The sequence below is a fragment of the Enterococcus sp. 2G9_DIV0600 genome, assembly GCF_002140615.1.
In the GTDB taxonomy this organism is placed as follows: Bacteria; Bacillota; Bacilli; order Lactobacillales; family Enterococcaceae; genus Enterococcus_D; species Enterococcus_D innesii.
This window is the reverse complement of sequence record NZ_NGLL01000002.1, coordinates 581058-638728: the sequence shown is the minus strand read 5'-3', so window position 1 is coordinate 638728 and position 57671 is coordinate 581058. Positions and strand designations below refer to the sequence as shown.

The 57671-nt window shown below is 40.4% G+C and carries 52 protein-coding genes and 1 pseudogene; 14 read left to right on the top strand and 39 right to left on the bottom strand.

Annotation, left to right across the window (positions count from 1 at the left end):
- The first annotated feature begins 246 nt into the window (after positions 1-246).
- The 4 genes from A5870_RS16530 (at position 247) to A5870_RS17435 (ending at position 4740) form a co-directional block, all read left to right on the top strand.
- A complete protein-coding gene (locus tag A5870_RS16530; RefSeq protein WP_086294000.1) occupies positions 247-822 on the top strand; it encodes a recombinase family protein in 576 nt (191 codons plus the stop codon).
- A gap of 467 nt (positions 823-1289) precedes the next feature.
- On the top strand, positions 1290-2801 hold the full coding sequence (locus A5870_RS16525; RefSeq protein WP_086293999.1) for a helix-turn-helix domain-containing protein: 1512 nt from the start codon (positions 1290-1292) through the stop codon (positions 2799-2801).
- 419 nt (positions 2802-3220) lie between these two features.
- A complete protein-coding gene (locus tag A5870_RS16520) occupies positions 3221-4087 on the top strand; it encodes a LysR family transcriptional regulator (RefSeq protein WP_086293998.1) in 867 nt (288 codons plus the stop codon).
- 500 nt (positions 4088-4587) lie between these two features.
- Entirely contained in the window at positions 4588-4740 is a 153-nt protein-coding gene (locus A5870_RS17435) for a hypothetical protein (protein ID WP_170924068.1), read from the top strand.
- Positions 4741-4777: 37 nt separating this feature from the next.
- On the opposite strand, the gene A5870_RS16515 is transcribed toward A5870_RS17435, so the two are convergent.
- The 4 genes from A5870_RS16515 to A5870_RS16500 form a co-directional block, all read right to left on the bottom strand.
- Positions 4778-5311 (bottom strand): IbrB-like domain-containing protein, encoded by a 534-nt coding sequence (locus A5870_RS16515; protein WP_086293997.1) that lies wholly within the window; start codon positions 5309-5311, stop codon positions 4778-4780.
- On the bottom strand, positions 5238-5729 hold the full coding sequence (locus A5870_RS16510; RefSeq protein ID WP_086293996.1) for a hypothetical protein: 492 nt from the start codon (positions 5727-5729) through the stop codon (positions 5238-5240). The genes A5870_RS16515 and A5870_RS16510 overlap by 74 nt, the downstream gene beginning before the upstream one ends.
- A 36-nt stretch (positions 5730-5765) precedes the next feature.
- On the bottom strand, positions 5766-7073 hold the full coding sequence (locus A5870_RS16505) for a DUF3440 domain-containing protein (protein ID WP_086293995.1): 1308 nt from the start codon (positions 7071-7073) through the stop codon (positions 5766-5768).
- Between the two features lie 243 nt (positions 7074-7316).
- Complete coding sequence (locus A5870_RS16500) at positions 7317-7841, bottom strand: hypothetical protein (RefSeq protein ID WP_081119024.1); 525 nt, start codon at positions 7839-7841, stop codon at positions 7317-7319.
- Between the two features lie 926 nt (positions 7842-8767).
- Between A5870_RS16500 and A5870_RS16490 the strand changes: the two genes are divergently transcribed.
- Complete coding sequence (locus A5870_RS16490; RefSeq protein WP_081119023.1) at positions 8768-8956, top strand: hypothetical protein; 189 nt, start codon at positions 8768-8770, stop codon at positions 8954-8956.
- A gap of 414 nt (positions 8957-9370) precedes the next feature.
- Here A5870_RS16490 and A5870_RS16485 read toward each other — a convergent pair whose 3' ends face one another.
- The 4 genes from A5870_RS16485 to A5870_RS16470 all read right to left on the bottom strand — a co-directional run bounded on the left by A5870_RS16485 (position 9371) and on the right by A5870_RS16470 (position 14269).
- Complete coding sequence (locus tag A5870_RS16485) at positions 9371-10297, bottom strand: LacI family DNA-binding transcriptional regulator (RefSeq protein ID WP_170924067.1); 927 nt, start codon at positions 10295-10297, stop codon at positions 9371-9373.
- A 229-nt stretch (positions 10298-10526) separates the two neighbouring features.
- Positions 10527-12890: an HAD-IC family P-type ATPase gene (locus tag A5870_RS16480; protein WP_086293993.1), complete on the bottom strand. Its 2364-nt coding sequence runs from the start codon at positions 12888-12890 to the stop codon at positions 10527-10529.
- A 422-nt stretch (positions 12891-13312) separates the two neighbouring features.
- Entirely contained in the window at positions 13313-13825 is a 513-nt protein-coding gene (locus A5870_RS16475; protein ID WP_086293992.1) for a ClbS/DfsB family four-helix bundle protein, read from the bottom strand.
- A 15-nt stretch (positions 13826-13840) separates the two neighbouring features.
- Complete coding sequence (locus A5870_RS16470; protein ID WP_086293991.1) at positions 13841-14269, bottom strand: effector binding domain-containing protein; 429 nt, start codon at positions 14267-14269, stop codon at positions 13841-13843.
- A 93-nt stretch (positions 14270-14362) separates the two neighbouring features.
- Between A5870_RS16470 and A5870_RS16465 the strand changes: the two genes are divergently transcribed.
- From A5870_RS16465 to A5870_RS16455, 3 genes are all read left to right on the top strand, one after another.
- Entirely contained in the window at positions 14363-15271 is a 909-nt protein-coding gene (locus tag A5870_RS16465) for a helix-turn-helix transcriptional regulator (protein ID WP_086293990.1), read from the top strand.
- Between the two features lie 41 nt (positions 15272-15312).
- Complete coding sequence (locus A5870_RS16460; protein WP_228078793.1) at positions 15313-15831, top strand: helicase; 519 nt, start codon at positions 15313-15315, stop codon at positions 15829-15831.
- Between the two features lie 99 nt (positions 15832-15930).
- The gene (locus A5870_RS16455; protein ID WP_086293989.1) at positions 15931-16392 is read left to right on the top strand and encodes a GNAT family N-acetyltransferase; all 462 of its coding nucleotides are present in this window, start codon (positions 15931-15933) and stop codon (positions 16390-16392) included.
- Between the two features lie 122 nt (positions 16393-16514).
- Here A5870_RS16455 and A5870_RS16450 read toward each other — a convergent pair whose 3' ends face one another.
- The 3 genes from A5870_RS16450 to A5870_RS17730 form a co-directional block, all read right to left on the bottom strand.
- Positions 16515-17357: a class I SAM-dependent methyltransferase gene (locus A5870_RS16450; protein WP_086293988.1), complete on the bottom strand. Its 843-nt coding sequence runs from the start codon at positions 17355-17357 to the stop codon at positions 16515-16517.
- Positions 17358-17553: 196 nt separating this feature from the next.
- Entirely contained in the window at positions 17554-17820 is a 267-nt protein-coding gene (locus tag A5870_RS17735; RefSeq protein ID WP_228078795.1) for a hypothetical protein, read from the bottom strand.
- Positions 17821-17924: 104 nt separating this feature from the next.
- Positions 17925-18107 (bottom strand): hypothetical protein, encoded by a 183-nt coding sequence (locus A5870_RS17730; protein WP_228078797.1) that lies wholly within the window; start codon positions 18105-18107, stop codon positions 17925-17927.
- A gap of 177 nt (positions 18108-18284) precedes the next feature.
- Between A5870_RS17730 and A5870_RS16440 the strand changes: the two genes are divergently transcribed.
- Both A5870_RS16440 and A5870_RS16435 read left to right on the top strand, forming a co-directional pair.
- Positions 18285-18776: a PH domain-containing protein gene (locus A5870_RS16440; RefSeq protein WP_170924066.1), complete on the top strand. Its 492-nt coding sequence runs from the start codon at positions 18285-18287 to the stop codon at positions 18774-18776.
- The gene (locus A5870_RS16435) at positions 18766-20235 is read left to right on the top strand and encodes a PH domain-containing protein (protein WP_086293986.1); all 1470 of its coding nucleotides are present in this window, start codon (positions 18766-18768) and stop codon (positions 20233-20235) included. The genes A5870_RS16440 and A5870_RS16435 overlap by 11 nt, the downstream gene beginning before the upstream one ends.
- A gap of 394 nt (positions 20236-20629) precedes the next feature.
- Here the strand turns inward: A5870_RS16435 and A5870_RS16430 are convergent, their stop codons facing one another.
- The 4 genes from A5870_RS16430 to A5870_RS16410 form a co-directional block, all read right to left on the bottom strand.
- The gene (locus A5870_RS16430; protein ID WP_176277856.1) at positions 20630-22009 is read right to left on the bottom strand and encodes an SIR2 family protein; all 1380 of its coding nucleotides are present in this window, start codon (positions 22007-22009) and stop codon (positions 20630-20632) included.
- Between the two features lie 590 nt (positions 22010-22599).
- Positions 22600-23661, bottom strand: a complete 1062-nt coding sequence (locus A5870_RS16420) for a helix-turn-helix domain-containing protein (protein ID WP_242596002.1) — start codon at positions 23659-23661, stop codon at positions 22600-22602.
- 278 nt (positions 23662-23939) lie between these two features.
- Positions 23940-24725 (bottom strand): PhzF family phenazine biosynthesis protein, encoded by a 786-nt coding sequence (locus A5870_RS16415; protein ID WP_086293983.1) that lies wholly within the window; start codon positions 24723-24725, stop codon positions 23940-23942.
- Positions 24722-25690 carry an ornithine cyclodeaminase family protein gene (locus tag A5870_RS16410; protein ID WP_086293982.1) on the bottom strand — a complete coding sequence of 323 codons (969 nt, stop codon included), beginning with the start codon at positions 25688-25690 and terminating at the stop codon, positions 24722-24724. Before A5870_RS16410 ends, A5870_RS16415 begins: the two co-directional genes overlap by 4 nt.
- Before the next feature lie 90 nt (positions 25691-25780).
- On the opposite strand from A5870_RS16410, the gene A5870_RS16405 reads away from it, so the two are divergent.
- Entirely contained in the window at positions 25781-27172 is a 1392-nt protein-coding gene (locus A5870_RS16405) for an aminotransferase-like domain-containing protein (protein WP_086293981.1), read from the top strand.
- A gap of 122 nt (positions 27173-27294) precedes the next feature.
- Here A5870_RS16405 and A5870_RS17205 read toward each other — a convergent pair whose 3' ends face one another.
- Positions 27295-27432, bottom strand: a complete 138-nt coding sequence (locus tag A5870_RS17205; protein WP_242596003.1) for a putative holin-like toxin — start codon at positions 27430-27432, stop codon at positions 27295-27297.
- A 368-nt stretch (positions 27433-27800) separates the two neighbouring features.
- On the opposite strand from A5870_RS17205, the gene A5870_RS16400 reads away from it, so the two are divergent.
- Together A5870_RS16400 and A5870_RS16395 are read left to right on the top strand one after the other, a co-directional pair.
- A complete protein-coding gene (locus tag A5870_RS16400) occupies positions 27801-28634 on the top strand; it encodes a helix-turn-helix domain-containing protein (RefSeq protein ID WP_081119003.1) in 834 nt (277 codons plus the stop codon).
- Positions 28627-29046, top strand: coding sequence for a DUF2000 domain-containing protein (locus A5870_RS16395; RefSeq protein ID WP_086293980.1), 420 nt, complete (start codon positions 28627-28629; stop codon positions 29044-29046). The genes A5870_RS16400 and A5870_RS16395 overlap by 8 nt, the downstream gene beginning before the upstream one ends.
- Positions 29047-29329: 283 nt before the next feature.
- Here the strand turns inward: A5870_RS16395 and A5870_RS16390 are convergent, their stop codons facing one another.
- From A5870_RS16390 to A5870_RS16380, 3 genes are all read right to left on the bottom strand, one after another.
- Entirely contained in the window at positions 29330-29872 is a 543-nt protein-coding gene (locus tag A5870_RS16390; RefSeq protein ID WP_086293979.1) for a DUF3267 domain-containing protein, read from the bottom strand.
- A gap of 59 nt (positions 29873-29931) precedes the next feature.
- Entirely contained in the window at positions 29932-30249 is a 318-nt protein-coding gene (locus tag A5870_RS16385) for a hypothetical protein (protein WP_086293978.1), read from the bottom strand.
- Between the two features lie 361 nt (positions 30250-30610).
- Positions 30611-31717 carry a GGDEF domain-containing protein gene (locus tag A5870_RS16380; protein WP_086293977.1) on the bottom strand — a complete coding sequence of 369 codons (1107 nt, stop codon included), beginning with the start codon at positions 31715-31717 and terminating at the stop codon, positions 30611-30613.
- A 175-nt stretch (positions 31718-31892) separates the two neighbouring features.
- On the opposite strand from A5870_RS16380, the gene A5870_RS16375 reads away from it, so the two are divergent.
- Positions 31893-32633, top strand: coding sequence for an EAL domain-containing protein (locus tag A5870_RS16375; RefSeq protein WP_077453672.1), 741 nt, complete (start codon positions 31893-31895; stop codon positions 32631-32633).
- Positions 32634-33144: 511 nt separating this feature from the next.
- Here A5870_RS16375 and A5870_RS16370 read toward each other — a convergent pair.
- The 20 genes and pseudogenes from A5870_RS16370 to A5870_RS16275 form a co-directional block, all read right to left on the bottom strand.
- Positions 33145-33492, bottom strand: a complete 348-nt coding sequence (locus A5870_RS16370) for a DUF7006 family protein (protein ID WP_077453673.1) — start codon at positions 33490-33492, stop codon at positions 33145-33147.
- A 455-nt stretch (positions 33493-33947) separates the two neighbouring features.
- Positions 33948-34289, bottom strand: coding sequence for an LPXTG cell wall anchor domain-containing protein (locus tag A5870_RS16365; protein WP_086293976.1), 342 nt, complete (start codon positions 34287-34289; stop codon positions 33948-33950).
- Between the two features lie 31 nt (positions 34290-34320).
- Complete coding sequence (locus A5870_RS16360) at positions 34321-34878, bottom strand: hypothetical protein (RefSeq protein WP_086293975.1); 558 nt, start codon at positions 34876-34878, stop codon at positions 34321-34323.
- A gap of 23 nt (positions 34879-34901) precedes the next feature.
- Positions 34902-35420, bottom strand: a complete 519-nt coding sequence (locus A5870_RS16355; protein ID WP_086293974.1) for a hypothetical protein — start codon at positions 35418-35420, stop codon at positions 34902-34904.
- 38 nt (positions 35421-35458) lie between these two features.
- Positions 35459-39637: a hypothetical protein gene (locus A5870_RS16350; RefSeq protein WP_086293973.1), complete on the bottom strand. Its 4179-nt coding sequence runs from the start codon at positions 39635-39637 to the stop codon at positions 35459-35461.
- A gap of 378 nt (positions 39638-40015) precedes the next feature.
- Positions 40016-41491, bottom strand: a complete 1476-nt coding sequence (locus A5870_RS16345; protein ID WP_086293972.1) for a helix-turn-helix domain-containing protein — start codon at positions 41489-41491, stop codon at positions 40016-40018.
- A gap of 319 nt (positions 41492-41810) precedes the next feature.
- Positions 41811-44054 carry an ATP-binding cassette domain-containing protein gene (locus A5870_RS16340; protein ID WP_086293971.1) on the bottom strand — a complete coding sequence of 748 codons (2244 nt, stop codon included), beginning with the start codon at positions 44052-44054 and terminating at the stop codon, positions 41811-41813.
- 342 nt (positions 44055-44396) lie between these two features.
- Positions 44397-44978 carry a GNAT family N-acetyltransferase gene (locus A5870_RS16335; protein WP_086293970.1) on the bottom strand — a complete coding sequence of 194 codons (582 nt, stop codon included), beginning with the start codon at positions 44976-44978 and terminating at the stop codon, positions 44397-44399.
- A 290-nt stretch (positions 44979-45268) separates the two neighbouring features.
- Positions 45269-46168 carry a DUF7916 family protein gene (locus tag A5870_RS16330; protein ID WP_086293969.1) on the bottom strand — a complete coding sequence of 300 codons (900 nt, stop codon included), beginning with the start codon at positions 46166-46168 and terminating at the stop codon, positions 45269-45271.
- Positions 46169-47449 carry a PTS cellobiose transporter subunit IIC gene (gene celB / locus A5870_RS16325; RefSeq protein ID WP_086293968.1) on the bottom strand — a complete coding sequence of 427 codons (1281 nt, stop codon included), beginning with the start codon at positions 47447-47449 and terminating at the stop codon, positions 46169-46171.
- Between the two features lie 707 nt (positions 47450-48156).
- A complete protein-coding gene (locus tag A5870_RS16315) occupies positions 48157-48900 on the bottom strand; it encodes a hypothetical protein (RefSeq protein WP_086293967.1) in 744 nt (247 codons plus the stop codon).
- A 481-nt stretch (positions 48901-49381) separates the two neighbouring features.
- Positions 49382-49717, bottom strand: a complete 336-nt coding sequence (locus A5870_RS16310) for a nucleotide pyrophosphohydrolase (protein ID WP_086293966.1) — start codon at positions 49715-49717, stop codon at positions 49382-49384.
- Positions 49680-50716: pseudogene (locus tag A5870_RS17725) on the bottom strand (DNA/RNA helicase domain-containing protein). Before A5870_RS17725 ends, A5870_RS16310 begins: the two are co-directional and overlap by 38 nt.
- Positions 50717-50860: 144 nt before the next feature.
- The gene (locus tag A5870_RS17720; RefSeq protein ID WP_242596004.1) at positions 50861-51289 is read right to left on the bottom strand and encodes a GIY-YIG nuclease family protein; all 429 of its coding nucleotides are present in this window, start codon (positions 51287-51289) and stop codon (positions 50861-50863) included.
- A gap of 197 nt (positions 51290-51486) precedes the next feature.
- Positions 51487-52344 (bottom strand): GRP family sugar transporter, encoded by an 858-nt coding sequence (locus A5870_RS16300; RefSeq protein WP_086293965.1) that lies wholly within the window; start codon positions 52342-52344, stop codon positions 51487-51489.
- 61 nt (positions 52345-52405) lie between these two features.
- On the bottom strand, positions 52406-52864 hold the full coding sequence (locus tag A5870_RS16295; protein ID WP_086293964.1) for a PTS glucose transporter subunit IIA: 459 nt from the start codon (positions 52862-52864) through the stop codon (positions 52406-52408).
- A gap of 12 nt (positions 52865-52876) precedes the next feature.
- The gene (locus tag A5870_RS16290; protein WP_086293963.1) at positions 52877-54202 is read right to left on the bottom strand and encodes a family 4 glycosyl hydrolase; all 1326 of its coding nucleotides are present in this window, start codon (positions 54200-54202) and stop codon (positions 52877-52879) included.
- A gap of 16 nt (positions 54203-54218) precedes the next feature.
- A complete protein-coding gene (locus tag A5870_RS16285; RefSeq protein WP_086293962.1) occupies positions 54219-55634 on the bottom strand; it encodes a PTS transporter subunit EIIC in 1416 nt (471 codons plus the stop codon).
- 18 nt (positions 55635-55652) lie between these two features.
- Positions 55653-56417: a carbohydrate deacetylase gene (locus A5870_RS16280; protein ID WP_086293961.1), complete on the bottom strand. Its 765-nt coding sequence runs from the start codon at positions 56415-56417 to the stop codon at positions 55653-55655.
- Positions 56418-56528: 111 nt separating this feature from the next.
- The gene (locus A5870_RS16275) at positions 56529-57350 is read right to left on the bottom strand and encodes a PRD domain-containing protein (protein WP_061053730.1); all 822 of its coding nucleotides are present in this window, start codon (positions 57348-57350) and stop codon (positions 56529-56531) included.
- Positions 57351-57671: the final 321 nt, after the last annotated feature.

Below are 57671 nucleotides of genomic sequence, written 5' to 3'. Positions count from 1 at the left end.
TTTATCTACCTTATTCAGACGATTTCCTGAATCACTGTGTTTCCTAACATCTCAAGCGTTGTTTCGATAGCGACTGAGAACTGCCTCGTTCAACGCCGCAGGTTTCCTCTCTATAGTACATTATTTGCTTACAGAAAAAAACTACCCTATTTCTTTTATTCATAATACGTTGGTTTTAGGTTGTATACTTAAGTGAACAAACGAGGTATTCTCTAGGTAGACTTATTTTTAAATGGAGGAAATTGTATGTCAAATATGGTTTATGGATACGCTCGCGTATCTACAAGACAGCAGGATCTTTCTCGTCAACTAGACTTGCTTGAACGATATGAATGCCACAAAATTTATACTGAAAAAATTAGCGGCATTCGCACAAATCGACCGGAATTAAACAAACTAAAAAAGCGAGTGAAAGAAAAGGACAAAATTATTATTGAAAGCTTTTCACGGCTTGGTCGGAGCACCAAAGACTTGATTGATCTCGTCTATTTTTTCGAAAGAAAAGGAGTAAAAGTGATTAGTATCAAAGAAAATTTTGATACACAGACCCCTCAAGGAAAACTGATGATGACGGTTTTCCAAGCCTTCAGCCAATTTGAACGAGACATTATTGTGGAGCGAACCAAAGAAGGGCTAGATTCTGCTAGAGCCAGAGGAAATATTGGTGGGCGTCCACGAATCGACCCTAAACTGATTCAGTACGCCCTGAATCTTTATCAGAAGGAAGGTCGAACTGTCGTTGATATTTGTGCCCAAACTGGAATAAAACGATCAACTTTCTATCGCTATCTTCGTTTAGAAAACGACAACCTCCTTTCATGAATAGGTACTCTGGTTTTGCTAATGACCCTAGATTCCCCGTAACAAAAAGCACAAGACGGATCTTGCTGATTTGTTTGATCCTTCAAAGATAACATCTTAAGTTAGCTTTGAGGGACACTTACAGTTCTTCGTCCGGTGCTTTTTTTCGTCTAGCAGATTGTTTCCTTTATTCTTCTTCATTGCTTTTTCTTTTGCTCTCTTTTCTAGAGGAACTTCCGATGATTTGTCCTCTCCCGAACCTAAGCTAAGATGCACCGAAACAGGCCCCGTTCTTTTCGAAGGACACTTCTTCGTTAATTGAAGGGTGTTTTACGTATAAGTAGCGCTTGTTAAATCTGGTTCTATTAAGTTTCAAAGGATAAAGCTTCTTGATTGACGTAGAGTATTATATAATCTACTTAAAACCAACGTAATTTACATTCAGCACTGATTGCTTCCATAAGATTTTAAAAGAGGTGGTGATATCAATGTTAGAAAATTTATCAATCAATTTGCATCGAGACAAGTCATTTTCCCGTCAAGTAAAAATTTTACAGATGCTAAATGCAGCACCAACCGGTTATCATCCACAAGAATTGGCAACCTTGCTGGGTCTATCTATGCCGACAATCACGAAAGAACTCAATGTTTTAAGCGATAGCTTGCCAGAAGAACTGATTAAAATCAACTTTTCTGAAAGTAACATCGTTTCAATCAAGTATGCACCAAATGCCTCAATCAATTTAGCGATTCAGCTTTTAAGTATGGAAACACTCGAGTTTAAAATCATGTCGAGTATCATTGATAACAAAAAATACTCCATTCATCGAGCAACGATCGAATTTGGCTATTCTCGTAGTCACTTGTTGCGAACCATCAGCTACATGAACAAGTCTTTACAAACCTATTCTGTGACGATCGCTACGAATCAACTTGACTTTATTGGTACTGAAGCCGATATTCGTTTTTGTCTGTTTGTCTTTTTCTCCGCTTATGGTGACAGCACGATTTTAGATAAAGATAGCCCGGCGGATGCACGTCTTCTGGTCCAAAAAGCCAAGGAAGCCAACAAGAAAGAGTTACATTACAGTCATTATCGACTGGCCCTGTGGTTAAGTATCGCCAAACGCAGATGGCGCTATTCTTACTTTTTGAACTTGCCGCCTTCTTTAGAGCGGAACCTATTGGAAAAAGAACGCTTTAGCATTTTCTCGCACGTATTGATCGAGTATTATTTAAAAAAATACCGGATCATTCACTTACCAAAACAAGAACTACTTTGGCTCTTCCTCACTACACTCCACTGTCTGTCTTATAGTACATTGGATGTTACTGAAGAAGATGCAGCCAAATATATTTTTCACCATACAGAGAAACCGGAAATCATTGCGGAAATTGGTCTGTTTTTAAAAAAAGGCCAACAACCTATTTCCTCTGCAGTCTCTCAGAAAATCATCTCTTATTTAGTGAACCTCCGCTTGTTATCGATGATTTCTACCAATTATGAATTTGCTGATCCACAAATCAAAACCTTTGTTGAATCGACCTTTAAGACAGAGTACCTCGCTTGGAATAAGTGGTTGAAACAATTCAATGACCAAAGCTCCTTCTTCTCCTTTACTCACTTGGGGCATATCGCAGTTACATTGACCTTATTAAGCGAACTGGCACCTAGTACTCCGCAAAAAAAGCAACGTAAAGTGGCCTTTGCTTTTCAAGGTGGCGCTGGATTAGATGCTTTCTTATCCGCATCAGCGGAGCTATTCAAAAATGATCAGACTGAAGTCAGTTACTTTTTCGAAGTGACTCCTGATACCCATGAATTGATCCATCAGGAAATTGATTTGATTGTCAGCAATTTTGACTTACACTTGAAAAGTAATCCCCACTTTCAGCAATTGCGAATTTCGAATGTACCAAGTCTATCTGACTGGATGATCGTTCATAAAACGATTGAACAATTGGTTCAGCCAAAGATCATCCCCGATTATTTTCCGTAAGGAAACTGACGGCTCTTTACTAAAGCCAGCCGCCAGTTTCCTTCTTTCATTTGGAAGTTCAAGAAGCAAGTGCTGCTGCCCCCTCTTCGCTTGCGTTTTGCCTACAGGAAAAGCAAAAACCCGGTTCCTCACATTCCTTTTTATCAGTAACTTAACGATGTGTTGCTCCTGGTATCTCATCACTAGAAGCCATCTAAGTAGTCGCTGGTTCCATCGCCTGCCTTTTTTAATGGAAACAACCTCTCACTTATTTCTAGGATTCGTTATAGTAACGGTCACCAAAAATAAAAAGACTTACCCCTGAATACTACACATATTTGAAAGAACTTTTATATCTATTTTTTTGATTTACGATAAAAAAAAGAAATTATTTCACTTTCCTTTTTTTGTATAATTTGAGAAAAGAAAGGGGAACAAATGTGGATTTTATCAAAGAGCTGCAATCCTTTAAAACGATCGTCGAAGAAGGGACTTTTACGAAGGCTGCTGCCAAACTAAACTATGCCCAATCAACGGTTACCAATCATATCAAAAAGTTAGAAACAGAGTTAGAAGTGGCGTTATTTTTAGAAGGGAAAAGCAATGTACTAACATTGGAAGGCGAATTGTTGAAGCAGGAAGTCCCTGGACTGATCGCCCAATGGGAGCAGGTAAAAGAACAGTTGCACAACGCTTCAAGTATGATCGACTCATCTATACGGATGGGGATCGTTCAGCCCTATGACATTTCCATTTTGCCAGAACTGCTCCATATGTTTGCTCAGCAATACCCAAAAGTGAAATTCGAGATTCTTGTGGGAACCACAATGGAATTAGCCAAGGCAGTAAAAGAAAATCGTATTGATGTCGCACTATGCTCACTTCCTCACGAGGGAAATTTTGTTTACGAAGAATTGTTCCAAGAAGAGCTTTGCTGCATCACATCGATCCACAATCCGTTAACGATCAATAAACCAGCTGATTTCGAAGGCTGCCACTTCTATCGTTTTAACGATGACAGCCTAGCACATAAAAAAGTTGAAAGCTATCTTGCCAGTTGCGTGCCATCGATCCATTGGGAATATGTCAACAATATTAGTACGATTCCTTACTTGATCGAACAAACTGGTTATTGCAGTTTAGTGCCTCGCTCTATCGTTGATCAGACCCGCGCTGAAATAAAAATCTTAGCGAATCCTTTAGCAAATACTAGTATGTCGATCGGATTGCTTTCAAAAAAATCCCTAATGCATTCTCCCAGTATTACAAAAGAATTTGTCTTTGAATTAAAAAAACGTCTGCTCTAGTTATCCAAAGGAGATTATGTATCATTGACTTTTTATGCACGTTTGCTTTTTCTAGAAACAAGTGTAGTTATTTTGAAAGGATCATCACTGTAGAAAAGAAACAAGCTGTACAATGTCTAATGGAATCAAAGACGTTGTACAGCAAGGTTTTGGATATTTCTGACTCTCATAAAATGATGAAATCATAGCTTTTCCTCAATTTTAATCTTTGTTATCATTTTACTTTTTTTATACAAATTGATACGATTATTCATACCATTGATAAGAATCTGAAAAGAAAGGCTACTCTTAAATTTCAGAATTTTTCACCGATTGTAAAATACAGAAACTCTCTTTTGTCCTTTCCAAAGTATACTCTACTTCGGAAAGACACAATGAACAAAAACGCTGGACGTGTAAACCGCTCGACTGTATTTTTCAGTAGCAGGTAGCTATTGAAAAACGAGCCTATTTTTGCAATTGTCTGAAAAGATAGACGCTGAGAAAAGGAGGAGAAAACCATGTTTATCGTTGAAGCGATCTTCAGCTTTCTAAGAGACACATTAGGTGTGATCCTAGCCATTCTCTTAGGGACACTTTGTTTGTCGATGGTGGTCAATCTGATCGTGATCGTTGTAAAAGACACCTATACAAAATTCAAAAAAAATTATTGATCAATTGCTATCTTCCTTAGATAGCTTTTTTGCTCTTCTAGGTTTCTTTTTTTCCTTTGTAATATCTTTTTTCAAACTCAATCCAAGACTTGCTGAATTCATGGTTGGAAAAGGCGCTTTTTAATCCTGAGCGTTGTTTAAAGCGGAAAACTTCTTCGCGATCCATCCCTAATTCCTTGGCAATTCGTTCATCCGTCCAGTCATTAGCGACCAATTGCTGCACGATATTCCCCATCTTCTCGATGCCATGGGTACCGCGGGCCCGATTGTGACGAATCGTTGAAGCGATGCGATTCTCAAAAGGCTTATCGATCACCGTGACCGGAACGCTTGGCAACGCCAAGCGCTCTTTTGCTACGATATACCGATGAAACCCATCAATCAAAATATACTGGTCTTGCTCTTTATCGTGGTAACAAACCAATGGTTGCGTAAAGCCATCTTCTCGAATCGACAGTTCCAACAAATCCATTTCTGGAGCAGCCACGGTGTTGGGATTATACGTATTCGCGTGAATCTTGCTGACTGGGATCAGTTTCGCCGCTAACACTGGAAAATCGATATCGCTCATGAGGGACTACACTCCTTTTTAGAAATGAATAATTTTTTGTTTGTCGATAGACCGCAAACCCTTTTGACTCCAAAAGGGTAATTTCACTAGGCTGGTTAGTAGAAGCGAGAATCTCTGCTTCTGGGTAGTTGCGGGTGATATCCACCAACATTTTCCGTAAAAGAAACTTTTTAAATTGAGCAGCTGGATCTTTTTCATAAAATTCCCCTAGCTCCACTTTGTTGGTGCCTTTTTCATAATAAGAAAAAGCGGTCACTCGTTTTTCATCATCAAGAATCACGTACCAGTAACAGTTCTCATCATTGACTAAGTACGGAAATTGTTGCTGATACACTCGCTCTGCAAAGAAAGCTCCCATCAATTGATAGAATTGGCTTTTCTTATACGGTGGGAAAAATAAAACCAATCGTTCGTTCACAAAACCCTTCCTCTCTACGGACCCATTCGTCCATCGTTAGGTGATTTTTTTCGTTAGATACTCGTATTTGGCATTCAATTTTTTCAACTGATACTTGGGTAAATGCTCGATCCCCAGCGCCGCCCCAAAATCCACCGCCAACTCATACAATTCAGACTCATCTTTTTTCGTCAAACTGTATTGTCGCGTGCTTAAGGAAAAATCATTTTTTTCTAACGCACGAGCGATTCCTTTCCAGTCATGCCAGAGTACTTCGTTTTTCAGCCAGTCCTTACGTTTGCTCACATCGGGTATATCTTCCACTTCGATCCCGTGCTTTTCTCGATAATGATCAATCAAAATCGTGATTTTGCGGTAATAATGATCCTGTAATTTCTTTGAATAAAGTCCAATTGATTCCAGTAAAAAGACCGCATACTCTTGCCAAGTCATATGACTGGGTTTTCTCGTATTGTAATGCGCCAGCAATCCTGTCTGGGCATACAAGCGACCAAAATTGGCTCCTGACACACGATTTACGACGCGCTCCCACGTTTCCGGTTCCACCAAAGCATATTGGTACAAGCCTTTTCGTTGCTGCATGCCGTAAGGCTGACAGATCCGCATTTGATGGATCGGAACGCCATGATCATACAACTTTTCATAAAAGCCATTGATCGGCCAGTCAAAACGAGTATAAGCTCCCCAGACATCTTCGGTTTTCCAATCATAGATGGGGTAAAAATTGACAACCATTGAATCTGCTACTTGCCGTTTGATCCAGCATTGCTTCCGAAAGTTATACTTTGGCGATGTGATTGATCGATACCGATACAGACTTTCTTGTGTCCGAATACCTACACCGCAAGCAACGGGCTCAAAGCCATGGTGACTTGCGTACCAATGAGCAAAGTTTCGCAAGAACTTATCAGGATTCATATTTGCACTCTGATAAATCTCCATCAATGATTCATCTAAATCACCAAGTGAAATCGCATCTTTTGGCATTGGCTGTACCCACTTCTCCCGTTCTTGTTCATCCCACATCAGCCATTGTGGCTGAAATACGCTGGTATTGTTGTCCTCGTAAAAGGGTAAGCAAAAATGGTAAGTTTGATTGATACTTGGTAACGCTTTGATTTTTTCCATGAATACTCGTGTAGCATCATAATTTGCCTCTATATCTAAAATCAGCAGATCGAAGGTTTTCTTTTTTTGTCGGGCGACTTGATCGGCCAACTGGATCATAGCACCACTGTCTTTTCCGCCACTGAATGAAAAGTACACATGGGGAAAGGTGTCAAAAATATATTCCAGTCGCTTCATCGCCGCTTCCAGCACATTTTCCTTACAATATTTCTTCATAAAAGCTCATGTCCTCATTTTATTTGTCCTTTTTTTGAATAAGTATTACATTCTAGTATAAAGTTTCACTTGGCTTCTTACAAGGACTTAAGGGAGATTTTGCATGCGATACATGCAACTAATTGGTAACTATCATTGTAGCATGCTCCTCATTCCTCCCGACTATTCCCAGCAATCAAGAAAAAATAGTGGGGGAAAACAGCAAGCCCCCCTTCTGAAACAAGTTCAATTGCTTTTCTTGATTCATTCGGTCAAAAGAGTTTGGAGGACTTTATCAATACGCTTCATTTGTTTTTCATTGAAGTTTGAAAGCCATACTTGATCCGTAAGCAAGCGTTTCTTTTCATGCTGAAGGTCTTTGTGTCGACTGGCTTCCTTGATATTTTCAATCATCTTCAAGAAATTGCTAATTTTTTCTTCTTTAGGCAGCAGTACATATTCTTGCTTGATTGCTTCAAACTTGTCTTCATGATCGATCACCAGAAGTTGCGTGATCAAATCGTGGGCGATCCACCGATGATAGGAGTTTTTATGGGTATGCAACGCCCAGATCCGTTCCCACTCATCATAAATCAACTCAGGGTTTTTAATGGCTACTTCTTTAATGATCAAATAACTATTAAAATACTCATTGATATGGTTTTGACCATCAACGACATTCTCCACTAGTTTCTCCCTTACCTTTCGATCATCGATCGCCGTTTGCACAAACGGTTGGGGATCAAAGGATGTTGTCTGGAAATGACGCGCGATTTCTTGGTAGTCCATGCTTTCACCTTCTTTAAAAATTATCAGATTATTTTTCAAGTTTGAACCTCTATATGTATTTTAACAGAATTCAAGTATGAAAAAAGTGGCTTTTGTGTTCCCTCTTCTTACATCAATCATCAATTCTGCCCACGCAGATAGACTCATGTCTTTTTGAATATCATTCTTTTTGGAAAAACAGTTAGGAAGAACCATCTTGATTCTTTATCCACTAACACATCTATTGATTTCTTTCATTCGTCTATTGGGCTCTCGCAAGCTTCCTTTTGTATCCTCTTCCGAAAGTGGTCCTCCACAAGAGAACGTGTTGACAACTGCTTTTTCGATAAGCACCCTATTTCAATGACATAAAAAAGGAAGTTCCGTCTTCGGAACTTCCTGCGTTTCTTTTCTCTTTAAAGACTATTTCACGCATAGCTGCGAGATGCTGGATCACGCGTCCTTTCTCCGAATAACTCGGCTGGTAGGCATTTTGATCCATTGTTCTGGCGGACGCTTTCTGATTTTTTTTGGTGCAAACATCAGTTGAACAGTTCTTTTGACAAAGTTATTTCGGTATACGTTTTCCATAACTTGCACGCCCTTTTCAATTGATTTAGGAAGTGGTGACGCCGATCCTTCTTCCTATCTTTATTATAAGCCCCAAACCGTCACAAAACAAACAATTCAGCTGCTGCTCTCGCCCTGTCGTTTAGCTAAAATCTGTGAACACTCCCTTAAGTAAGAGGCATATTTTCTTGAATAATGTTCAACAATTCACCGCATATTTATTGAAAAAAATAATGGAAAATTGCAGAAAAAGTTTGAATCTGCTCGAAACTAACGCCAAAGGACTGTATTTTTGAATGAAAAATCGTTTCACTTTACTTTTTCTTAAATTTTAATTATTATTCTTTTGAAATAAGATTAATGAAGGAGATAAAAACATGGAAAAATACCAAGTGTTCCCTGGTCAAAACTATCAGGCAAATGTTATTGGCTTTACCGGTTTACAAGAAGTTAGTGTGATTCATGTTTACGAAAATACTGCAACTGTTCTAATCAAAGAAACAGCTGAAACTGGTGTTGCCAAGCTATGTAATTTTCTTGTTGGTACAACACAATTAGTTAGTTGATGCTCTTTTATTAACCAAAGCATGGGGAGCCATTTGCCCTCCAACATGTTATAGGAAAACGATCTAAAAGTCGCCTTTTGAATGATTGGCTTTTTCCTATTCATCAATTACAGTAGTATTTTTATTTATCTACTCAATATCTCTCTACTTTATATATAAATAGTGTTAGAATGAACAAAAGGAAACGTATCAGGCTTCCCCCAAGAGAATCTTCCCCAAGTACTCTTGTCTGATACGTTTCCTATTTTTGTGGCGAAAAAGCCACAGAACAATGGTAGCCCTTTACTCTGTGAAAAGCAAGCATTCAAAATTGATTTTTTCTTTATTTTTTTATTTTCCTTCCTCAAATTCCCTTTAAAAAGCAGGCAAAAACACACCTCGCGGCGAAAAGGTGTGTTCTTTTTATAACGATGATTATTCACGAATAATAAGTTCGTAAGGCAGAATGATCTGCTCTTGTTTTCTTTCTTGAAACAAGCGAAAGGCTTCTTTGCCGCACTGATCCAGATGAAACTCAACGGAAGAAAAGTGCAGCATTTGACTGATGAGCAGGTTTTCTTGCCCAATCACGATGGGTGCTGTCCCGTGAGGGTATTGATTTATGATCATCGCTGCGATCTCGTCCCCATTTGTGATCACCCCATCGATTCCTCGTTCCTTAAAAAATGCGGCTGCGGGAATCCCGTCTTGGGCTTTGATACAATCCCAATAAATATCTGCTTCTGAAAAATTAGGAAACAGCTCCTTGGCTTTTGCGATGGTATTGACTGAATTGCAGCTGAGGCGTTTGCTGCGCCCTAACGTCAACCCCAAGCGCTTTACGCCTTGTTCCTTCAAATAATTGATACTGGCTGTCACAGAGCCGACCAAGTCGATCGCAACGAAAGGAACGGCAGTACCGGTCGAATTTTCACAAAAAACAATCGGTCCTTTTTCCATGTAGGGATAAAACGTCTCGATATGATTTGCGCGAGTGATGACGATCAAGCCATCAAATCCCTTTGCAGCGAATTCTTCTAGATACTCTAATTCCAATTTTCGATCAAAATTGGTCGGCAATAACGTCACTTTGTATTTTTGAGCAAAGGCTTCTTCCATAATGCCATTTAAGATCCCATCAAAGAAGGCGTGATTGACAAACGGTACGATGACTCCAATATTATAGGTTTTCCCCGAGCTAAGTTTTTGGGCGATTTTATTCGGTTTGTAATCCAGCTCTTCCATCACCGCCAAAATCGCTGCTCGCTTTTGCTCATCAACATAAGGATGGCCATTGATCACACGAGAAACTGTCGTGATCGAAAAACCAGTAATTTTTGCTATATCGCGAATCGTTGCCATTTCTTTCATTCCTATCTGATTGTTTTGCTAGTGACCTAAGTCTACCATAGAAAATTAGTTGTACCACTTTCGACAAATTTTCTGAAAAGGTCCCTTGGTTGATTGTACGGTATGAAACGAGTTTCATAGCAAGAGACAAACTCCTTTTAAATAAAAATTTATTTGAAAACAAAAACTGACTGCCTAGCACGCTATAAGAGCTGCTTAAGCAATCAGTTTTTCCTACCATTTACTGAATCATTTCTTTTGACAAGCTTTTACGTTTCTTCGTATACCTTCGCATCAGCAGCTCGATGCCCTTATCCGCAAAGCGTTGCATGTAGGCGGAAAAATTCAACAAGGCAATCAAGAGAATGAGGTTGAGATAGCTGGTATTGCCTAGGTTAAAGAGGTCGCGACCGACGATCAAAGCGGCAAAGTACAAGATCTGAGTGCTGAAAAAAATCATCGTTCGATAGCTGTTGATCGCTGGATAGACTTTTTTCTGGATCAAGCGATAGTTCCAAGCAGTAAAAATAATGCTCATGATCGATAGAGCTTTACTGCTGCTGTTGAACCAATAACCAAAGTTGATGATCAGCAAAGTTCCTACCGTAATCGTCAAGGCTGTTGGAAAAGCATTTTTGAAAATCGTCGTCATAAAGTCCCCTTTGATCCGATTGAAGTCTGGTTCAAAGTTTAAAAAGAAGGTCGGAATGCCGACAAAGCAGGCATTGATGATCGTTAATTGGATCGGCTCAAAAGGATAGGTCGTTCCTGATAACAACGTCCCCATGGTGATCATGATGGAAAATAAGACTTGCACTAGCACCAATGAACCTGAGCGGGTAATGTTATTGATCACTCGGCGGCCTTCATCCATGACCGATGGCAAAGCATCAAATTGATTTTCCAAAAGAACCAGATTTGACACTTGACGCGCAGCATCAACACCAGAAGCCATTGCGATGGAGCAGTCGGCTTCTTTTAGCGCCAAAACATCGTTGACGCCATCGCCAGTCATTGCGACGGTATGCCCTTGTTCTTTCAAGTAGAGCACCATTTCTTTCTTTTGTTGCGGCGTCACTCGACCAAAAATCTGATAGTTGCTGACAGCTTCTTTTAATTCGGTCGCAGTTAATTTTGACACATCGATAAAATCAGCAGCCCCTGGTAGATTGACTTTTTTCGCGATTTGACTGACTGTCACTGGATCATCGCCAGAGATGATCTTGCATTGGATTGCCTGTGAACGAAAATACTCCAAGGTTTCCTTGGCATCTTCACGAATCGTGTCTGACAGTAAATAAAAGCCCAGCGGTTCAATATCCGTCGGCAGTCCTGCCTCCTCATAGCCTTGCGTACTGTGAGCCAAAACGATCACTCGGTAGCCTTCTTCTGCCAGCTGCCTTTCCTGTTTTAAGACAGCTTCATGGTTGGTTCCCAGTAAAATCGACGCAGCTCCGATGAAATAAGTGCCTTGTCCTTCAAACGTGACGCAACTGAATTTACGATCTGATGAAAAAGGGACGACTTGCTGCATCTGGTACGTCGTTTTTTCTGGGAAAAAGGTTCGCAGCGCCATTGCCGTTGGATTCTGATCGGGCAGCTGCGCCATTAAGTTACCAGTGATTTCTGCCAACGGTGTTTCTGAATGAAAGGAAATCGTCTTTTCCACCGTCATCTTGCCTTCGGTGATCGTGCCCGTTTTATCTAAGCAAAGAACATCGACCCGTGCCAAGGCATCAATGCAGTTCAATTCCTGCACCATCACTTTTTTGCGCGCCAGATAGACAGCACTGATGGTCAACGTGACACTCGTCAATAAAAACAAACCTTCGGGGAACATTCCCACAGCTGCCGCCACCGTCCGTAAGATGGCAGTATTGAAAGTTGCATGAGAGAAATAGAACTGTTTAACGAACAAGAGGGTACATAATGGGACCAAAATCAGACTGATCCAACGAATGATTTTGTTTAAACTGCCTTGGATCAAGTATTTTTGTCGTTTGATGGTTTTGGCTTCTTTGTTGATTTTTGCGATATAGTTGTCAGCGCCTACGTGGATCACTTGGCATAACGCTTCGCCAGCAGTGATAAAACTGCCAGAAAACAACTCGTCTGCTGGCTGCTTGTAGATCGTATCCATTTCACCAGTCAGCAAGGATTCATTGACTTCTAAAGATCCTTGAATGACTTTGGCATCCGTCGGCACTTGATCCCCGCTTTTCAGTCGTAACACATCATCCATTACGAGTTTGTGGATCGGCAAGTTCTCCAGCTTGCCATCCCGATAAACATCGGCTTTGGCAACTTTTAGCAATGCCAGCTTATCCAGCGTTCGTTTGGAACGAACTTCTTGAAAGAGATTGATGATCACATTGCTGAAGACAACAAAGACGAACAAGCCGTTTTGATAAGAACCCGTCAAACAGACGAGAAAGAATAGGACACAGTTGATCAAATTGAAAAAGGTAAAGATATTGGTAAAAAGTATTTTCGGGTACGTATTCGTCGTATCCTTTTTTGTCTTATTGACTTGACCGCGTTGCACCCGCGCCTTGACTTCTCCTGACGTCAAGCCAATGGTTTGGTTGTTTTCGATGATCCTCACCCTTTCTATTCATAGTCATTTACTTTTATTTTGCTGAATATTCAGCAAACTTGCATCAGACTTGGGAATGGTTTTGTGTTTTTTCTATAAAACCAATTGGCGGCGATTGCGTAAGATACGCCATCGACTCCCCGCTTTTTTTCTGTAAAAAAACAAGTACTGTTTAAAATATAGCATACCCTTTTACGAATTGGCGTTTCATTTTTGTCACCTTCGCGTCACTTTAGGAATTAAAATAACAGTTTATTTCTTAACCTGAACCGACTAGACAATAAGCTAGCATAGACTTTCCAGGTGATTTCTTGCGATGACACAAAACAAAAAAACAGCTGATCTTCACAGATCAACTGTTTAACAATTCTTTAAGTTAGCTGTTCCCTCAGTTGCTAAAAAACGCTCAACCAGCTTGCTTCTTTTATTGATCAATGCAGTGCTTCCTTTTTCCATTTTCGGATTTTCGTTCGGAAATTGGTAAAGGGTGCTACTGTATTGATATGGATCCATTTATAGACTGGCCACTGTGCTTTGGTGGTTGCCCAATCCCGCTGCCTTGCTTCAAACAATTCCTGATCGGATAAGCCCTCGATCCACTGGCAAAGGGCCGTCACTTTTTGGTCTAAGAGCTCTTGTTGCTGTGCTAAGGTCAAACTGCCGTATGTCTGATAAAAAGATTGATACAATCCGCCAAGGTTGTTCCATTTGTACCCTTCAGCAGGTGTGTGAACGCTCATCCCTTGCTGTTCCTGTGCTTCCCATGACAATAACAAACTGACCCAGCCGATTTGGTAAGACAAGTTTTCTGAAGGGGTCTTGTCGACACTTGCTATCCGTTGATTTCGCAAGGCTTCAGGAATTTCATCAAATTCTTGGCGAAATTTTTGGTAACGTTCTGTGATCTCTTGGATCAGCGCTACTTTGCTTTCATACTGTCTCATTGTTTGTCCTCCTATTCAGGAAAATAGCTGCTCTTTGTCGCTTTCAGCAATGGCGATAAAAATCGTTACTTCGCCGTCTGGCGCATACTGTTCAAAATCAAAGGAATACCTGCGCTGCAGCTGCTGGTTTTCTTCCTCAGACCAGATTTGACGCCAAGTAGTCAAAATGCCCAGCGCATCGCGCCGATCGATCGGATACTTTTTCCAAGTATATTTTTCTGTATCAAAGTCTGCTTGCTCCGTTTCTTCGAAACAAAGCGAAACGGCATAGTCTCCTTGATAGTTTGACTCATACTCGTGGTAAACGCAAGCGATGACCGTTCCTTTTTCTGCGGCTTTCTTGACCGCCTCGCTGTTTTTCTCCCATAAGCCAGTGATTTTTGCTTGAATCGCTGGATCAGTAAAATTATTGGTTCTTTCCGTTGCCATTATCGAAAATTTCATTGGAGTTCCTCCTTCTTTGTCTTTATGATACGATAGAAACCTAGACACCTTGTGTCAGTGTTTTATCATTTTTTTATAAAAGGAGTAAGCCAAGTGAGCACGACACGCCTGTTCGGCCTTATCTACCACCTGTTGAATCATGAAAAAGCAACCACTTCTGAATTAGCCAAACAATTTGAAGTCTCGACTCGCACCATCACAAGAGATATCAATACCCTAAGCAGTATTGGCGTGCCCATCTATACCGAAACGGGTCGAAATGGCGGCGTTTATTTGTTAAGCAGTTTTGTGTTGGATAAAGTGTTATTATCAGAGGAAGAACGGAAAAACCTGCTTTTGGCGTTGAAAGGGATTCGCCAGCTGACGCCACAGATCAGTGGGCAATCGCTGGCAAAACTACAATCCTTGTTTAAGCAGCCCGATGCTGATTGGCTAGAAGTGGATTTTTCCACTTGGCATCGGCGAGAAAACGGCAACGACACGTTTAATTTATTAAAAAAGAGTATTTTAACAAACCACGTGATCACCTTTGATTATGTCGGTAAACAGGGACTGCAAAAACGCATCTGCCAGCCTTATAAACTGCTTTTTCGCTCGCAAGCTTGGTATCTGCAAGCCTTCGACCAGCAAAAGAATGCCTTTCGGACATTTAAAATCAGCCGCATGAGTCAGGTCTACGTCTCTGACCAGCATTTTTTCCCAGTCACTGCGCCTGATTCTGCCATTGAGTTGACTGTTGACACCTATCCTGCGCGTTTGTTCTTTCAAGCCGACGTTCTTTATCGGGTATATGATGAGTTCGATCATCAGGATATTACTTTGACGGAGGAAGGCACTGCTGTGGTTACCGTTGATTTGCCCGAGGAAAGCTGGGTAGTGCCCTATTTGTTCTCTTTTGGAAAAAGCCTATGCATTTTAAGTCCCCCTCGACTAAAGAATCGTTACCAAGAAGAAGTTGCTGCGATTTATGCCAATTTGTCCGAGAACGAGGGCGCGAACTGATTTTTTTAGGAAAAGGTTCCCTATTGAAAGGAGTGTTTGATTTGAAGGAAGTGATCGTACAGTATGGCGGGGTTTCACTAAACCGCCTTTGCCAGCAGTTGAAAGAAAATCAGATTCACTTAAACGCGTATGCCAACCAGCTCTTGCGCCATCCCCAGCTCTCCCTCAGTGCCGATAAACAGCGTGCTGCTTGTGTGATTGTTCCCCTTAAAGAACTGGGACTCCCCCAAGGCGGCTCTTTGACGGAGATTTTTGCAGCTGCGCCTTCTTATGGATTGACTTGTTGTACCTTGGAAATGGCCTTACACTTTCGTCTTAGCTATCGCCAACTGGCAAATAGTACCGGACTGAAATCCCAAGGAAAAGCGCCAGCTGCCGCAATCACGATCGCTTCTGTGCCTTTGGAAAAAACCGACGATTTCCCCAAAGGATTCTACGTTCGCCGCATCGATGGGGTTGACTGGCTACGAGGCTATACTTGCGATGCACGCCACCAGTTTGCACCGGATGACCTATTTTTGTTTCAACGACGAGACCCGCTGCCAGAGCGCCTCAACTGAAGGGGAAACAAACCGTTTCATATCAAATGTCCTTGTTTCTCATTGCCTACAATCATTCCGTAGGTTAAGAAGAGCCGAAAAGGACAAAAGGAGAAACAGATGAACTTAATCCCAATGAAAGACAGCGACTATGCTGCTTACTTAACCAATGCAGTTTTCGAATACGCCAATGACAAAGTCCAAGCAGGCACATGGGCCAAAGACGAGGCCCTCGCCCTAGCCAAAGAAAGCTTTGCTTCTTTACTTCCTCAAGGGACTGCCACCGAAAACAATCACTTGTTTTCTTTATTTGCAGCTGATTTTAGTAAACCGATCGGGGTGATTTGGGTCAACACAGCTGCCCAGAAAGCCTTCATCTATGACTTTATCATCGAGGAAGACCAGCGAGGAAAAGGCTATGGCACCAAAGCGTTACAGGCTTTAGAAAAGTGGGCGATCCAGCAAGGCATCACTGAAATCGGCTTGCACGTTTTTGCCCATAATCAGTCTGCGTATCAGCTATACAAAAAAATGGGCTATTTGGAAACAGATATTACGATGGTTCGACGCTTAGCTGAATGAGTGGTGTTGAATATGCCCGATCATTAGTACGAAAAAATTGATCGATCAGTTCCGAGCCAAACAAAAAAAAACGACAGAAAATCGTCGTTTCTTTTTGTTTCTATTTACAGTAAACCACTATTTCAGATAGGGAATGGTTTTTTCAGTAGCATCGCCATTGTCGAGCCTTCTTCGCTATAAGGACTACCTTTGACATCACCGAATATCTCACAAATATCAAAACCGGCAGTCCTAGCTTCTTTTATCAATGCATCTTTTGCAAAATAGGTCGTCCATAAATAATAATTTGTGACCTCATCTTCTGATAAAATCGTTGTTTGCTCCAGCAAGACGTGATCAGGATATTTCCATCGTTGATTCAGCACAAGATGGGGCTCCCCCCGCCAAAACCCTTCTGATTCGTGACTTTCCCAGGTCTGCTCTTCATTAAGCGTTAAAAACTGTGCAATCGTAAATACATCGAACAAAAATTTGCCACCCGGTTTTAGATGCGCCAGCACATTTTTTAGCAGTAGTTTGCGTTCCTCTGGGTTTAAGGCACCATAGTCGCAATAAATCAAGGTAATAAAATCAAATTGCTGAGGTAACGCCATCTCCAAATAATTATCAAATAGATAGGTAATATTTAATTGCCGCTTACTCGCGGAATCTCTCGCATAGGCGATGGACCTTCTGGAGTAATCAACCCCTGTCACTTCATAGCCCAGCGCTGCAAATTTTTCCGCATAGATCCCTGGCCCACAACCGATATCAAGAAGTTGCGTCTGTTTTTCTGGCGGAACAAGGCGACTGATCCATCGAACGGATTCGTCGATAAAGTCAACCTTTCTACTCGCTCCCTCAAAATCAGGATCCAAATGAGCCTTTAACATTTGCTTGGAAATATACGCATCGTCCCAAAACGCCTCTGCCATTTTTTTATAGAGCGGTGGCCGCTCGATTGCCTTTCTCAATTCTTGGTACATCTTCTTTTCCCCTTTCAAAATAATTGAAAAACAAAAAAGACCGCAGATTTCACTCTGCGGTCAACCTTCAAACGATGAAGATCAAAAAGCGAAGAGTAAAATAAAATCAATGATAGGCACTTCAAATAAAACTGCATGCAGTCAATTTTTTGCCTATGAAATTGATTTTATTTACTCTTTTCCAGTCCTACCCCTGTTAACGAAGGAATAACAGCAGATAGGCCGGAGCCATCACCTTTTTCTCTTGTTTTTCTGCTTTTAGTTTAGAAGGAGCCAGCCGATTTGTCAATGAGATTCGCCTGCTGATTTTTTCAACAGGAAGCTGGATCTCAGTCAGCCATTCCTCTTCACTTTCTTTCTTCCAAATGCCATCAATATAGCTTTCACGAAAAGGCCCTGTGATTCGATAGCCGTTGTTTTCAACAAACTGAATAACTGCAGCATAGGCTCCATTATGGACCATACAAACTGCTTCCGGTACTTCTTCTATCTGCTTGAAGGCCAAATCACTATCTTGGAATGTTTAAGAAACAGACCCAATCACTTTATCTCCACCAATCCTATTCGTCAAAAATAGTACGACCAGCGGTATTCCACTACCAAAAAGGTCAGTTGATCAATTGTTTTGCGACCATTGATTTCTTTTGACAGCCCAGCAACCTCAATCATTTTCCATAGCAATCGCCCCTTTCTACTAACGCATACTGGCTCCTCTTGAGGGAGAGTCAATAGTAAGGTCGATTTTTTCATGACGAATAAACTCATGCTCATTGGTTAGCCAAACGTGGCTTTTTCTTTTTTGTACCTATTCGCAACAATATTTAAATCACAATTAACTATTTTTAATTCCTGACCTTGTTTTTTTCTTCTATCTCCACTATATTTGTGGGTAACCCTATTTATTTCTATGTAGAGAGGATGTTTCCCTTGAATTATCCCTTATTAAATGAACAAATGCCTCAGACCATCATTCGTGTTTGGCGGTTGCGAAGGATTACGTCACTGATTATTTTCAGCCTGCTTTTCGCTGCTTCTTTTTGGTTTCTAGCCACGCAAAACTGGCTGCATTTCTGGGTGATCACCCTTTGGTCAAGCGTATTGGCGCTGACTTTGATCAGCCATCTGCTTTCTTTTGTGCTGATGAGCTACCGTTACAAATTCCATCGCTACGAGATCCAAGAAAATGATATCGCCATTCAACGTGGGTATCTATTTCGCAGCACCACGTATATTCCGATCCGCCGAATCCAGCATATCGAAACAGACCAAGGGATTTTTTTGCGAAAATACTCCTTAGTCTCCTTACAGATCCATACGGCTGCCACCAACCACACCATTGAAGGCCTACCAGTGGCGCAAGCCGAACGCTTGCGAGAAACCATTATGACTTTAGTCGAGGTGGTCAAAGATGATCTATGAAAAACAACGACTGCCGTTACTGTGCATTGGCCTTTACTGGTTCAAAAATTGCAAAAATTTTCTGGTACTAGCATTTCTGCTTGTATTCAAATTATTCAACGACGCCCCTTCTTTGCCGATGATTCTGGGCGGCATCCTGCTATTTTTACTGGTCTGTTTGATTTTTGCAGTACTGTCTTACACCCGCTTTACTTTTCAAATCGATCAAACGAGTGTGCTAGTCAATAAAGGACTCTTTATCCAAAAGCAAACGATTTTGCCGTTTGAACGCATCCAAACGATTCAAGAGAATCATTACTTTTATTTACGTCCGTTTAAACTAGCTGAAGTGAAGTTGGAAAGCGCCGCAAGTTCGAGTGGCGAAGCCGAAATTCTTTTCCCTGCATTGCCGCTTGCTCTCATTGCCTCCATCGAAGCGTCAAAAAAAGCGGCTGCGACACCACAAAAGCCGACTGCCCAAGCAACTAGTAGAGAAGAACCAACCAACGATTACGCTACTGTTTTTTCGGGTGAGGAAACAGCAAATCCGCCGTTAGAAACATTCACTTTGAAATTCAAGGAGATTTTCTTGTTTTCTCTCACTGATTTTTCTGTTTTCACCTTGGTTCTAGTCATCGGCTACAACGTGATCGACAACATTCCCAATCTCTTTGCCTATGCATCGGAATTGCAGCAACTTGGCCTTTTATTAGGTGCTGCAATTCTACTCGGGCTGCTGATTTTGTTTTTCTTCCTTGCGATCTCTAGAAATCTTTTCCGCTATTATGGCTTTACGGTGGAAACGAACCAGCAACAGCTGCTGATCACGCAAGGCTTGTTTTCTAAACGACACCAAACGATTCCCCTCGCTAGGATCCAAGGGCTAAGTGTCGAACAAAATCTTTATCGCCGAATCTTTCATCTAAGCTCCGTCAAGTTACTGCTGGCTGCTGGCAGTTCATCAGAAAGCGATGATACGGTCTATCTGTTCCCCATTTTGAAAGAGGCGCAGCTGACCGAAACATTGGCCCGCTTTTTGCCCGAATGGTCGTTTCAACAAACCACTCTAGTGAAAAATCCGCGACCCAACTTTTGGTACTTTTGCCGTTGGCCACTGCTTGTCGGGCTGCTTGCTGTAGGAATCTCCGCCTTCTTTTTCTGGTGGTTAGCGCTGATTTTCTTCGTGTTCTTTGGTTCCTTCGTGTTATCAAGCATCTGGCGGGGCAAAATACAAGGCTATCAATTTTTAGACAACCACGTATTGTTGTGTCAAACGATTCGCGGCTTAACAAAGGTGACCGCTTATCTGAAGAAAAATAAAATCCAAGATTTCACCGTCACCACGACGTATTGGCAGCACGAAAAAGGGCTTAGCAAGTCACAGCTGACCATCAAAACCGAAGATACTCTTACCGAAAGTAAGCTGTACTACTTTCCATTAACTGAAGCAGAAAAGTTACGGCGCTGGTTTTTGTCTTAGTTCACACAAAAAACGTCAAACAGCAGGACTTACGCGCTGTTTGACGTTTTTTCGCTATATAATTAATCTCTTTAATTGATGAGTTCAAACAGAATAACTTAGGAAAGCTACGTTACTTCTTCATATTTTTTAATTGTATTAAGAAAGCGATTAGTATATTAAAATTCTCATTGTTCATTTTTAGATATTAAGGATAAAACCTTGTTTTCGTTACAACTTTTTTATTCGGATTCATATATAAAAATGTCTTGCACGTCATTCCTCACTAATATTCAAGTATATTTTATTCAAACAACCTCAACATGTGTTAATGAGTATTTAACACGGTTCGAATGATAATCGATAAATGAACGACAACAATCATCAGTATAGTAATAACTTCATAGTGAAATTATTAACCTTTGATAGTCTCAAGTAGTTTGGGAATTTCAACATGGTCATCATACCAGACAATATTTACTCCCAGTTCACGAAAAAAAGACTCTTGTAATTCTTCATTTACTTGTTCAAAATTCAATAATTTTTCCCCAATAGTAGGGATTCTTTTTAATTTTTCCCGCTTTATTAAAGCATAGTGTTTACAGGAGTCGTCATTATTTTTCTGAGCTGCAATATCTAATAATCTACGTAAATTGGGGTCAGTCATTGATAATCCTATGAATAAACATGTACTTTTTGTTAAGAATTCCAATTGAATCATATTTGCCCAATTGTAGGGATCAAGTGATAGTTTGTGATAACCCTCTTCTGAAAAAACTAACAATGATTTTGATAAGTGTTCATAAGTTCCCTTATCTTCTGGCAAAAAACCATGGACATGATAAATACCTAATTCATCAGAATCAGCTTTTTCACCTTCACTATAAATAGCACGTGCTTTTACACGAAGACGTTCTAGATTTTTTTCAACTAAATCATCGAAGTTATAATTGACTATAGCTTTAATTCCAAATCTCCCTCTAAGAGGAATACATAATTGTCCGATTTCTTCAAGTAGGTTAGAAGTATTTTCAGCATACTTATACAAAATATTTCTAACTAAATCTTCAAAATCATCTTCAAACCCTTGTCTTAAAAATCTAGTTTGCAGCAGTGGAGAGTACCCATTCTGATTCATTACTGCTTGTAAAAGTTCTTTTTCATCTTCATATGTTAATTGAATCCCATTAGTTTTAAAGGATTTGTTGATTAAAGAAACAAACAATCCTGAAATGAGACTTTCCCATGTTGCTATTTTAGCATCATGGGAAGCACCCGCCCCAAGAAAAAGGGTAAGATTATCCGAATGATATTCTTCATTAAGTTGTTTAATATATTGATTTCTTTTATCTACATACGTTTGTGGTTCTCGTCCGATCCCTTTAGAAACAGTATCTCTAATAATATACTTACTTAGATTATTATACGTCTCAATAAAAAGGTCCTTATTCTTCTCACATATAGATACAAAATTATCAACATCCCAAAAATCAATTTTGAATCTTGTGTTATTTTCTAAAGAAGAGAAATCCTTATTTTTTACGTTCTCACCTATAACAAGAATAATAACATTTTTAGCTTCCGTTTCATGTGTAGCAAACCTTCCAACCGTATCTCTTAAAATCCTTTTGGCAATGAGACGGTTACGGGCTATTTTTAATTCTATCACTGTCTGTCCTACATAACTATCAAAGCCGTCAGGAGCATAGATGTCATATTCGAAAAAACCTACATTCGTCTTCATTCGATAATTTACATGGACCAAATTATCCTGTCTTTCAATATAATCTTCCATCATTATACTAACTAGTTTTTCAATTGCTATATGCACATATCGACTGTTAGACTCATTACCTGTCTCTTATACACATCTAGATGTGTATAATCTTCCATCATTATACTAACTAGTTTTTCAATTGCTATATGCACATATCGACTGTTAGACTCATTACACATCTGGATGTGTATAAGATCAATATAATCTTCCATCATTATACTAACTAGTTTTTCAATTGCTATATGCACATATCGACTGTTAGACTCATTACTATAAATAAAATCAAAAATCATTTTTTTTATTTCCATTTTTATTCCTCACCTATATTCATAATTATTCATTATACTAGCTTTGATTAGATATCAAAAGCTTCAAACTATTTTTAACACAATATCATTCTTTGCAAGATTCATTTGTTAATATTATACTCATCAGCCTGCATGATCTTTCAGGAAGTAAGATGGATACATTTTATGAGGATTCATCCATCTCAATCATAATTTCCAAGTATCTTATACTATTGTCATGTGCTCTTGACGTAATTCTTTTTTTGTTTATTTTTAAAGTATTGCAACTCTCTAATATCATCATGTTTAAGACCATTAAAGTCATGTTGGAGGTATCATCAATTTTGGGATGCTCAGACATTGTTTATTTATCATCTTGCAATTCATTAATTTACCATCATCTTTGATTTTAAATTTCATTAAAATCCCATTACTAAGATAATCCCTAAGATCATCATACTCTCGTAAGTAATAAATTCCCGAATTCAATAAAATTAATGTGGACACCCACTTCTTACTGGCACATTCCAATAAAAACTCTAATGAAGTATCTTCGATATCTCCTTGCAGAATCGTTTTTAGCAGGATCGTTACATAAAGCGCTTCTGTTTCCCGATCTTTGATCGCAGGAAATTCTGCTAAAAACTGCTGACTGACTTGATGGACATGCAGCGACTGTAGCAGCGATGTTTCTGTCTCCGCTAAAGAAACAGCCGTTTCTGCCATCCGAAAGGATAAATAATTAAGAAAATAAAGCATTTCTTCGAAGCGGCTCGGCACGATCACCAGATTGAAGGCAGTCAGTGTTGCGGACAAATGATCTCTGATCCGAACATAAATCGTTTTATCCTGCGCATAAATTCCCTCAAATAAAAGCAAATTCCCGTTTTTCGTATTGGATAACGCACTGACCTTTCGAAAGGCAAGAGCGCGAATCTGATATTCCTCTCCCTCTAGATAAAAGCCATATTTTCGAGAGTACAATAGTTGAATCTTGAACGCTGCAAGTTCCTCTCTGATCCCCTTTACATCCTTCAAAATCGTATTTTTACTGACATAGAACAGCTCTTGAAACTGATAGACAGATAAGTCTTTCACTGCTGAAAAAGTCAGAAGATAAATCATGGAGCGTCGCTCTTCTTCCGAAAAAAACAAGGTGTTCTTCTGGACATCGAAAAGAATTTCCGGCCATTTTCGTTGAATCAGCGAAGGAATCAAAACTTCTCCCTCATGCATCGTGATTCGTTGATTCAACCGCTGTTCAGTGATTTGATTGATCTTGGCAATCTCCGCCAGAAATTCCTCATCCCTCCACTTCGTCAACTGAAGAAACGCCTCAATATTTGGTTCTGAAAACAGATACGTCAATTTGAAATGAATCATATTTGCTACCCCCACCTAAACTATAGCTTGCACAAAATGAAATCGCCATCATTTCTCGGTACAACTGAAACTCCGTTTTTTTAAAACGATGGACCGAAGAAGAGATTTCAAGGATTACCATACCATTTTTAACCAGAAAAGAGGATACGCGATAACCATCATGTTTTTTTAACGCAAAAAAAGCGAATCAGCTTGATGATTCGCTTTTCAAAAGTGATAAGTAATAGAAACAGATGGCAAAAATGGGCGAATCGCTAGGAAAATCCAATCTAGATTGCTTATAAAAAACAGGTGCCCTTCGCATAAAGTACACCTTTTCCGCCAATGATTACTCGCTCATCTGCTAAGGTACACTCAAGAAATCCTCCTCGTGCAGAGAGTTGCTTTGCGGTCATTTGGGTCTTGTTCAATCGGCTACTCCAATAGGGGATCAGGTTCGAATGAGCCGATCCGCAAACAGGATCTTCATCAATCGTCAACTTAGGAAAGAAGGTTCGAGAAACAAAATCGACCGTTTCCCCAGGAGCTGTCACGATCACGCCAACCCCTTGCTCAAAGGTTTTTATGAAAGAAAAATTAGGTGTTAACTGTTGAATCTGGGTTTCATTATCCAATACAAAGAAAAGATCTCTTGCCAAGTAAGCCTCGTTGATTTTGGCACCGATCGCTTCTTCATATATAGGCAATATTGGCGTTTTTTCTGGACGAATCGCTGGAAAATCCAGTGATAAAATTTCATCATCCTTCGTCACCCGCAGCTGTCCGCTGTATTTTGTCTGAAAAACGATAGAAGTTTGTTGAGGTTCATAATAATGAAACAGCACAAACGCTGTTGCCAACGTTGCATGTCCACAAAGATCAATTTCACGATCCGGTGTAAACCAGCGAAGGCTATAAGAATCTGCTTCTTTTACGGCGAAGGCCGTTTCCGATAAATTGTTTTCGATCGCGATTTTTTGCATCAAATCTTCTGGTAGCCATTCTGGCAAAATAAAAACGGCCGCTGGATTTCCTTCAAAAACCTTTGTGGCAAAAGCATCTACTACATAATACGCTAAGTTCATTTTTCTACTCCCTTTCGTTTATTGTATACGTACTCTGCGCAATAGAGATCTTCTACTGCGAGCCCCACCGCATCAAAAATCGTGTATTCTTGTTCCGTTTCTCGTCCGTGACATTTCTGAGTAACCAATTCCCCTAACGAACCTTTGATAGCAGAAGGATGAAAGGATTGTTCTGCGATTGGAATCAGAAGATCGCCACTTTCTTGCAATACTGCTTGATAATCATCTACATACACACTGGCCGCAGCCACTAGATCACTGGTGAGTTCACGTGTTTCTGGGGTAAAGGTTCCGATTGCATTGATATGGGTGCCAGGTGAAACCATATCTTTAACCAAAAATGCCTGCTTACTAGGTGTTAAGGTACAAAGAATGTCGGTCTCACGTGTCGCTTCTATTAGATGGTTACAGGCAATGACCTCCAATTGCGGATAAGTTGTTTGGACAGCTTCAACAAAGTTCGCTAGTTTTCTTTTATCTAGATCATAAACAAATACAGTGTGGATCGGACGAATCGCCAGCATCGCTTGTAGATGGGAGGAAGCTTGATGTCCGGCACCAATTAGTGACAATTTGGTCGCTTCTTTCTTTGCTAAATAATTCGTCGCTACTGCTGATACTGCTGCCGTGCGAATCCAAGTAATACTATTTGCATCCATTAACGTAAGTGGCGCCCCATTTTGGCTATCAAGCAAAAGAATTTGTCCTAAATGAGTCGGCAGCTGTAACGTTCCGTTCTCTGGGAAAAAGGACATGATTTTTGCGCCATACACCCGGTTTGGACCTAAGTAAGCGGGCATTAAAGCAAAGAGATTTCCTTGCTTTTGATCTGGCAACGGCAATACCGCTCTTTGCCATTGAGAAACAGTTTGCTGCTCAAAATCACGAAAGCAATTTGTCATAGCTGTAATGGCTTCAGGAAATGTCAGTTCACGTAAAATCTCTTGCTCTGTTATAATCTCCATAAAAATTCCTCCTTTTTTCATTATCCTACCCTCAGCAATTCATACAATCAATGATATAATTGTATGGAATACAATTTAGGAGGTGTTTTTATGCCTATTAATTCTTATGAAGATTATGCCCTTAGTTGGCGTCCAGATAAAACGCAGCTTACCCGTCCCTATTATCGTTCCTTGATCAAGCGCTTAGAAGAAGATATCCTCTCTGGCAAGCTCGCCAAAAATACCCGCTTACCCTCCCAAAGAGAGTTAGCGGATTTCTTAGATCTTAATTTCACTACGATTGGTCAGGCCTATAGATATGGTGTCGAAAAAGGAATTCTCTATAGCCAGATTGGCAGCGGCACGTATGTTTCTGCCAATGCATTCGACTCGATCTCTATTTCTACCAGCAATGTGGCTACGCACATCATTGATCTGGGACTCGTCAGTTCCTTTGAGGAATGCAATTCTTTGATACTGCCCACGATTCAAAAAGTCGTCAATCATTCAAATATTGTTGGGATCATGAACTATCGAGAACCTCAAGGATCCGATTATCAATTGACGACCGCCAGCAACTGGTTAAAGACGCAAGGGGTCATCGCATACAAAGACACGACGGCGATTGTTTCTGGTGTACAAAACGGCTTAGCGATTGCCTTGGCAGCTTTATTTTCTCCAGGAGATCGGATCGCAGTTGATCGTTACACGTACTCAAATTTTATTGAATTGGCACACCTATTCCATTTAGAAATTGTTCCTATTGATTACGATCAGGAAGGAATGCGTCCGGAAGTACTTGCACAAGAATGCCACAAGAAAAAAATACACGGACTCTTCGTGATGCCTTCTTGCAACAATCCGATTGGTTTTCAAATCACCGAGTCCAGACGAAAAGCACTCGCAACAATTATCGAAGAAGAATCCTTGTGGGTGATCGAAGATGATATTCATTCTTTTTTAACGACATATCAACAAAATAAAGTGATCGCTCCCTTTCAAGCGCTGCTCCCTCAACAAGTCATTTATCTTGCTGGAATGACCAAATTTATCTGTTCGGGACTGCGGATCGCTTATCTTGTTTTTCCAGAAGCGGTCCGAGGAAAAATCGAACAAGCCATTTTCACGATCAATGTAAAAACCTCTCCCTTGGAGGCAGAGATCGTTACCGAGGTTTTGAACAGTGAAGTGGCGCAAACCATCCTTCAACAAAAATTTGCTCTTACGAAACAAGCGAATGCACTTTTTGACGTGATCTTTGACTGCCAATCAAAACCAGCAGTCTATCCCTATTATCGTCATTTACCGATTCGCTCAGATGTTGCTCAATTCGATATTGAACAAGACTATTTGGCAAAAGGCGTGCGCATCTATCATTCCAATCGTTTTACGACCCAAAAGCAAAGTGACCCATTTATTCGATTGTCCCTGTCATCGAATCATTTAGAGGTATTAGAAAAAGGATTGCGTATTGTAAAGGGCTCCTTAAAGACCTACCAGTAGCTGTCTAAAAATCAGCAATCCATTGTACAGCGCCTATTTATTTTTTATAATACTCATGTAAAGAGGAGTTATTGCCACGACTCCTCTGTAGCGCCATTTCAAAAGGCGATAGGGTTTATTAATTAAAGAATAACCGTTTTCCTGCAAAAATCGACGGTTATTCTTTTGTCATTTTTCACTGCGGCTAGGATACCAAAGAGCAGCATGGCGGTAAATGTACCAAAACTGATCATTAGCCCGATTGCTTCCGCTGCGGACAAAAAGGCTTCTCCTTTCTGAAGAGTTAGTACTTACATTCATAAGCACCACCACCTTTCAAAGCTAGCCACCGTCACAAACTTTACTGCAGTCAAATGGTACCATACTTCCATCAAAGAAACTTCCAAATGACAAGGATTTATCATTATTTTTTCACGGCGCATGGTTCATTTGCTTTGATTCATTCCATAGAATCGTCAAAATATATCGCTGTTCTCTCTTCAAGCCTGATCCGCTCTTTCCCGACCTCCTCCAGCCCCTTTTCTCAGTCCCAATTAAGGGCCTTCCATCAAGAAAAATAGTCAAAAAGTCAATATCGTTCTATTCGCCAAAAAACACTTTTGTTATAGTTACAAAAAGGAGGTTTCAGATGAGAAACGAACGACAAATTATTCAAGATAGCACCCTTGGTGTAGAGGCCTTATTGTTTAACGGTATCCAGCAAGAGTTTCCTAACCATTGGCATGAATATTACGTGATTGGCTTAATGGAAGCTGGCACGCGCAAATTCACCTGTCAGAATACTTGCTATATCGTTGAAGCGGGCGATTTGATTTTGATTCCACCAAAAGCTGCCCATAGCTGCCAGCAACTCACGGAAGAGAAACTGGTTTACCGCAACATCCACTTAACACCAGAGAATATGACCGCGCAGGTGCAAAAAATTTTTAACACTCGATTGACACCCCACTTTCCTGAACCAGTCATTCGTCAAGTAAAAGAAAAAGAGGAATTCCATGCGGTGCACCAACTATTGCTGTCAGATCAGGGCGATGAATTTGAGAAACAAGAACGCTTTACTTGTCTCCTTCACGACCTGCTTGTTCAGTATGCGGATTTCACCCACGAACAGACAGAGACGACTTCAAATAAAGCTGCTGTAGCGAAAGCCTATATTGATCAGCACTATGCCGAAAAATTATCACTGAGTGAATTAAGTGACGTTCTTGGAATGAATCAGTACGTCTTGATTCGGCAGTTCACGAAAGCGTATGGCCTGTCTCCGTTTCAATATTTAAGTACTGTGCGCATCAGTGCTGCTAAGAAAAAACTGGAGGCTCAAGAGGCAATTGCAGAAGTCGCTTTTCTGACCGGTTTTAGCGATCAAAGCCATTTTACCCGTATCTTTAAAAGCTTGATTGGCGTCACCCCAAAAGCTTACCAAACAATTTATCAAGAAGATGGAGTGAATATGAATGAATAACCAAGAAAAATGCGTCATGATTATCGATGAACAATTACCGATTGGATTAGTCGCGAACACTGCGGCGATCTTAGGTGTTACTTTGGGAAAACTGTATCCAGAAGGAATCGGAGAAGACATCTATGATTCGACTGGTAACAAACACTTAGGGATCGTCAATTTTCCGATTCCTATCTTGAAAACAAACAAAGAACAATTGCAGACCATTCGCGAATCGATTAGCCAACAGTCAGAACAAGATGTCACTATCATTGACTTTTCCGATGTCGCACAAATTACTAATTCCTATGAGCAATACCGCCTAACCCTCGAGTCGATTGCTCCAGAAAAGCTGGCTTATTTTGGTATTTGTCTAAAAGGCAAGAAAAAGCTTATTAATAAAGTTGCTGGGAGTTTGCCGTTGTATCGGTGAAATCGCTAGTGAAAAGGCAGCCGTCTAAAATTTCCTTTTGTTTCTGACAGTTCTTCTTCACAAAAACACTGTTCATCTGATAGCCTAACAATTTTCATTTACAATAATCCATGGAGATAGCCTAACCGGTGGAATTTCGTCGACTAAATTCTACCGGTTAGGCTATCTCTTTTTTTACAAAAAAAATGTTAGTAGAAAATCCCTAGATTTTCCACCAACACTAAATATTCTAGACCTATTTTCCTTCGTTTTCTATTCTTACGAGTAGCCACTGAAAAACATCTTATTCTTTGTGATAAATATTCAACCCCACTTCAGTATCTTCCACACAAGTGTTCGCTGGTGCTTTAGCAATAAGATAAAGAAAGTAAAAGTCTCCCACGCAACTAGCGGCATGAACGGAAGCGATCCAAGTAAAAAGAGACACGGTCAACCAACCAAAAAAGTAAAAAAGAAAAATCCCCACAGAAATGCCAATGAATGGCGCCAATAAAATGATGGCAAATTTTCCTTTTGAATAAAAGGAATGGGGACTCGTGGCATATGCTACCCCATTTTTGAACCCAAACTTTACCTTCCCTTTGGGGTCAAAAAGCTTGAAGAAGGCACCGTGGATCAATTCATGAATGATGATGAGAACAATATACGTACCCATTAAGATCAAAAGTCCGATGAAAAACGGGGGTTCATTAGTTGCTCCGTGACTAGCTACTGTTAAAAATGTAAAAAAGACATAGAAAAAAATCAAGGCAGGGATTGCTGCGAGATTCAATCTCTTTATTGTTTTTTGATCATCCATCAAATTGATTTGTTTGAGTAATTTCATCGCTGTTCTCCTTTTTATTTTCGACATTTTTCTTAGTACATGATTTCTATGAATTCCCTTTACCCAGCCAACAAGAGCAGCAAACACAAAACCAGTGCCGTTAAAACGAATAGGAAATTGATCGTTTCTGGCGCACCTTCAATTCTTCTCTTTAGTGGTGGAGGACGAAAAGTTGGATTCATGCTTTTCGTTTGGTAGTCCACGCTGCTTGATAAAAAGCTGTCGGAAGGGATCATAAACACCAAAAGAACGCCATAAATAATGGATGCCGGAATCAGGAGTGAGCATTTGGCTAGGTAACCAATCAGCAGACTCGCGATCAAAGGAATAGCTACGTACAAAGCACTTTGGTACAGTGTTCGCCGAATTGGTTTCATAGGGAAGTCTCCTTAGTAGTCATCATTACACACATCACAAAATAATTTTATTTACTTATCAAATAAATATACCATTACTTTCAAAGGGTGTAAACACGCCAGAAAACCATGTCGATGCTGCCAAGTGCGGCTGCCCAATGCTAGGTGCAAAAAAAAGAAGTGATTTCTCTCCACTTCTTAAAAAGTACTCTACTTATTTTTTCTCTTCACTTAACCTCTAAAGATAATCGGTAAACCATTTGGTAAACCGTTATACTTGCCAAATTGCTCCCTCTCTTCCTTTTGAAAAAGATATGACTCTGGAAAAAGAAACCTATGATCCTTGTCTCTCTATTAAAATTTCTTCTGAAAAGCAAACGTCTCAAGAAAAAATAATCGTTCGATTTCTGCCTTTCCTTTTCGCTTCATACAAAGCTTGATCTGCTTGGTAAAAGGTTTCTGAAATGTCTAAGGCTGGCTCGGCTTTTGAAATTCCTGCTGAAAAATAAAGAGTCAGTTGAGCTGCATCTAAATTCAACTGTTCTTTCCTTAAAAATGCATGGAACTCTTCAATGATATTTTTTACTTCACTTAAAGTATGTCCTCTAAACAAGACTAAGAACTCTTCGCCCCCGTATCGATAGACCTCCACTAAAGACGGATCCTCGATTTTTTGGTCAAGAAAAGTCGTCAGTTTTTCAGCGAAAAACGTCAAGGCTTGGTTACCGATTTGATGTCCATAGTGATCATTGATCTGTTTGAAATGATCCAAATCCAACATCCCTACAATTAGTTGATTCTTTTCAATTAATGTTAGCTTAGAGATGTCCTCGTTTAGACTGCGAAAATTTTTTATCTTTGTCAACTCATCATAATTGCGTTCAATGATTTTTGTGTTGATTTTTTCGAGAAAGTTCTTTTGGTTATGAAGATAATACTTCCACAAAAAGAGAATGATCCCTGAGCCAATCCCTAGAAATACAACATCGCTAAAGCCAATTTCTCGGCGATAAAAAAGTCCTGAGTCGACCATTGGCGAACCAACAGTCACAAGAATTGAAAATAGATAAAAAAAGGTGTGATTTGCTTTACCGAAAAATGTTTTCTTTAATAAGTAGGTCACGATTAAAATGACATAATTTAAACCGATAATAAAGAACATGGCTTGCCAATCAAATTTATTGATCAATGCAAAAAAAGTTAGCAAAATAACGGGGACCAGCCCAACTAAGTAGATTTTTTCTTTGAGGACGCCAAAATAATAAATAAAGATCGGAATCGTATATTCATACGCAACATAACCAATACTATTTAAAGAAAATGATATAATAAAGTAGACTTGCGAAATAAACAGAACAATGCCGATCAGAATTTTAAACGAAAGACGCAAGTTTAATTCTTTAAAATTTTTGATAAACAGATCATACGATATAAGCAAGCTCACGACTAAAATAGCATACATCGCAGTATAAATCAGATGGATAATCATACGACTCCTTCTTTCTTTGCTTATTCTTCTTAAGAATATCTCGCCTATTTATTGAAGGCAACGCTTCTTTCTAGCAGATCATAGACGAGCATGCGAGCGATTCATGGAAAGGATCAAGAACATTCTCCCTTCATGAAACCAAAATTAAAGCTACTCCAGAAAGGAGCAGAAACCAATGGCTGAAAAAATTGAACAAGAACTCTTATCGATATTTCCCCAACTATACTTTGATGCCCAGCCTATCTTTCAAATGAAACAAGATAGTCAGAAAGTGATTGGCTACGAGTTATTATTGCGAAGTACCGAAAGAAATAGGTTTCCCCTTTCTTTCTTCCAGCAAGTGATCAAATACAAAAAACTACACACTCGCTTACTACAATGGTATCGAAATGAAATTTTCAGCTTGCTTCATCCCAACGAAAATACAAAAATTAGTCTCAATATCCACCCGCAACAACTTAGTTACCCAGAAACCTTTCTGATGTTAGCAGACTTAGCCCCTTACCATAATCGTATTTTGATTGAGATCACCGAAGACGATACGGAACCTTCCATCGCCTGTGATCCCAAATCCTTTCTTATGAACAAAATCAACCAAATAAAACAGATGCACTTTTCTGTCGCATTGGATGATGTGGGGACGGGCATTCATTCCCTGACGAATATTGCGCCAATGCTGGACAAAATCGACGTGATCAAATTTTCGCCTATCTCATTGCGCGTGCTGCCCCAAAAAGAGATTTTCTTTTTGATCGACTTCTGGCGCAATATCGCCAGTAACCGCCAGCTCCAATTTATCGTTGAAGGAGTGGAAACCTCCGATATTCACGAGTATTTGCTTGAAGAAGAGATTTTTCTTCAACAAGGGTTTTACTTGGATAAACCTGCCCCTGCGGATCAATTGAAAAAAAGATAGGCTAGAGCAGTTGCTTTCTAACACTAATTAACAATAAACACAAACGATCGTTAAAAAGCAAACAGATGCCTTTCAAATATAACACAAATAATTTTATTTGCAGAATTTTTGCTGGTTGCGATCATTTTTTGCCCTTAATTAAAAAACCGTGTAGAATCACTTCTTCAATCAGGCATTTTACATGAAAGAACTTAGAAACAAAAGAAAAGACTATTCCCAGCATGACTAACGCAGTAACGAGGAAGCGAAATAGAGAGAAACATTACCACAAAGTCGGCTTTTTGGTAGTGTTTCTCTCTATTTCATGTCTTTTTGCACTTCCATCTTCCAATTACATCGTATATAGTAACGATCCATTTCTTTAGCCAAAAGATTCATTTTTTATGCTTGACTGTTGATGGCTTTCCCAAAATATATCACTCCTCCAGCCTGCGTGCCGATAGGAATCAAAAGCAAATGAGCAAAGTCTCCTCTCATTGCTTTACTATGGGAAAATTTAGCTGTGAGTGGTTTACTTAATATTGAATATTAGCGAGTGCTTCGCTTCCATCCCAAGAGTATACCCGCAAAGCTCTTTGAAGTAGTAATGATAATCCTGTTCAACAATTCGGATGATCTCTTCATCTGTAAAATCATCAAACCTCATCAAATCAGTGATCAAGACAAGTTTTGCATCAATGCCTAAAATGACAGGAATTCTTTCCCAAAACGTGTCTTGCGAGATGTCTTGAACCAAACAATTGAGCTGATCCAATTGTTTGGCAACATAATGTGCTAATGCACCATTTGCTCTGAGTGACCCTGCTAATTTTTCTTGGAATTTCTCTATATATTCTTTTTTTGATGTAAAAACAGTCATTCTATGCTCCGCTCCTTTACAGTCATTTCTTTTATCGTAGTTATCCTCTTTGTTACTAAGGTGCTTGTTGCTTTCACAACCATTATCAATGTTGGCTAGTTTTCATCAAACACCCTATTCAACCCTTTTAGTAGGCAGGCTAAAAAATATTTTTTCTTACGTTCAAACGATCAAGTAAACCAACCTTTATGACGAATGCGTCCTTATGGCTTGCTGTATACTATTCATCGTTGACAAATTTTTCACTGCTTCATTATTGTAAAAAATTTCTTACTTCTGTTTTCCGGTACAGTCACAACAGATGGTATTTCCCGATTCATTGCTCGTTGAACAGTAGAATAGGCAGCAGCAAGCTTGTCTTTGCTTTTCGTGCTTTCATAGAAACTAAGAAAAAAGAGAAACTGTGGGATTGCGCACAGTTTCTCTTTTTAACGTTCGACTTTGTAGTTGATGCTTTACGGAACAAATCGTTTGCTGAAGGATCTTTTTCTTCTGATCAGAATGAACAGCACCAATGCTAAGAGTAGATACCCCAAAGAAAGCAAGAACTGTTGATTTGAAGAGCCAGTTTGCGGTAATTTCCCTTGTCCAATTTGAGAAGCATCTGCCACGATCGTTATCTTATAATCATTGTCGCACTTCGGTTTCTCTTTCGATTCACTGGTAGCTTCTCCAATCCGCCCATTTACCGTGATTTGTCCTACTGTCGGATCAGCTGACGCAATAACCGGAAATCCCCAACCAAGGATAGCTAAGCATCCGATAACTACAAAAAACAATTTGCTTCGTTTTTTCATGCGATTGATCCCTTCTTTATTGGGATGTTAATTATTCCTCAACAGTCGCAAAGCTCAAGACTAGGTTGAAGCTTGGATTGGATTCTTTACTTGAATCCAATGGAGTTGCTTCTCCATTGAAGCCAAAAGCGCCTACATTGTCTCCTTCATTCCCCTCTAGTTTGAATAACTCAGTATCCACAACGGTTGCTTCTCCATTGGCAAACAACTCGATGTTATTTACGTTTAACAAATCAACCTCGCCCATATTCAATGGCGTATCAACATCGGAAACTGAAACGACCACACCCTTAAATGAGTTATTAGTGACTTTGTATTCAGGTGAAGTAATCTCCGTATGTTCCGACTCTTCAGTAGTGTAGAATAAAGCAGTAGTAGGGATCGTTACATTGATCCATGCGTTTGGATCAACTGGATCTGGTCCAGGGGTGGTGTTATCAAATTGCCCGATGATCCCTTTTACTTCGATTTCTCCTGAAGTTTCACCCCTACGTCCATCAATGGTTTGATCAGCAAAGGCTGTTACACCACTTGCTACTACTCCTGCGATCGTTGCGGTACTCAAAATAGCTGCTACTAATTTTTTCATTCTTATTTCCTCACTTTTCTTTTTTAATTTTTAACGATAATCGTTAATTCTGCTTCAGTGACCCCTTGCTTTTCTTTGGTCTCAGGGTCGTAGATGTTGATCGTGGCTTTGGCAGGATATTCGCCTTTAGCCAATGGTGTTGTCAAATTGACATTTTCCACAAATTGGTTTGGATAGATCGCACCGGAAGAGTAGATCACTTCTCCGCTAGACAGTAAAGAGATATCCACGGCAATTGGATAAACGTTCGTTCCAGGGTTGACGATCTCGATCGAGCCGGCACTGTGTCCGTCTTCAAAAAGAGCGGTTGGATTGATTTGCAGGGTAAAATAATTGGCATCTGCGATTTCCTGCGCCCGCTCAGCCAATCGCTGGTCGGTGGCATCACCGGCTTCAGGCAACAGGTCAGCACTGATCAAAGGAACGGCTTCTTTTGATGGATAGAAATAGTACCCGATCCCACCAGCAAGTACTGCCAGTAGCAACAACCACAAGACCCATTTACGTTGTTCCTTGTTTTCGGTTTGATTCGTTTGCTCCAATGGATTCACCTCCTTAGTGTTAGGTACGATCATGTTGTTTAATCTCTGGGTACGAATCGCAAGATGATGCGATAGTTCGGTACCAATGAATCTTCGTAATAGCCCCCTTGGTCCTCTTCTGCATCTACGACCCACCGAGGATAATCACCGTAAAAATCACCAGTCAATGAAATCGGTGCCCGGCTCCTTTCTTCTAAGCGCATCAGGGGTTGTTCTTCCATTGCTTCATAGAGCTGGATTTCCGTTTCTTCCGTTTTTAGATTCAAACGTAACAACGGTACCGAGATGTCGTCATAGGTCAGGATAGGGTCTTCCTCTTCGCTTTCACTTTCCGCATAATCAAGCGGATCTTCGCCAGCTTCTAAGAGCACGATGCCGGCACTATCATCAATAGCTACTTGATTGATGTAGGTAGCTACTGCCAAGGAAGAGTGATTACGGATCTCATACGTTTGACTCTCAAAATTACGATTAGACTCCGCCGCATTGTATAAAGATTCGAAAACCATTTTCGTAGGGATCGTCACCCGCATATGCTCAAGTTTGGAAGTCACGTCAATACCGATCACCTGTTGATAGGCTTTATTCCCCACTTCAAGCACCGCATAATAGCTGCCATCTTCGTCAACATCCAAGGTGACATCCGTATCAATGACACGAAAATCAGTCGTCATATCGGCATGAGTCAAGACATTTTCGGCTTGTGCTCGGCTTTCTTCCAGAATCAAAGCATGGAGTGCTGCTTCATTAGCTAGTTCATTGACTTTGAAGCGATCCAATGTGATATTGTAGGCTTCAAAATCCACCCCTTTGATGACTGTGCGACGGGCTGTGGTATCAATTAGTGTCTCAACAGAAGGTTTTGATAAGAAGACTGAAACTTCTGTCTCCGTTTCCAAGCGTTCATTTTCTCTCAGTTGGATGCGGAAATACCGATAGAGTTCACTTTCATCACGGTATCCTTCCCATTCGATACGTTCAGAATCCTTGGTCAACTCAACGACCTCACCCGCCGTATTCGTGTATGTCACGACTGTGACATCTGTATCTTCATACATTGAACCAGTGATCTCAGTGGACTGATCACTCAAGGCATCAATTCGTGCCACCAACCCTTCTGGTTCAGAAAAAGCGATACGACGATAGTTATTGGCACTGATTGCGGCAACAAAATCCACATCATTTAATGAGGAGATAGATCCTTCCGCATTTTCCACACTGATATAACGAGAACGCGCATTTGCGTTGAATGTTCCCCATGACGGGTTGACCCCATTGTTTCGATTGATCCGCAATCTACCTGAAACATTGATAAATTCTTCATTGGGTTGCTCACCAGTTCCTGTCCAAAGGGAAACTTTTTGATTTTCAAAATTGATCGATAATCCATTCGCCGCGGTGTTATTATTCGAACGAATCAATTGCTGTAATGTCGTTCGACTTGTTCCTGCACGTGTCGTAGGATGGATCAACTCAAATCGTTGAACCCCTTGAAGATTTAAGCTCGCACGGGCGTTTCTAAAATAAATCATCTCATTACGGTTTACTTCGGTTTCGACTAGAAACACCGCTTCTTCATCCACCGTTATAGTATTGGCAATGTCGATCATCGGTCGACTGGTTGAACGATTCCTCGTTCTACCAGCATCTGTCACATGAAAACTAGCATTTTTACCAATCGTCATTTCACTGAAACGCCGTGTGCTTGAGTTAAAGCCATTGGAAGTATTGGCATAAAAGGAAGCACCTTCTTCCATGACAAAGCTAGCTCCTCGCGGGGCGTAAAAAGCAGGTCCTATTTGCTCTATCGACATTTTCGCCCCTTTGCCCAAGGTGACAACGCCGTTCGTATTATTGACCCGAATCGCCCCAGCATCATTTCGGTTGCGCTCACGGACAACGGTAAGTTCTGCTTCTTCACCTAAAGTAAAAATATGACTTACTCGAAATGGTGAATCAGATAAGGTTTCTGAAACAGTCAAGTTCCCACTGGTTGCTTCCATATGATAGATTTTTGCTTTGCTACCTGTGACAAACGAACGAATCGTACGCCGTCCGGTGAAGCCGTAACTGGCTTTTGAGTGAATCTCCGCTCTATCGCCTACATAAACATTCGTTGTCGTGGTTCCATAAAAGGCGATCCCCCGTACTTCGACGAATAGCTTACTGCCTTCTTCCATCGTAAATTGAGAGCTAGCACGGGTCAGACGAATCGCTTCTGCCGTTCGAGTAGATGTTCGATTGATATGCAATTCTGCACCAGCCTCTAGTTTTAGCTCATCACGCAAACGAATAAAGTTTTGGTTGTCATTGGTTCCGTGTTCAGATAAAAAGAGCTTTGTTTCTTTCCCTACGATCATTCTTCGAGTGGAACCGTTGTTTCCGGTCAAACCTTGACCGGATGTCAGATTGATGACATTTTCCTCACCGAAATGCAGTTCACTTGTTGTAGCGATCCCATGAAAAATCGCTCCTTGTTGCGTAATCGTCATATGATTGTTATTGCCAGAAACAAAGCGAGCATTTGCCGCTTGCAATTGCAAGAATGCCGCACTAGTGATAGTAACTTGGCGCTTAGAATTCAAAATAACATTATCACCAGTAATGAAGGAATCACGAACAGAAAAACGGCGCACATTTGAATTATTATTCGCACGCTCTTCTAGCTCAATATGGCTACGGTCCTCCATGCGAAACGTTTTGATCATCGTATCGGCAGTAAAACCATTACCGGTGATTGCATCTATCCGAGCATTTTCCCCCACAACGACATCCGCTAAAGAAGCGGTCAGGACTGGACCGGTCTGATTGACAGTCATCTGAGTAAAGGCACCGATGTGGACCTCTGCTTCTGCACTGCGCAAATGGATAAAGGCACCAGTTGTCGTTCCTGTGCGTGTCCCAGTAATCACCGTTGGCCGTTCAGCAGAACTATTTTCGACGATCAATCGGCGTCCGGCATTGATCGCTGGTGTAGCGCTAACTGTTCCAAATTCAGAAAACTGCACTTGACTTCCTGCTTGGATCACCACTTCCCCAAGGGTACTCGTCGTATTGCCTGATAATCCTTGACCTGTTCCAACATCAAGTGTCGCTCCCGCAGCGACCGTCAAGCGGCTATCTTGGTTGGCATTTGGTACAGAAACCACTGCCCCAGACTGACGGATCGTCGTCACACTTTCTTGCCCAAATACAAGTGTGGCTGCTGCTCCAGTCAAATGAAAGACGGTCCCAGTATTAGCATTTGCCGACCGTGTGACGGAAAATACTGCTTGTTCCGCAATCACTCCTTGATTTAGTTCAAAAATCGGAGTGGTATTTGTGGAACGATGATCGATCGTAAATTCCCCTTCGACGGTCAAGCGGTTTGCAGTAAATAGTGTCGGAATCGATGCGGCTGCGGTCGTTAACCGATTGCTGCCTTTGAAATGCAGGTGCGCTTGATCATTATTCACCAATCGTCCAGTAGACGTTGTTAGCTCTAGTTGGGTATTTTCAAAAACGATCGTGGATTGCCCAGTTGTTTGAGCCAAACCTTGGGCCGAAGTGATCCCTTGCAGCTGAAGACCTTGCCAAGTTAGTTGCACTGGATTGGCAAATTGCATCAAATCATTCGCTGTTGCTTGAGAAATGACTGCTTGTTGCCCAGTAAACGTAACATTTGTCCGCTGAATCTCGCTGATTGGTGCAGACAAAGTGAAAGTGCCAGAAAGAGTCAGAAGGATGGCTTGGTCATTGGCGATTTGTCCATAGTCATACAAAGTGTCTTGACTATCCGTATAGGATTCTCCTAATAAAATCGCCCGCAGTTGCTCCTCACCTTCAACTGAAAGTGCCAGGATTTCTGCTTCTGTGTCCAAGGCTTCGACTTGTGGTTCTTCCACATCTGCCTCATCATCAACCTCGTTTGCCAAATCTGCCTCGTTCGTGCTTTCTTCTGGCAATGATTCTTCTACCAGCTCTTGGTCTTCTTGGCTAGCTTGGGACGAATCTTCGGGAGAGTCAGAGGGTGCTGGGGGTTCTTCACTGCTTTGCTCCGTTATTGCCGGAAAATCAGCTAACTCATCCGAGCTACTCGTTGGCTCAAGGTCAGATGACGCGCTCGCTTCTGTAAGCGAAACAGTATCTGCCTCAACTACTTGTTGGAAAGTCACTATCGTGTTGATTCCAGAAGTACTTATTAGTAGTAAAGCAGAAAACAACGTAATTAATTTCATCATGTCCTCCTTTCTTCAAGTATTATTCAGTAATATGAAGTCCTTATGCCTAGGCTACTCGCCCCCTTTTTCCCATAGAATCGTCCCATAAATCTTCGTTTTTGAGAATCGACAAAAAAGACATTTGAATTTATCAAATGTCTTTAAAAAGTTGTTAAGTTAGGGTTTTGTCAAATAACAACTACATAAGAAAGTTATCCTCTTAAAAACGAAGGTTTATGAGACAGAATAGCTGTAAGTGTTTCACACGTGTGCCTTACTAACACTTAGGATACCGTGGTCTCAAAACAAAAGAAAATCATTATTTTCATCAACGCCTGAAATAGATGAAAATAACAATCGTTGTCCTTTCTAAAGCTTCCTATCACAAGCTTTGTACTAAAAAAGAGGTGATTGGGCTGAGCTTAATTTTCTTTCCAAATAGTCCCAATCTTGCTCATCTGGAAGTGGTTTTAGTAAGAAGTACTCTGTTTCGATATGATAGTCAGAGAGGTAACGTGGATAATTTGTGACAACCATATCGATATGGGTCTCATTCAAGGCTTCTTTGGTCAAGTATTGTAGTGGAATAAAGGTCAAAGAATGCCGGTTTCCAAATTGACGGAGCGCGCGTATTTGGATATGCTGACAAACAAAATGATCTCCTTCTAAAAGAAAATAGACTGTTTTTTTGGAAGCGTAGAAATCGAAAATCAATTCACTATATAGCGTGAGACTCACACATACATCCTCAAGATAACTTGTGTTTAGAGCGAGCTTGTCGCGATGTTCTTCAAGAAAATGCAAATTTTTCTGGTAAAGCTCGCAATTCGAGCGCATGATTGCTTCTTTGATATCACTCATTTCTTTGTTCAAGACAGGGGTGATTTGATGGTTGAGCTTTCTTGATAGGAAAAAGGACCGTAAGAAGGTTTGGATAGTCGCTTGCTTTTCTTGTGGTACGTCTCGTCCCCTCAAAAAGAGTTCTGTCATTTCTGCAATTTCTGATCCCCGATTAAAATGCTGATAAAATTTCTGTTCTTGTTCCTCTTGATTGAATGTTCGCTTACAAAGCGTTACTAGATAGATCCAAGCAAATTCTTCTTTTGACAAATGCAAATCGTAAATACTTTCAATGTCTTCTTTTAAGGTACAAAACGCAGAAAAACCACTACACTTATAGGCAAGTTCCGCTAACTCTTCTGGAAGATCGATCGAACAACCGAGACTGGCACGCTTGATGGCGATGTAAAACGTATAGTTAAAAGCCGCAGGCGTTACCCCCGAACCTAAATCATAATCGCCTGTTTGTCCTTGCAATTTCTCAAGGATCAACTCGTGTAACTCAGGATCTGGAATCATCGTATAGATCGTTTCAGCACCTTCATAATAAAAATCTTTGAAAAACTTCCGCAGATTTGCTTCGCTTCCTTCAATTGTTAAAGGATTGGATGTCCATTGCAAACCATAACTTTTCAATATGGGGTTACGTTGGTTAAGCAAACGGCGGAACGTACTTTCTGAGAAATGATAGTGATGGGCCAATTCATCAACTTTGGCCAGCTTTCCATGGAAAATATCACCAATGATCTCAAATAAGCATTCATTTTTTAGTAGGTTCTGTTTTCGTTTCTTGTAAATTTCGGCTTGTTTTTCTTCGAAAATAAAGCCGCTATTTCCCGAAAGCAAGGAAATACTCTCAGCAAAATATTCTTTGATATATTTAATGTCACTGGCAATCGTTCGCTGAGTCACTTGGTTTCGCTCTGCTAAATCACCAATAGTGAAAATACGGTCACGCTCTATCGTACTCAAAATTCGAAATAAGCGGCTTGTCGTTCGGTTACTAATAAAAGCCATCTGTAAATCTCGCATATTTTTTCTCCTTGTTTGGTGTTTTCTTTTCTTTACTATTACACAAACAAAAGAAAAAGCGAAACATTTATGCATATTTTAATCATTTTTCTTAAAAATATGTACGAATATTGATATAAATTGTAAGTTATTTTCAAATCCAAAATTCATGACTTCTGGCATGAAAGCAGCACTCTATATTATGGCTATGTACCGTCCTCTGCAATAAAATGGTCGGTGTGCTTTGACCACAGTTACTCGCTCAGAGACCAACAGTTTTTTTAATCCCATCAAAAAAACCACACCTGCCTCTCTAAGAGTCAAGTGTGGTTGATAAGTTTTATTTTTCAAACAGATACTGCGCAGTAATCGATGATTGACAATTAATCAGTTGTTCTGGGGTTCCTTCGTACAAGATTTCACCACCACGTATCCCACCATCAATGCCGACATCGATCAGCCAATCCGCTGCTTTCATGACCTCAAGGTTGTGTTCGATCACGATCACCGTGTTGCCTTTTTCCACTAGTCGTTCGATGATCGCCAAGATGCTTTTGATGTCTGCCATGTGCAATCCGGTCGTTGGTTCATCCATAATGTAGATATTGCCTTTTTTGCTTAATTCTTTTGCTAACTTCAGTCGTTGGCATTCACCACCAGACAAGGTATTCAATGGCTGTCCAAGGGTCATGTATCCTAGTCCCACAGCCAAAATCTGTTTTAGTTTTCTTTGAATCGCTTTTTCCTCAAAGAATTCCACCGCTTCTGTGATGCTCATGGCAAGGACTTCATCGATCGACTTGCCTTTCAAGTGATACTGGTAGACTTCTTCTTTAAACCGTTTGCCGCCACAGGCCTGACACAAAACCTCGACGGAATCCATAAAGGACAGTTCCATCTTGATGGTCCCGTGGCCTTTGCACGTTTCACAGGCGCCTTCGGAATTGTAGGAAAAAAGACCTGCTGAAACCTTGTTTTCTTGCGAAAACAACTTGCGAATGTCATTCATGATTCCTGAATAGGTTGCAGGATTGGAACGAATATTTCCCGCCACCGCTGATTGATCGATCGTAATGGCTTCAGGGTATTCTTTGGCAAAAACACCATTTACTAAACTGCTCTTTCCAGAACCAGCGACACCGGTCACCACCGTAAATACCCCTAATGGCACCCGCAGTGCTGTATTTTTCAAGTTATGCAGCGTTGATTTTTTCGTTTCGATAAACTGATGACTCTGGCGAGGTGCTTCTTTAAAGTCCATTATCTGTCCAAAGGCTTTGCCAGTCAGTGTATCTGAGCGCAGCAATCCTTCAAAGGTTCCTTCGTAAGTAATATAGCCGCCATTTTTTCCAGCTTTAGGACCAACATCGATAATATGGTCGGCTGCTTTAATGACATCTGGATCATGCTCCACTACGATGACGGTGTTTCCTTTGTCCCGTAGTTTGACTAACAATTCATTCAATCGATGGACGTCCCTTGGATGCAGCCCAATACTCGGCTCATCAAAAATGTAGATCACATCGTTCAAGCTAGAAGACAAGTGTTTGACCATTTTTACCCGCTGGCTTTCCCCACCAGAAAGGGTCGTCGTTTCACGGTCTAAGGAAACATAATCCAACCCGATATTGATTAGATCAGTGATTCTCGCTTGGATGTTTTGAAGCAGCGGTTGGACACTCTCCTCCGAGATTTCTTGAAGAACCGTCAATAGTTCATCCACTTGCATCGCCAAAAAGTCCGCAATCGAATAGCCCGCGATTTTACACGCGAGTACTTGTGGATTGAATCGTTTTCCCTGACAGTCAGGACACTTCTGCTCATTCATGAAAGAAGCGATTTTCTTCTGGGTAGCAGCGGAGCTTTCATTGCCGCCCTTGATATTGGAGCGATTAAATCGAGCGACTAAGCCTTCATAGGTGGAACTCATCCCTTCCATATACAAAGAGTCGATTTTTTCTCCTTGGGCATACAAAAAGCGGTTCATTTCCTCTTCGCTATATTCTTTCAACGGCTTGTCATTGTCAAAAAAGCCCGTATTGGTGAAGGACTTCAGCAGCCAAGAGCCGACTTTATAGCCAGGAAGCAGGATCGCCCCTTCGTTTAAGGACTTTTCAAGATCCAGTGCCTTTTCTAAATCTAATCCGACGATGCGCCCAATCCCTTCACAAGTGGGACACATCCCATGAGGATCATTGAAGGAGAAATTCCATGCAGGACCTAAATACGGTTGACCAAGACGAGAAAAAAGCAAGCGGATCAAGGGATTGATATCCGTGATCGTCCCTAATGTGGAGCGGGAATTGCCGCCTAAACGGCTTTGATCAACTACTACCGCCATCGAAAGATTGTCGATGGCATCCGCATCGGGCTGGCTATATTTTGGCAAAAAGTTGCGGACAAATTTCGAAAAGTTCTCATTCAGCTGTCGCCCAGCTTCTTGTGCGATCGTGTCAAAGACGATCGATGACTTGCCTGAACCAGAGACACCCGTGAAAATCGTGATTTTTCTTTTGGGAATCTTCAAGTCAAAGCCCTTCAAATTGTTCTGCCTGGCGTTGTGGATCGTAATGTATTCCTGCATGCTATACCCTCCCAGATTCTGTTGAATTTTTTCAGTGAGCGACCATTATAGCACAAACATTCTCGCTGTTTCTCGGAATTTTGAAAAAAAACTATGTTTATTTTATGTTTTGTTCTAAATGCTGGAATAGCAATGGTGGGGCTTATGCGATTTTTCGATAACTGTTGCATAGGAAGGAATTTAGCGTGCGAACGAAGTTAGAAGACAGAGGGAAGAACGAGTATTTTGAATGACCTTAAATTGCTAAAAGGTAAAAAAACAGTCTATTTCCCCTTGCTTGCAAAGTGAAATGGACTGTTTTCATGAAATAACCTTTAACCGTTTGAAGCCGACTGTTATAGATCAGCTCAATGCAGTTGACGGAAACGTTTTGATTAATGTCACCGTTTCTTCTGCCCCATAATCCCCTTCGGCATATAAATCAAGATACTCTTCCAACAAATAGTCAGCAAGGTCTTGGGAAGATTGCGTAAAACCAGCCTTTTCGTAAGATTTGACTGCAGCACTATTTTTTCTCGATGGTCGCATCATCAATTTTTGAATGCCGAATGTTTCATGTAAATGATCACCGAGGGTGACGATCGCATCGGTGCCAAATCCTTTGCCGCAATGAATTTCCCGATTCAACCAGATATCCAGTTCTGCTATGCCGTCTTTTAGATGAAATGAGGAGTAGCTAATAAAGCCAATAGGTTCACCTGCATGTAGAATCAAAAATCCTCTGCCATTTTGCGGTTGGGCGCCAGTAAAGTAATACTCTTGATAGTCCTCAAAAAACTCTGCTTCAGTGGTGATCGGTGCATTAGGATAAGAAGGTGGTCCGGAATGATACTTTGTGGTTTCAGAGTGAAAACACCATTGATAGACCGCTTCTTTATCTTTGATTTCCGCAGGGGTTAAAGTGACTTTGTTGCCTGTTAGCATGTAGCACACTCCTTTGCTTAGTTAGTATATGATAGCTGCTGTGCTTATTTTAATCAAAGGTACTTTAGAAAACAACTGCTCGCCAATTCATTTATTAAATATAGATTTCGTTTAGGAAAACAAAAAACCAATTGCTTTCTTTCATTTTTCAAAGACTTACTATGTAGGTTACATACATAAATAAAACCGAAACAGCAGACTTCCTCTCTGTTTCGGTCTTACTTCATTAGTCTACGAAAAATTCTTCTAACAATTCTTGCCTTTCATAGGCATGTGACCATTTGTTCCACCTACCGGTTCACTGAGATGGCCATTCGGTGATAGGTATGGCGCTTGCCTCTGATGGCGATGGATAGTTGCAAGATGTTCTCGGGATCAGCGGTCCCAGAAAAACCTGCATCTCCGATATGATGAAGGTCACAGCCGGCACGTTTGCTAGTCAATGCCAAGGCACGGATCGTACCTGTATCTGCACCTTCTTGTGTAGTGCCAATGGTGCCCATGACCAACTTCCCTTTTTGGTGGATAAAGGCCACTAGATCACTCATATGTTGTTCACTCAGCCCAGGAATCGTGCCCGCAATGGGTACAAGAATAACATCGGCTCCAGCTTGAATGAACGCAGACGCAATTTCTTCATCTAACACGGGTTCATTGACACCAGCTCCGTGCATTTTTCCAGCAATAATGATCCCAGAGAAAACGGCTCTTGCTTGTTTGATTGCCGCTGCGATCTCTTTATTTGAAACGCCAGTGGAAGGATTTCCTGTCAGACAGATAAAATCAAATCCAAGTGCTTCTGCACGAGCCATGTTTTTCTTTGTTGCCAAACGCCCCGTAGCGATAGTTGTCAGCTGTTCCATCTGCTCCGCACAATCGTCGACAGGCTCAAGATTGACCCCAAGAGGCCGCCCCGTTAAGCATTGCAAAAAGCGAATGGGGTCATCCGTTGTCGGTAATCCTTTGATAGCGCCGTTTTCGCAATCAAATAGGTTCAGTAAAATCAAATCCGCCCCAAATGCAGCGACGAATTCAGCATTGGTGATTCCTCTAGACATCGGATCGATTTGGACATCATTTTCTGCTACGATCGTCCGCCCCGCACTTCCTCGGATACTTTCCAATAGCTGGTCTTTATCAAATGATTTAAAATCAGCTGCCGTGCAATTCAATAATCGTTTTGTCTCCATTTACTCCTCACTTTCTGAACCGAGTTCACTGGCTAATGTCCGATTATCCAGCATTTTGAAGAATGGATAATAGATGGCGATAGAAACCGTCAGATTCACCAGTTGTAAGATTGCGCCCGAAATATGTCCGCCTGTGGCTAGATAACCGCCGATGATTGGCGGCATCGACCAGGGAACCAAAACGACGGCAGGTTGGACGATCCCCATGGCAACTGTCGTATAAGAAATGATATAGCAAACGACCGGCGTCAGAATATATGGGAACAAAATCAAGGGATTCATGACAACGGGCAATCCAAACATGATGGGTTCATTGACATTGAAAACTGTTGATGGAAATCCGAGTTTCCCCAACTCTTTTAAATACTTGCTTTTACTTCTGACTAATAGCAAGATCGCCAAGCCCAAAATCACCCCACTACCGCCAATCCAAACAAAGGTATTCATAAAGGTATAATTGATGATATGCGGAATCGTTTCGCCGTTTTGAAAAGCGATTCGATTCTCATCGATCATTTGAATCCATGTCGGTTGCAAGACGCTCAAGACCAAGTCCCACCCGTGGATGCCCACTGACCAAAACAATGACGTAAACATAATGGCAAACAGACCGCCTATAAAGCCTCCGCCAATGATCGACAATGGTTGTCCCACAAGACTGTACAGCAGATCATGAACATTCGTGTTGCCGAATGATTCCACTAATAAACGAATCACCCAGAAAAGCGAGAGGCAAAAGAATGAGGGGATCAATGCAATAAAGGAGCGACTGACCGCCGGGGGAACGTTTTCTGGCATGCGAATCACGATATTCTTTTGTACGAATAATCGGAAAATCTCCGCCGTGATTAGACTAGTGATGATTGCTACGATCAGCCCGCGGCTACCAAGATAAGACATTTGAATGCCGCCATCTTCAATCGGAGTGACTAAAAGAAAAACCGAAGCTGCCAATACACCGGCAGATAAACCGCTGACGCGGTAAGTGGTTGCTAAACTATACGCAATAGCAAAGGAATTGAACAGCGCCATCACACCAAAGGTCACTTGTACGACAAAGTCTAATTTGCTGCGCCATTCCCCGCCAAAAATACTAGTAACAAATAGGTTAAAGCCTTCCCATGGAACGTTAGATAAAATAACAAAAACGGAACCGATAATAATCAAAGGCATCGTGGTGACAAGTCCATCACGGATGGCAACTAGATGCTTTTCACCGCCAATTTTCTTTCCCCATGGCAGCATTTTTTCTTCCATAAATTTCTTTAACGAATCCTTCATAAGCTTCCTCCTTAACCTTAAAAGAACGCTGACAGATTGCTTTCAGGTATCTTTTCGAAGTGTGAATAGAAACCAAGGCTTGCCACCTTCAAGAACCTAGGATTGAAGTGCTGATCGCCAGAACGCTATTTCTATGAACACAGTAAGAACGCATGGCATTGGATTTCTCAACTATGACTGCCTATTTTCCATGCGACTGTCCTCAACTGATCTTCACACCTGTTATTTGCCGCAAACGATCCTGCGCATGAACCGTTTCAAACGACAAAAAAGGCATTGGACAAGATTGTCCAATGCCTTTGGCATAGCAAAATAAGCGTCCAGCATCCCACGGTTTTTGCCCAAAAACCTGCCTGAATCTACTAGAAATCGACAAGAAAATCGGGTACAATAAACACGTTGATGCCTTTGGCGATCAACTATGGCAACTTGATTGGTCATCCTGCTTAGGGGTCTGACTGATCAGGGCCTCGTAAATCTGTTGGCGCAGAGATACGAGGTGCCTATTTTTTTGGTTTCTATTCGCTTACATTTTATAGAATGTTTTTGGGAAAAGCAAGCGAACATCGTAACAAAATTGCAAATAATGGTCAAAAAAATAAAAAACTATTGTGATTTGTTTGATTGAAACAGAAAATAGTAATTACTTTGCGTATTTATAAAAAAAGGAGGATCGAATCATCCATGATTCAGTCCTCCTTTTCGCGCTAGACGAATACAAACAAAATTCCAGAGCAGATCGTGCCTACCAATAGCCCACGAATACTGCCTTCTCCTTCATTGGGTAACTCAAATTTGATGATATTCACCAGCAAAGCGCCGGTGATCAAGGCTTCAATGATGACCAACAAATAGTAGGGCAATGAAACAAAGAGGGAGAACGCAGCTCCCGCGAAAATACTGAAGGAAAGCACAAAGCGGCCATATTTGTTATAGAGGGCACCATGATGATGATAGAGCAGCCAATCGTTCATGAGAAAGTGCAAACCAAAGGCAATAAAGTAGGTCAAAATGTAAAAACGCTCTGATAGCGTATTGGCAATCACGATATAGCCGATCATGATATTGTAGATCACATGAAAAGCGATATCCGACCAAAAAAAGGCGTTTTTGGCACTGGTGATGTCTTTCTTTTCTAACACCATAAACGTTCGCTCATCGATTTTGTAGATCACGTAACTGAAGACTAAGCCAAACAAAACGATGCCATAGACCCCATGACTATAAAAAATCCCCGAATTCCAGCCAAATTCATCGATCAACACCGTTTGAAAATACGCCAAATGGGGCAATAGATGAACGATCGCATAGGAGATCCCTACACCAGCGGCAAAGGAGCTCATGTATTGCACGTTTAGTTTTCTGGATGAGATAACATTTGAAGATAGATGGATGAAGATAAACCCTAAAGTGATCATGCAATTCACAAGATTGTTTGTTAGATACGTCATAGTTTTCTCCTTCTTACATTCCGTTTGCGGCATCGTTTAATCGCAATTTTCAATAAAAAATTCTTTTTAATTAGTTATTTTTGGTTATTTTCATGAAATATTCTTGTTTACTATACAGTAAGTGAGCTTGGGGGGCAATAGGTTTTTTAGGTTTTTGGGGAGAAATATTTTTCATAGAAAATGACCTTCATTGTTGCCGATTTTTTACCGATGATCTTGTCTTCGTTTTCGGATAGGATAATCTTGTTTTTGCTCTAGCAGACACTAGGTCTAACTTCATTTTTATAAAAAATTGCGCTTATTTGAAGTTAACTTCAAATTTCCGAAAAAATGTAACCAATTTGAAGTTATCTTCAACTTTCTCAATTATGACAGATTTTTGACGTTCGTAACCAATCACTGATGAATTCAGAAAGCCGTTGTTGCTCCTGTTCCATCAAAAAAAAGAAGCAAGAACTTGCAGCGTCCTTGCTTCTTTTTGTTACAATTCATTATACTTCTTTTTCGAATCTTTACTTTCTTTCACCGGATACTTCATGTTGTTTTTTTCCAACTTTTCTTTGATGATCTCATCAATATCAAGACCCAAATTGTCTGCCAGCATATAGGAATAAATCAGAACATCAGCAATTTCTTCTTTTAGATGTTCGAAATCTTGAGTGGCTTCTTCAGGTGTTTTCCATTGAAAAATCTCCAACAATTCGGCGGCTTCGATGGAGATAGAAATAGCTAGATCTTTTTCATTATGAAATTGTCGCCAATTGCGATCATCTCGGAATTTATTGATCCGTTCCATTGGAGAGGGGTGGTTTTGCATGGTAGGACTGGCTCCTTTCGTTTTGTAGGGTTAAGAGCTTTTGGCGCAGATTAGGATTGATTGCATAGATGTAAAGCCCTTTGATTGCTCGTTTCATTAATACATTCAATGAATTAAGGATGATCGTTTCTTTGGCTTTCTTCGTCAATTCTTGGTTCATATCGTCACGTCCCGTAAACGCCCCTTTGTCCTCGTATTTATCGATATCGATGACAAGCTGGTCGGTCTCTGGATCGTATCTGGTCGCTCCGCCCATGTTCGCTTCGTATCGGTCGTATTCCAGGGCAGGTTGATCCCACCAGGATCTACAAGATAAGAAGCTCCGTCTTTCTTATGAACATAATCGAATGTTGAGATGATCCGTGACAGACCTTCCTTTTTATCGAGAGAAAAAATTTTATTCTTCAACGCATCATGGGTTTCCATAATCTGAAGCTCAAAAGATGCTGTTGATTCTGGAATCGGTGTTACACGTTTTTCTACGATATCATCGATCCATTGAATAATTTGGGGACTACTTTTCATTCTTAATTGATCTTTTAGCTTAAAACGAGAAGCATTGTACCTTTTCTGAAACTGATCCAGTTTGTCCTGATCCTAGTAACTTTTGATTTTCAATACTTGTTTCGGATCAAAAATACAAATCGTAATTTTTGCTCGCTTGATAATCTCTTCTAGTTGGTTTTCATAGTGAAAACTGTTATAGCTGTCTTTCTTCGTTAAAAGGAAATGGGCCTCATCCACAATAACGATGTCTGGGTGCAACTTCTGATTATCTGTTTTATTAATAAAGGAAGTTGGCTTTAACATATGATTCTTTTTTAAATTTAGCAAACTTTCTGCCACTGTATGATAGGTTTTTAACATTTCTGAATGGTTGACCAACAAATAGTTATCGGTGCCTTTGAATACAGGCTCTGATTTTGTATAGTCTTGAAGGGTGTTATAGAGAGATGCTAATAAGACGCTCTTTCCCGTTCCAGCTTCTCCTTCAATCATCGAGACTTTTTGTGTTTCATCCTGCTGAATCGCTTGTTTACAGTACTCAATGATTTCAAGTTTTATATCTAACTGTTCTGGCGTCAGTTCTTTAAAAGGGGATAATTTATATACATCTTTGTTGCGAATCATATCGATTGAGTGCTACGCCAATTGACGCCTTTGCAATTCTTCCCATAACTCTTGGAAGACCACTTCATCATAATACTCTTTTTCATAATACTGATGCATCTGTACCTGTCTTGTTTGACTGACATTTTGCAACTGAAACTGCTCATCCCCAATGAAGTGATTGATCAAATTGGTTTCGATATTGTAGGTCGCTGATTGATTGAATTTTTCATGACCAATCAGCAGTACTTCTTTAATTTCTCTGCGCTTAGAGTTATTCAAGTGCTGCTTCAACCGTTTGTTCACTTGAACCGTTTGACCAATGTACGCAACAGGTCTTTTCTTTTCATTTCGGTTGTAGAGTATGTAAACGACTGGGTACTGATCGATATATGCCGTCATTATGCTAGATAGCTCACCTTTCTTGAAATGATGATCTTCTATGATTAGTTGGTTGGTCATCAATTATTTCTCCGTTGTTCGCTTGATTTTTATTTATACATAATGATGTATTGAGAATGCTTTCACATAAAATACATGTTTACAATACAAAGGAATCGAATACTATTGATTCTAGTATAGCATTGTGATCTTTGTTCTTAAAGCATTTGACGAATGAAGAGCACTGAAAAATCTTGTTCGCCAATCCTTTTTCAAAATCACTTGATGAAACCAATCAGCAATATTCCTCCAAGTATGCAAGCTCCCCCCAAACTCAATAAAAGAAATTCTTTACGCTTTTTCTTCTGCTTGAAAACCAGCAATCCGCCATACATGGAAATCAAAACAGCAAATTGTGAAAAAGTGAAACTCTTCGCTACCCCTAGCATTGGAATCATTAAAAATAGACTAATGTTCGCCATACTCCATGCAATGCCCGTACTAATATTTTTTCTGATTTGCTGCCAATCAATTTCTCTTTGTTTAGAAAAAGCAAAAACAGCTGATGCACTCCACATACCTATTGCTTGCGGAAATAATATATCTGAGCCGCTTACTTGAAATGCCTGCGGCAAAACTACATATACGGTTAAAGCCGCAGAGGAAAGCAACAAAAAAGCAACTGCTTTTCGGTTTGTCCGCTTTTGATTCTCTAATGTTTGTTTCTCTTTCCATGACGTCAGCCATATACCAAGTACAATCAGAGATATTCCTCCGCTGCCAATCAGCCACATGGAAACATTTGTCCACTCTTGGAAAAAGAAGGCGGCAACAAAGGTTGTCCCTATTAGTTGAGTACCATTAGAAATAGGCATCGCTTCTGATACCGGTAAAAATTGAAACGAGTAAAATTGGAAGTATTGTCCAATCGCCCAAAAACATCCAGAAATAAATGCGATCATGACGGAAATATTCGTAAATTCTGGTTTTATAAGAAAAGTAAATAACAAGCTGACTGACACAGCAGCAGTTGTCGTTCCAACTAACTGATTAATTGGTTTGGCTCGAGTCAGCTTCGCAATAAGCGGCATGACACCCCAGCCTATCGCTGGTAAAAAATAAAAGAATATCATCATTTCTCCTATAATATACGCTTAAGAAAAGACTGAGCGAAAAACTCAGCCTTTTCTTGCGTTTTTAAAATTGATAGCAATCGTCTTGTATCGATACTTGTTGATTTGTTTTCAGCAGTTTTCCTTTCGAAAGATCAGGTGAAACAACGATGATAGCTGCATCTTTTTTTGCTTCAACCAGTTGCTGCAAATCCATCTCAGCTAATAAAGTACCACAATGCACTTTCTGACCGATGGTGACGTGAATAGAAAAAGGTGCCCCTTTTAGTTCAACCGTATCAATCCCCATATGGATCAAAACTTTCTCTCCTGATTTACTGCCAATTGTTATTGCATGATACGTTGGAAAAATATTTTCGATCATTCCTTCAACGGGAGAATGGACATGACCGTCATGACCGATGATTGCATAGCCCTCCCCCATCATTTTCGAGGAAAACACTTGGTCTTTTACAGCTGCCAAAGGAATAATTTGACCTTTTGCCACAGCTCTCAACACTTTTTTTTCTTTAAAAAAGAGCACGTTCTATCACCTCTACTTTAATTCAGGCCAATATTCTTTATTTGCCTCAATCATTTCATCTAAGATTTTTTTAGCCACTCGCGCATTCGGAACGGTCTGATTCAATGTGAATGCCTGCAATGCTTTTTGATAAGACTCTTCAAAGTAAGCATCAACAAGGAGCTTTTCAGCAGCCACTTGCGCCTCCATTAATCCCTTGTGAAAATCACAAATTGGTTCTCTCAGTGCAATCGGCTCCACTCCCGTTGCTCCCACGTATGCAGGCACCTCAACTACGGCATCCGAACGCAGATTAGGAATCGCTCCTTGATTGGGCACGATCAGCATAAATCGGCGCCGTTCATCATTTAATAAAGATGTCGCCATATCCACAATGTATTGTCCATGCTCACCAAAGTTAAAATTTAAGACATCTTCTTTCTCTCCGCGTCGGATTTTATCTGCCATTTCTTTGGTATTTTTCTCACGGCCATCCATCACCATATTTGCTCGCGTGTATTTTTTGTCTGTGTGCTCTACAACCATATCTGGATACAAATAATACTCTAAGTAATTGTTAGGGATATTGTTTGGAAAATTTCTCGTGATGACTGACATCATTTGAAACGCTTCTTGCCAAGTTTTATCCCCTGCATTAAAGTCAGCAACCTGCATTTCTTGTGTTGTCAGCTTTTCAATAATTTCCGGCATGATTTCTCGTTTTAACTCTTTATCATAGATAGAGGTATACCAACCAAAATGATTTAACCCATAATATGTCGGTATCCAATTTTCACGGTTGTATCCATAGTTGACGGCAATCGTTTCTTCGATCGAAATGGTCATGTCGCATGCATTGATCATTTTCGCATTTGGGTACGTTCTGCGAACCGCTTCAGAGACGATCGATTCTGGATTTGTATAATTCAAGATCCATGCTTCAGGTGCATAGTCTTGCACATAACCGACGATCTCTAGCAATCCTTTCATTGAACGCATGCCGTACGCAAAACCGCCTAATCCACAAGTTTCTTGTCCAACTAGCCCATGATTCAAGGGGATTTTTTCGTCTTTTTCTCTCATTTTCATTCCGCCAACACGAATCTGTGAGAATACAAAATCACAGCCAGTAAACGCATGCTTAGGATCTTCTGTTGAAATGATCTGAACATCTGAAAAGCCCTCTTTTTTCAGCATAAACTGAATAATCAAGTACATATCTGCATTTCGTTCTGCATCAATATCATACAAACGGATTTCAGCTAACGGTAAACGTTGTGCATTATTTAAAATAGCCTGAACAATTCCTGGTGTATAAGTACTTCCGCCTCCAGCGATGGTAATGATTTGTTTTTTCATCCTATTTTCTTCCTTTCTATTGTTCCAATAATTTATCAAATTCAGCCATTACATATGTCACTTCTAACCCAATGATCACTTGATAGTTTTTTTCAGTTGGCTTGATAATCCCGCTCACGCCTAATTGCTTGATTCTTTGTTCCTCAACTACTGAAGAATCAGCAACTTCAACACGCAAGCGTGTGTTGCAGCTGTATGCATCCAAAATATTGTTTTTCCCGCCAAACGCTTGGAGCATTTTTTTTGCCATGTATTCATAATTTTTGCTCGCCAATCCCAACTCTGTTTCCTCTAGAGATATTTCTTCCCCAAATTCTGTCGCAGTTTCTCGGCCCAATGTCTGGATATTTCTCGCTTTAATCAAATAATAAAAGGTAAAGTAATACAAGGCGAAAAATACGAGCCCGATTGGAAGGATCAGAATAGCATTTGTCGCGATTCGGAAATTAATAAGATAATCTACAATACATGCTCCGAAAGTGAAACCAATTCGTATATTAAACAAGTAACAGACGATCCCTGCTAGCCCAGCGAAAAAGGCATGGATCACATACAGCATGGGGGAGAGAAACATAAAGCTGAATTCAACAGGCTCTGTAATATTGGCAATAAACGAGGTGGCAGCACCGCTTCCCATGATTCCTTTAACCATCTCTTTGTTTTCTTTATACGCTGCTTTGTAAATCGCTAAACAGATAGCTGGTATTCCAAACATCATCACCACAAAAAAACCTGATAAAAACAATCCTGCCTGCGGATCGCCATTAATAAAGCGTGTCATTTCTCCTCGGAAAACTTCCCCGCTAGGCGAAGTATAGCTTCCTAAATCGTAATATACATAGGTGTTCAAAACGTGATGCAAGCCAAAGGGAATCAACAATCGATTTAAAAACATAAAAATCCCAACACCGAGTGCCCCCATGTCAACCAGCATTTTGGCAAAATTGTCGATACCCATTTGTATGATCGGCCAAACCAAACCGAAAATAACCGCTGAGATCGTCTGTAAAATCATTACCATCGTCAAAGGAAATTTTTCACCCGCAAAATAAGAGAAAACCATCGGTAATTTTTGTTCCTTAAAGCGGTTATAAGTCCAAGCGGCAATCAGTCCGGAAATGATGCCCCCAAAAATACCCATACTTACTGCTGGATTCATAATCTCCAACCCTTTTTTCAAGGTAGCTATTGCTAAGAAACCAGTAAGTGCTGGTATTCCTTTGTCTTTGGTTTTAGCAAAACCAATTGCGACCCCAATCGCAAACAAGATATCCAAATTGCCGAAAACTGCATTGCCGGCCGCTCCCAAAACGGGAATATTCAACATGTCGTCAGCTGATAGCCGCATGATCAATCCTGCTAGCGGCATTGCTGCAACTGGCAACAACATTGCCCGCCCCAACTTTTGTACATTTGCTTTAAAATTCGTCATTATTACATTCCTCCTATATTAAATTGTTTTATACGTAGTTAATTCAATCAACGGATCTTTCTTTACTTTCTGAGCAAACGACGAATGAATCAAAAATTCAACCTGCTTCAAACGAGGATAAATGAAACTCGACCCCTCTAATAACTCCTGATCCAAATAAGCAGTATGACACATGACTTCGATCGTTTGGTTCCCTTGAAGCTTTTTATACAAATCCTTCAAATAGGCTTCAATAGACGTACTAATTTGTCTTTTCTTCACCTCTTTTTCTCCCACGTCATCAAAATACGGCTCAAAATAATCGACATGCCGCACTTCTTCACTTCGCTCAAAGTTTCCTCTGACGGGCAAATCATATTTTTTGGCTAAAGCAATCACTACTTCCTGATTGCTGCCAAAAGAATGCGTATGGTGATGGCTGTCTAAGTGCGTAGGCAAGATCCCAGCTCGATATACTTTTTGAATCTGAGCATTCCATTCTTGATAGAGCTGATCTTGGTCAATAGCAAATGGTTGCTGATAAAACTTCAACGGTCTAAATCGGCCACCTTCTGTTAGACTATCAACGTTTTCCAAAAGTGGTTTTCCGCATGTTAGGGTCAAATGAACCCCTACTCCTAGACCCCGCACCTCCTTTTTTAGTTTCACTGCATGTTCAAAACCAGGCATGTTCGCCATCAATGTTGTCGAGGTGAGGATCCCTCGCTGGTAGGCATCTAAAATGCCATAGTTAACACCATAGCTGTAACCAAAATCATCCGAATTAAAAATTACTTTTCCCATTTCATTCTTCCTTTCTTTTTCCGATAAAAAAGCGCAACCAAATGAGCATAGCTTGTGTGCTATGTTTCATTCGGTTGCGCCTACCAACTAGTTACGCCCAGATTCACTTATTTAATAGATACGTGCTAAATGAATGGCTAAATAAATAACTTCATTCTCTTGAACCGCCAGCTGAAACTGGTTTTCTATGATCTCCTTGATTTTTAAAGCTGCTTGGTATGCTTCGCTGCTCTTAAAAGTTTCCGTAAAAAAGCCAAAATTTTCTTCTGGAGAGGCTTCGTTATAAATCAAACGCTTGACTAAGAACTTGATATGGATCATTAAGCGATGATATGTCAGTGATTCTTTATCAAAGTTTTCTAAATAAGATTTTTCTAAATAGCTCAAGATCGTTGTCGTCATTTCTAATATTTTCAAACTGTTCAAGCTATTGGGCTCACCTAATTCCGCATTTATAATGTGCATCGTGATAAATCCGACCTCATTTGCACCCAATTCCGTTTGATACTGGTGATTGATCCGTTCAACTACCTCGACAGCTGTATCATATTCGGTTGGATAAAGAAGTTTCATTTCTGGTAGCATAATGGCAGTTACATGACTGTCTTCTCTTTTTCTTTGAACGGCAAAATACATATGATCTGTCAATGTAATATAGATATTGGAATCTAATGGAGAGCTGATCCTAGTGGAAATCAGTTGAATCATCTCTTCAGTAAACTCAATAAATTCAATCGGGATTTGTGCAGCGATCTCACTAAATCGCTTTGTTTTTTCTTTTGAATCCAATGTGAAAATTTTATCTGCAAACACTGGATCAAATGGCTGATTGACTACCGCTGAAAACCCAAGACCTTTCCCCATTGCTATTTTTTCAACTCCATCATCATCAATCAAAACGGCATTATGATTCAGTTTTTTTACCACAAACATTGATTGTCCCCCTTTCCGCATAGTTCTTCAAAATTAGAAGAACTATTTTTCTGAAACTATCGAGTTGTTTTCAAACAATAAAAAACGACCAAAGAAAGAACCCTTTCTTCGGTCGTGCCTAATTTAATAGTAGCACCCTATCACTTATGGACACAGTTTAGCATACTATGAAACCGGTATCAAGGGTGAATTTATTTTTTTGAATAATTATTGAGAGTGACAAGAATTGCTCAATCAATTATATTGATTCTCTTTTATTCAAAAAAGAGAAAACAATCGCTCTTTTATAAATATTTTAATGAACAGTTAGAACAAAAAATA

What these genes read in the sequence shown, in the direction of transcription:
- A5870_RS16530 (WP_086294000.1), top strand. Translation starts at nt 247, where the DNA reads ATGTCAAATATGGTTTATGGATACGCTCGCGTATCTACAAGACAGCAG.
- A5870_RS16525 (WP_086293999.1), top strand. Translation starts at nt 1,290, where the DNA reads ATGTTAGAAAATTTATCAATCAATTTGCATCGAGACAAGTCATTTTCC.
- A5870_RS17435 (WP_170924068.1), top strand. Translation starts at nt 4,588, where the DNA reads ATGTTTATCGTTGAAGCGATCTTCAGCTTTCTAAGAGACACATTAGGT.
- A5870_RS16515 (WP_086293997.1), bottom strand. Translation starts at nt 5,311, where the DNA reads ATGAGCGATATCGATTTTCCAGTGTTAGCGGCGAAACTGATCCCAGTC.
- A5870_RS16505 (WP_086293995.1), bottom strand. Translation starts at nt 7,073, where the DNA reads ATGAAGAAATATTGTAAGGAAAATGTGCTGGAAGCGGCGATGAAGCGA.
- A5870_RS16500 (WP_081119024.1), bottom strand. Translation starts at nt 7,841, where the DNA reads ATGGACTACCAAGAAATCGCGCGTCATTTCCAGACAACATCCTTTGAT.
- A5870_RS16490 (WP_081119023.1), top strand. Translation starts at nt 8,768, where the DNA reads ATGGAAAAATACCAAGTGTTCCCTGGTCAAAACTATCAGGCAAATGTT.
- A5870_RS16485 (WP_170924067.1), bottom strand. Translation starts at nt 10,297, where the DNA reads ATGGCAACGATTCGCGATATAGCAAAAATTACTGGTTTTTCGATCACG.
- A5870_RS16475 (WP_086293992.1), bottom strand. Translation starts at nt 13,825, where the DNA reads ATGAGACAGTATGAAAGCAAAGTAGCGCTGATCCAAGAGATCACAGAA.
- A5870_RS16470 (WP_086293991.1), bottom strand. Translation starts at nt 14,269, where the DNA reads ATGAAATTTTCGATAATGGCAACGGAAAGAACCAATAATTTTACTGAT.
- A5870_RS16455 (WP_086293989.1), top strand. Translation starts at nt 15,931, where the DNA reads ATGAACTTAATCCCAATGAAAGACAGCGACTATGCTGCTTACTTAACC.
- A5870_RS16450 (WP_086293988.1), bottom strand. Translation starts at nt 17,357, where the DNA reads ATGTACCAAGAATTGAGAAAGGCAATCGAGCGGCCACCGCTCTATAAA.
- A5870_RS17735 (WP_228078795.1), bottom strand. Translation starts at nt 17,820, where the DNA reads ATGGTCCATAATGGAGCCTATGCTGCAGTTATTCAGTTTGTTGAAAAC.
- A5870_RS17730 (WP_228078797.1), bottom strand. Translation starts at nt 18,107, where the DNA reads ATGAAAAAATCGACCTTACTATTGACTCTCCCTCAAGAGGAGCCAGTA.
- A5870_RS16435 (WP_086293986.1), top strand. Translation starts at nt 18,766, where the DNA reads ATGATCTATGAAAAACAACGACTGCCGTTACTGTGCATTGGCCTTTAC.
- A5870_RS16430 (WP_176277856.1), bottom strand. Translation starts at nt 22,009, where the DNA reads ATGGAAGATTATATTGAAAGACAGGATAATTTGGTCCATGTAAATTAT.
- A5870_RS16420 (WP_242596002.1), bottom strand. Translation starts at nt 23,661, where the DNA reads ATGATTCATTTCAAATTGACGTATCTGTTTTCAGAACCAAATATTGAG.
- A5870_RS16415 (WP_086293983.1), bottom strand. Translation starts at nt 24,725, where the DNA reads ATGAACTTAGCGTATTATGTAGTAGATGCTTTTGCCACAAAGGTTTTT.
- A5870_RS16410 (WP_086293982.1), bottom strand. Translation starts at nt 25,690, where the DNA reads ATGGAGATTATAACAGAGCAAGAGATTTTACGTGAACTGACATTTCCT.
- A5870_RS16405 (WP_086293981.1), top strand. Translation starts at nt 25,781, where the DNA reads ATGCCTATTAATTCTTATGAAGATTATGCCCTTAGTTGGCGTCCAGAT.
- A5870_RS16400 (WP_081119003.1), top strand. Translation starts at nt 27,801, where the DNA reads ATGAGAAACGAACGACAAATTATTCAAGATAGCACCCTTGGTGTAGAG.
- A5870_RS16395 (WP_086293980.1), top strand. Translation starts at nt 28,627, where the DNA reads ATGAATAACCAAGAAAAATGCGTCATGATTATCGATGAACAATTACCG.
- A5870_RS16390 (WP_086293979.1), bottom strand. Translation starts at nt 29,872, where the DNA reads ATGAAATTACTCAAACAAATCAATTTGATGGATGATCAAAAAACAATA.
- A5870_RS16385 (WP_086293978.1), bottom strand. Translation starts at nt 30,249, where the DNA reads ATGAAACCAATTCGGCGAACACTGTACCAAAGTGCTTTGTACGTAGCT.
- A5870_RS16380 (WP_086293977.1), bottom strand. Translation starts at nt 31,717, where the DNA reads ATGATTATCCATCTGATTTATACTGCGATGTATGCTATTTTAGTCGTG.
- A5870_RS16375 (WP_077453672.1), top strand. Translation starts at nt 31,893, where the DNA reads ATGGCTGAAAAAATTGAACAAGAACTCTTATCGATATTTCCCCAACTA.
- A5870_RS16370 (WP_077453673.1), bottom strand. Translation starts at nt 33,492, where the DNA reads ATGACTGTTTTTACATCAAAAAAAGAATATATAGAGAAATTCCAAGAA.
- A5870_RS16365 (WP_086293976.1), bottom strand. Translation starts at nt 34,289, where the DNA reads ATGAAAAAACGAAGCAAATTGTTTTTTGTAGTTATCGGATGCTTAGCT.
- A5870_RS16360 (WP_086293975.1), bottom strand. Translation starts at nt 34,878, where the DNA reads ATGAAAAAATTAGTAGCAGCTATTTTGAGTACCGCAACGATCGCAGGA.
- A5870_RS16350 (WP_086293973.1), bottom strand. Translation starts at nt 39,637, where the DNA reads ATGAAATTAATTACGTTGTTTTCTGCTTTACTACTAATAAGTACTTCT.
- A5870_RS16345 (WP_086293972.1), bottom strand. Translation starts at nt 41,491, where the DNA reads ATGCGAGATTTACAGATGGCTTTTATTAGTAACCGAACGACAAGCCGC.
- A5870_RS16340 (WP_086293971.1), bottom strand. Translation starts at nt 44,054, where the DNA reads ATGCAGGAATACATTACGATCCACAACGCCAGGCAGAACAATTTGAAG.
- A5870_RS16335 (WP_086293970.1), bottom strand. Translation starts at nt 44,978, where the DNA reads ATGCTAACAGGCAACAAAGTCACTTTAACCCCTGCGGAAATCAAAGAT.
- A5870_RS16330 (WP_086293969.1), bottom strand. Translation starts at nt 46,168, where the DNA reads ATGGAGACAAAACGATTATTGAATTGCACGGCAGCTGATTTTAAATCA.
- celB (WP_086293968.1), bottom strand. Translation starts at nt 47,449, where the DNA reads ATGAAGGATTCGTTAAAGAAATTTATGGAAGAAAAAATGCTGCCATGG.
- A5870_RS16315 (WP_086293967.1), bottom strand. Translation starts at nt 48,900, where the DNA reads ATGACGTATCTAACAAACAATCTTGTGAATTGCATGATCACTTTAGGG.
- A5870_RS16310 (WP_086293966.1), bottom strand. Translation starts at nt 49,717, where the DNA reads ATGCAAAACCACCCCTCTCCAATGGAACGGATCAATAAATTCCGAGAT.
- A5870_RS17720 (WP_242596004.1), bottom strand. Translation starts at nt 51,289, where the DNA reads ATGACCAACCAACTAATCATAGAAGATCATCATTTCAAGAAAGGTGAG.
- A5870_RS16300 (WP_086293965.1), bottom strand. Translation starts at nt 52,344, where the DNA reads ATGATGATATTCTTTTATTTTTTACCAGCGATAGGCTGGGGTGTCATG.
- A5870_RS16290 (WP_086293963.1), bottom strand. Translation starts at nt 54,202, where the DNA reads ATGAAAAAACAAATCATTACCATCGCTGGAGGCGGAAGTACTTATACA.
- A5870_RS16285 (WP_086293962.1), bottom strand. Translation starts at nt 55,634, where the DNA reads ATGACGAATTTTAAAGCAAATGTACAAAAGTTGGGGCGGGCAATGTTG.
- A5870_RS16280 (WP_086293961.1), bottom strand. Translation starts at nt 56,417, where the DNA reads ATGGGAAAAGTAATTTTTAATTCGGATGATTTTGGTTACAGCTATGGT.
- A5870_RS16275 (WP_061053730.1), bottom strand. Translation starts at nt 57,350, where the DNA reads ATGTTTGTGGTAAAAAAACTGAATCATAATGCCGTTTTGATTGATGAT.